Here is a 57,671-nt window from a genome sequence, read left to right as displayed (position 1 = left end):
GGATCTGACCGACTCCGTCAACTTCATGGCGGGCAACCTCACCTCGCAGGTCCGCAACATCGCCCAGGTGACGACCGCTGTGGCGCAGGGCGACCTCTCCCAGAAGATCACCGTCGACGCCCGCGGCGAGATCCTCGAACTCAAGAACACCATCAACACCATGGTCGACCAGCTCTCCGCCTTCGCCGACGAGGTCACCCGCGTCGCCCGCGAAGTCGGCACCGAGGGCCGACTGGGCGGACAGGCGGACGTCAAGGGGGTGCGGGGCACCTGGCGCGACCTCACGGACTCCGTGAACTTCATGGGCGGCAACCTGACCGGACAGGTCCGTTCGATCGCCCAGGTCGCCACCGCGGTCGCGCAGGGCGACCTCTCCCAGAAGATCACCGTCGACGCCCGCGGCGAGATCCTCGAACTCAAGAACACCATCAACACCATGGTCGACCAGCTCTCCGCCTTCGCCGACGAGGTCACCCGCGTCGCCCGCGAGGTCGGCACCGAGGGCAATCTGGGCGGACAGGCGATCGTCCGGGGCGTGTCGGGGACCTGGAAGGACCTCACCGACAACGTCAACGTGATGGCGTCGAACCTGACCGGACAGGTCCGTTCGATCGCCCAGGTCGCCACCGCTGTGGCCCGTGGTGACCTCTCGCAGAAGATCACCGTCGAGGCCAAGGGCGAGGTCGCCGCCCTGGCGGACGTCATCAACACCATGGTCGACACGCTGTCCGCGTTCGCCGACGAGGTCACCCGCGTCGCCCGCGAGGTCGGCACCGAAGGACGGCTGGGCGGACAGGCGCACGTGCCGAACGTGGCCGGCACGTGGAAGGACCTCACGGACAACGTCAACTCGATGGCCAACAACCTCACCGGGCAGGTGCGCAACATCGCCCTGGTGACGACCGCGGTGGCCAACGGCGATCTGTCGAAGAAGATCGACGTCGACGCCCGCGGTGAGATCCTGGAGCTCAAGACCACCATCAACACGATGGTCGACCAGCTGTCGTCGTTCGCCGCCGAGGTCACCCGCGTCGCCCGCGAGGTCGGCAGCGAGGGGCGGCTCGGCGGACAGGCCGAGGTCGAGGGTGTCGAGGGCACGTGGAAGCGGCTGACGGAGAACGTCAACGAACTGGCCGGGAACCTCACACGGCAGGTCCGCGCGATCGCCGAGGTCACCAGTGCCGTCGCCGAGGGCGACCTGACCCGCTCGATCACCGTGGAGGCCTCGGGCGAGGTCGCCGACCTCAAGGACAACATCAACTCCATGGTGGAGTCCCTGCGGGAGACCACGCGGGCCAACCAGGAGCAGGACTGGCTCAAGACCAACCTCGCCCGTATCTCCAGCCTGCTGCAGGGCCACCGTGACCTGCCCGTGGTCGCCGAGCTGATCATGGACGAACTCACGCCGCTCGTCGCGGCCCAGTACGGCGCCTTCTACCTGGCCGAGGACTCCGAGCGCGGTCCGGAACTGCGGCTGGTGGGCTCGTACGGCTATCCCGACGACGAGGAGCGTCCCACCCGCATCCCCGTGGGACGGTCGCTGGTCGGCCAGGCGGCACGCAACCGCCGTCCGATCACCGTGGAGGAGCTGCCGGAGGGGTACGTCACCATCTCCTCGGGTCTCGGGCAGGCGGTCCCCAGTGCCCTGGTGGTGCTGCCCATCGTGGCCGAGGAACAGGTCCTGGGCGTCATCGAGCTGGCCTCCGTCAGCCGCTTCACCCAGATCCACCAGGACTTCCTGGCGCAGTTGATGCCGACCATCGGCGTCAACCTCAACACCATCGTGGCCAACGTCCGTACCGACGAGCTGCTGGACGAGTCCCAGCGTCTGACCGCGGAACTCCAGGCCAGGTCGGAGGAGTTGCAGGTCCAGCAGGACGAACTGCAGCGCTCCAACGCCGAACTCGAGGAGAAGGCCTCCCTGCTGGTCTCGCAGAACCGCGACATCGAGGCCAAGAACCTCCAGATCGAGCAGGCGCGGCAGGAACTGGAGACCCGGGCCCAGCAGTTGTCGCTGGCGTCCAAGTACAAGTCGGAGTTCCTGGCCAACATGAGCCATGAACTGCGCACCCCGCTCAACAGCCTGCTGATCCTGGCCCAGTTGCTGGCGCAGAACCCCTCGCGCAACCTCACCCCCAAGCAGGTCGAGTACGCGGGCATCATCCACTCGGCGGGCTCGGACCTGCTCCAGCTGATCAACGACATCCTCGACCTGTCGAAGGTCGAGGCCGGCAAGATGGACGTCACTCCCGAGCGGGTGCCGCTGCGCAAGCTTCTGGACTACGTCGAGGCGACGTTCAAGCCGATGACGACGCAGAAGAGCCTCGACTTCACGGTGGCCACCGCGCCCGGCACCCCGGCCGACCTGCTCACCGACGACTCCCGGCTGCGTCAGATCCTGCGCAACCTGCTGTCGAACGCGGTGAAGTTCACCGAGCAGGGCGGCGTGGAGCTGCGGATCGAACCCGCCGCCGACCGTGAGGTGCCCGCGGACGTGCACCGGGGCGGAGCGGTCGTGGCGTTCCGGGTCAAGGACACCGGCATCGGCATCCCCCAGCAGCAACTGGAGACGATCTTCGGGGCGTTCCAGCAGGCCGACGGGACGACCAGCCGCAAGTACGGCGGCACCGGCCTCGGCCTGTCGATCACCCGGGAGATCGCCCAGCTGCTCGGCGGCGCCGTCACCGTCGACAGCACACCCGGTCAGGGCAGCACGTTCACGCTGTATCTGCCGGTGGCGCGCGCCGACTTCGAGGAGCTGCTGGACGGGGGCCGGCCGGTGGAGCAGATCGACTCCCCCATCGCCTTCGAGAGCACGCCCGCGCCCCGCGCCCTCTCCGGTTCCGGACCGGCGTCCGAGCAGCGCAGGCGCCGTCTGCTGGTCATCGAGGAGCGCCCGCGCGGTCTGCTCACGCTGGTCGCGGAGCGGGCCGTCGCGGACATCACGCAGGACCCCGGTGATCCGCACGGGGCGATCGACATCATCACCGCCGTCGGCGCCCAGGAGGCGGCCGCCACCCTGGCGGCCGAACCCTGCCACTGCGTCGTCCTCGAACTCGGCATGCCCGACGACGAGGGCGCGGACTTCCTCGCCGCCATGGGCGGCGACTCCGCGCTCGCCAGCGTGCCCGTACTCGTCCACACCGGCCATCGCGTCGACCTCGCCCAGGAGCAGGCCCTGCGCTCCCGCGCCGGCGACCGGCCGCTGGACTTCCTCGCCAGCCTGGACGAACTGCGTGAGCGCATCACCCTGCACCTGTCGGCCGAACAGCCGGGCGACGTGCTGTCTCTGGTGCGCGCCGAGGACGGCCAGCGCCCCGCCGCGCAGGTCGTGGACGACTCCTTCGCCGGCCGCACGGTCCTCGTGGTCGACGACGACGCACGCAACCTCTTCGCCCTGAGCGGGGTGCTGGAACTGCACGGCTTCCATGTCCTGCACGCGGACAACGGCCGTAAGGGCATCGAGATGCTGCTCGCCCACCCGGACATCTCGCTGGTCCTGATGGACGTGATGATGCCGGAGATGGACGGCTACGCCGCCACCGCGGAGATCCGCACGATGCCCCGGTACGTGGAGCTTCCCATCATCGCCGTCACCGCGAAGGCGATGCCCGGTGACCAGGAGAAGAGCCTCGCGTCGGGCGCGAACGACTACGTCACCAAGCCCGTCGACACCAACGACCTCATCGCCCGCGTCCGAAGCTGGCTGCCCGCGTGACCACGTCCCGCACCCGCAGCGCCCATCAGCCGACCGCGTGAGGAACAGCCACCGTGAGTGATCTCCAGCAGCCGCTCGAACCGCAGGGCGCCCAGGCCCCGTGCGGCGGGCACTCCGTGCCGGGGGGCGAAGGACCGGCGGCCGGCGAACCGGCCGGGCCCGTCGATGCCCACGGTGAGGCGGATCTCGGCCAGACCTCCCCGGTCGGCCGGCTCGCGGCGACCGTGGAGCGGCTGCGCCGCGAAGTGCGGGAGGCGCAGGCCGAGGCGGACGGGCGCGCTCTGATCGAACTGGCCAAGGGCATCCTGGTCGAGCGGCTGAGGTGCGGGCCCGCACAGGCCGCGCGACAGCTCGCCGAACTCACCGCACAGGCAGGGGTGTCACCTCTCGAGTTCGCGGTCGAGGTCATCAACCAGGCCTCGCGCGACCGGCTCTCGGAGGTGACCACCGCCTTCCTGGCGACCACCGGGACGCACACCGGGGCCGCCGACCCCTCGGACAGCCCTTCCTCCGCCGTACGGCTACGGGCCGCCGAAAGCGGTGCGCTGGCCGCCCAGGACACCCAGTCCGTCGCCGACTCCCTGCTGGAGCACGCCCTGACCCCGCTGGGCGCGGAGGCGGTGGCCATCTGGGCGCTGGGAGCCGACGGTTCCCTCGCCCTGGCCGGCAGCGCCGGATTCTCCGCCGCCGAGGCCGAACGCTGGCGACATGTGCCGCCCGGTGTGGCGACCGTGGCGCGACGCGGACTCGCCGAGCGGACAGGGCACTGGGTCCGCAGTCTGTCCGAGACCGGCCTGCCCTCCATCGGCCGCGACCACCACCCCGACGGCGGCCGGGTCGCCGTACCGGCCGGGACCGGCGGGCGCATCCACGGAGTCCTGGAGATCTCCTGGCCCGTTCCGGTGGATCCTCCGCGCCCGCAGATCGTCCGCCAGATCGAGGCACTGGCCGAGCTGTGTGCACACACCCTGGAGACCTACACGGTCCACCCCGGCGACGTGAGCCCGGGTCCCGGAGTCCTGCCGGACGTCACCGAACTCATGGACCTGGCCGACGGCCTGCACGATCCGACCCTGGTCCTGGTACCGCACCTGGACGCGGACGGTGATCTGGTCGACTTCCGCATCCACCACGCCAACAGCCGCTTCCTGGACCCCGCCGGCCGGCCGCGCGGCGTGATCAACGGTGCCCTCCTGCTCGAGGCGTATCCGATGGCCGCGGGCCAGAGCGAGCTGTTCGAGCGCATCGAACGCGTCTACGCCACCGGCGAGCCCTACCGCGCCCGCCGCATGCGGCTCACCGCCCTGGTCGACGACGTCCCCCTCGCGGCGGTCGCCGACATCAACATCAGCCGCCACGGCGGCAGCGTCCTGCTCATCTGGCGCATCGAGGACGAGACGGCCCGGCTGGCGAGCCTCCTCCAGCACGCCCAGCGCCTGGGCCGCATCGGCGGCTTCGAGGAGAACCTCCTCACCGGCGAGATCACCTGGAACGGACAGCTCTACGAGCTCTACGGCAGGCCCGCCTCCAGCTCCCCCGTGTCCCTGGAGAACCTGCCCGCCCACGCCCACCCCGACGACGCCGTCGCCATCGGCCGCTTCGTCCGCACCGTCCTTCACCACCACCGTCCCGCGTCGGCGGCGTTCCGTCTGCAACGACCCGACGGAGTCACCCGCCACATCCGCGTCGTGGCCGAGCCGGTCCTCGACTCCGACGGCCAGGTGAACGTCCTGCGCGGCGCCTACCAGGACATCTCCGCCCACCACTGGACCGAGGTCGCCCTCGCGGCCACCCGTGACCAACTCGCCCACAGCGAGCAGCAGTCCAGCGAACGCAACCGGCTCGCCCTCCAGTTGCAGCACGCCATCATGCCCCCGGCCCAGGCGCCGCTGGAGGTTCCCGGACTGCAGGTGGCCGTGCGCTACCGCCCGGCGGAGACCCAGCACCTGGTAGGCGGTGACTGGTACGACGCGGTCGTGCTGCCGTCCGGCCTGGTGCTGCTGTGCGTGGGGGACGTCGCCGGGCACGGCATCGAGGCGGCCACCGGCATGGTCGTCCTGCGCAACGCGCTGCGCGGACTCGCCGTGACGGGCGCCGGGCCCGGCCAGCTGCTGTCCTGGCTCAACATGGTGACCCACCATCTGACGGGTTCCGTCACCGCCACAGCCGTCTGCGGCCTGTACGACCCCGACCTGCACACTCTTCGCTGGGCCCGGGCGGGCCATCTGCCGCCCGTCCTGGTGCGCGCTGCCGATGCGGCCCCGCTGCCGCTGGTCAAGGGTCTGCTGCTCGGCGCCATGCCGGAGGCCACGTATGAGGAGCACGAGGTACAGCTCGCCGTGGGCGACACCTTGCTGATGTACACGGACGGTCTGATCGAACGCCGTGACCGCTCCGTGGAGGAGTCGCTGGCCCAGCTCCTGACGGCCGCGCGCACCGGGCTGCCCGCACTCGACCACCAGCTGGACCGTCTGCTCACCCACAGCAAGTCGGACACCGACGACGACACCTGCATCGTGGGTATCCGCCTGGCCTGACCCGGTCGGCGCCGCCCCGGGCCGGGGCTCGTTTCCTCGCCGGGCCGGCGGGCACCCAGCCAGACATGAATCGCAGTCGCCGTCTTCCGCTCGCCGACAGTTCCCTCGCCGTCCTCGCCAAGGGGTACACCTGGCTGCCCGACCGCCGACGCCGTACCGACGGCCCCCTGGTACGCACCCGGGTCATGGGGCAGCACACCGTCTCCCTGCACGGTCCGCAGGCAGTGCGGTTCTTCTACGACGAACGGCACGTGGAGCGCGGTACGGCGCTTCCCGGACCGGTGCTGAGCACGCTGTTCGGCCACGGAGCCGTACACACCCTGGACGGACCGGCCCACCGCGTACGCAAGCAGATGTTCCTCTCCCTGCTCACGGCGCCGCAGGCGGTCGCGAGCCTGGTGGAACTCGTCGCCGCCGAGTGGGACGAGGCCGAGGCCGCGTGGTCCCGGCGGCCCTCGGTCGTGCTGTTCGACGAAGCGAGCAGGATTCTGACGCGAGGCGTCTGCCGGTGGGCCGGGATCCCTCTCGACGACTCCGAGCGAGCGGCTCAGGACCTGGTCGCCATGGTCGACGGCTTCGCCACCGTGGGGCCCCGCCACTGGCGGGCCCGCCGTGCCCGGGCCCGCTGCGAGGCATGGCTGGGACGCCTGGTCGAGGAGGTGCGGGACGGCAGCGTCAGTGCGGCGCCCGGCTCCCCGCTGGACGTGGTGGCCGGACACCGCGACCTCGACGGCCGGCTCCTGGACCCGCACACCGCCGCCGTCGAACTGCTCAACATCGTTCGCCCCACCGTCGCGGTCTGCTGGTTCGTCTCCTACGCCGGTCACGCCCTGCATCTGCACGCCGGGCCCGGCGTCCGGGAACGCCTGCGGGAGGACGACGCCTACGCCGTGGCGTTCGCCCACGAGTTGCGCCGTTTCTACCCCTTCGCCCCCTTCCTCGGCGGTCGGGCGGTCGCGGATCTGACCTGGCGGGGAGAGCCGATTCCGTCCGGTGCGCTGGTCCTGCTCGACCTGTACGGGCAGAACCACGATCCCTCCCTCTGGGACGAGCCGTACTCCTTCGAGCCGCAACGCTTCCTGGACCGGACGCCCCATCGAGACGACCTCGTCCCCCAGGGCGGGGGTGACCCCGCCACCGGTCACCGCTGCCCCGGCGAGGACATCACGGTCGCACTGCTGCGGGCCTTGGGGCCGCGCCTGGCCCGGCTGGAGTACGGCGTGCCCCGGCAGGATCTGCGGATCCCGCTGAATCGCATACCGGCACGGGTCCGCAGTGGCTTTGTGATCGCGGCCGTCCGTGTGCCCACAGGGGTTCGCGGATCGCGAGAGTCGGTGGGCTGAGGACCGAGCGCCTGCACCGGCGGGGCCACAGCGGATGGAGACCGGACGACCTATTGGATGCTCCAGCGGTGCGGATGCCGGGGATCGTCGGGGCAGGCGAATATGTTGAGCTCGCCCCAGCGACCCACAGTGACCATTGTGGGGGTGGCAGAACGGTGAGCGGGCCGGCTCCGGTCCTCCAGCGGTTTCCAGCTGCGGCTGCCGCCGTCCCACTCCGAACTGTCGACGGTCAACAGCAGGTGCATCGGTGTCGCGCAGGTCAGGCAGTCCATGGCGTACGGGTCGGTCGCATGCCAGGAGGCGAAGCCGCCCACCCGCCAGCCGGGCGGGATGGACAGGTCGTACTGATAGCCGAGCGGCTCTGTCGTGCTTGCACCCGCCGTCTGCTCGGCTTCCTCCTCAAGGGCTACGTCCCACGCGTCGAGCCGGTCGCACAGTTCCTCGGGCAGAAGGCCGGCGAACGGGTAGGTGACCATCTGCTCCGGGTGCAGCACACAGGGCTCGGGCACGAAGCCCTCGTACCCGACGACCAGCGGCTGCGGTGGCTCGTTCAGCACCGCACCGACCTCCCACGACCGCCGCCAGCGCAGGTGCAGCGCCAGGTCGTACCGGCCCGGGCCGTGCGCGTCGAAGGGACACCAGAACACTTGAAGCAGATCGCAGTCATCCGGCCCCGCCGGCAGGTCGGGCACATCCCGCCGGTACAGCTGCGCGAGGCCGATCATCGGCAGCGGATCGGTGTCGGACACCCCGGGGATCCGATGCTTCCGGTACAGCTCGCCCAGAAGCTCCCGCTCATCGTCCGTGGGGCCGGGATCCTGCTCGCGGGCCCACGCGAGAGCCAGAACCTGCCGATAGCGACGGATGTCGGCCGGGCGTCGGCCATGCCCACGGCCGTGAACCTCGCCGCACAGCGGCCACGGCTCGTCCGCCGGCCACAGCATAGGACCGCCCACGGAACTGGCCGACGGGTCCGTTCTGCCCGGCCGCGGATGGAGTCGGGTCACCGTCCCCCGAAAGGCCGCCAGTTCCGGGAAGAACGCCTCGACATCGAGAGGGCGCGGGGGCGTGGTCCTCGTCATGGACGCGACCTTAGACGCCTCCTGACAGCACCGGTCGGCGCGCCCCCGGCAACCACCCCGATCGCACGCTGCTCACAGGCGGATAGTGAACCGGCCGTCGGGCATTTCCGTAGCCGACCGCGGTCAGTCGGTCCGGCCGGCCTCCCGCCCGTACGCTGACGTCAACTCCGAGCATCTCGCCGCCCTGCCGCGTCATGACCCGTCCGGCGGTCTGTCGCACGGCCGGCGGCGAGGACGTACTGGTGGTCCGGCGGGAGCACGATCTCCTCCACCCCGGCTCGCGGTACGGCACCAGCATCCCCGCCCGCCCCCGCCCACCTTCCCTGGTATCGGCTGTCGGCGCGGCCGAGGCACGGACGAGATCGTCTGGCGCCGCCCACGGACACCAAAGCCGGCGGCGCTGCATCGCCAGTCGTCCAGGGCACCGGTCTACTGCTTCATCTCACCGATTGATCCCGGTTTTCCGGCATCGGCCCACGCCGATTCGCCGCAGAACACAGGGGCAATGGATCACCGCGTCCCACTCTCCGGGTACCGTCAAGGTATGAGTCATCCGCACCCCGAACTGAAAGCCGCCCCGCCTCTTCCCGAGGGAGGGCTGCGGGTCGTTGCCCTGGGCGGCCTGGGTGAGATCGGCCGCAACATGACGGTCTTCGAGCACGCCGGCAAGTTGCTGATCGTCGACTGCGGCGTGCTGTTCCCCGAGGAGACCCAGCCCGGCGTGGACGTGATCCTGCCGGACTTCACCTCGATCCGGGACCGGCTGGACGACGTCGTGGCCATCGTCCTCACCCACGGCCACGAGGACCACATCGGCGGCGTGCCGTACCTGCTGCGCGAGCGGCGCGACATCCCCGTCGTCGGTTCCAAGCTGACGCTGGCGTTCCTGGAGGCCAAGCTCAAGGAGCACGGCATCCGTCCGCGCGCGGTGCGGGTGCGGGAGGGCGACCGGCGCGGGTTCGGGCCCTTCGACTGCGAGTTCGTGGCGGTCAACCACTCCATCCCGGACAGCCTCGCGGTCGCGATCCGCACCGGTGCCGGGATGGTGCTGCACACCGGCGACTTCAAGATGGACCAGTTCCCGCTCGACGAACGCATCACCGACCTGCGCGCTTTCGCCCGCCTCGGCGAGGAGGGCGTGGATCTCTTCCTCACCGACTCCACCAACGCCGAGGTACCCGGCTTCACCACCTCCGAGCGTGAGCTGAACCCCGCGATCGAGCAGGTGATGCGCACCGCGCCGCGCCGCGTCATCGTCTCCAGCTTCGCCAGCCATGTGCACCGCATCCAGCAGGTCCTGGACGCCGCCCACCAGCACGGCCGTAAGGTCGCCTTCGTCGGCCGGTCGATGGTCCGCAACATGGGAATCGCCCGTGACCTGGGATATCTGAAGGTTCCGTCGGGTCTGGTCGTGAGCACGAAGGAGCTGGAGAAGCTCCCGGACCACAAGATCACTCTGGTGTGCACCGGTTCCCAGGGCGAGCCGATGGCCGCGCTGTCCCGGATGGCCAACCGCGACCACGTGATCCGCATCGGCAAGGGCGACACCGTCCTGCTCGCCAGTTCCCTCATCCCCGGCAACGAGAACGCCATCTACCGGGTGATCAACGGCCTGACCCGGTGGGGCGCCCACGTGGTCCACAAGGGCAACGCCAAGGTGCACGTCTCGGGACACGCCAGTGCCGGCGAACTCGTCTACTGCTACAACATCGTCAAGCCCCGCAACGTCATGCCCGTGCACGGCGAATGGCGCCACCTGCGGGCCAACGGCGATCTCGCCATCCGGACCGGCGTCGATCCCGACCGGGTCGTCATCGCGGAGGACGGCGTCGTGGTCGACCTCGTCGACGGGCGCGCGTCCATCACCGGCAAGGTTCCCGCCGGCAACGTCTACGTGGACGGTATGGAGGTCGGCGGCGCCACCGAAGCGTCCCTCAAGGACCGCCTCACTCTCGCTTCCGAGGGCGTGGTCACGGTGGTGGCGATCGTCGACGCGGACACGGGCGCCCTCGCCGAGGCGCCCGACTTCCTGGCCCGCGGGTTCGTCCACGACGACGCCACTTTCGAGCCGGTCATCCCGGTGATCGAGAAGACGCTGGCCACCGCGGCCGAGGAAGGGGTCGGGGACGCGCGCCAACTCGAACAGCTTCTCGCCCGTGCCGTGGCCAACTGGGCGTTCCGCACCCACCGCCGCAGGCCTCTCATCATCCCGGTCATCATCGACGCCTGAGCCACAGCCCGGCAGCACGGTCTCCGGTCCCGTGCCCGACCCGCGATTTCCGGAGTCGGGCACGGGAGGCCGGAGCCTTTCGAGACGATCCCCGCCCGCCTGCGCACCGCTCGCATCCGCCGCAGGGGAGCCCGGAGCCGGGTCGACAGGAATACCGTTGAGCGGCGCTGCGGTGCAATAACATCTCCCCCGCACCGGGCTTGACGCGGGCCCCTCGCGCATCCGGTACGGAACCCTGAGCACCACGAGCGGCGAGGAGCCACCGTGACCGTATGCGGGCCTGACGGAGAGGGTGGGCCGACCCCTCGTGATCCGCAGAGCGGCAATGGCCAGGGCAGGGGGATGACGCTGGCGGGGATGCTGGCGGCGGCAGAGAGCGCCGCACCCGTGGAGTCGCTCGACGTGGTCGCGCGCATACTCAAGGAGCATCTGGGGGCCGCGTCGGTGTCGTTCCTCATCACCGACTTCACCGGCGGCTCGGTCGTACGGCTGGGGGCGGCGGGCAGCGTCGAGACCGACAAACCCGCCCAGCGCATCCCGCTACGAGGAACCCTGTACGACGATGTGATCCGCACCCAGCGGCCGAGCGTGGAGAACGTGGGCGAGGGTTCACTGGTTCGGATCGTCGCCCCGGTGACCAACCGCGGGGACGCCATCGGGCTCCTCGAACTGTTCCTGCCGACGGTGCCGGGCGCGGAGGTGATGAGGGAGATCGGCGAGGCCGCGCACGCCCTGGCGTACATCGTCATCGCGAACCGGTCCTTCACCGACGTGTACCAGTGGGGTCGCCGTACGGTTCCGCTGAGCCTGGCCGCGGAGATCCAGCACCGGCTGCTCCCGGCGTCGCTGACTTCCGAGGCCGCCCAGTTCGCGGTGGCCGGGGCGCTGGAGCCGGCGGACCATGTCGGGGGCGACACCTTCGACTACGTGATCGACCGGGACACGGTCCAGCTCTCTGTCACGGACGCCATGGGACACGATGTCGACGCCGCGCTGCTGGCCACTCTCCTGGTGGGTGCCCTGCGCCGGGCGCGGCGAGCCGGTGCTGACCTCGCCGAACAGGCCCACGAGGCCGACCGGGCGATGCGCGAGCACGGCCGTGACAGTTACGTCACCGGTCAGCTCCTGCGTATCAGCCTGATCGACGGCACGACCGAGTTCATCAACGCCGGACATCCATGGCCGCTGCGGATGCGGGACGGACAGGTGCGGGAGATCACTCCGAAGGTCGATATGCCGTTCGGCTTCCATGCCCCTCACGGCTACCGGGTCCAGTCGCTGGACCTGCGTCCGGGCGACCGGCTGGTGATGCTGACCGACGGCATGCTGGAGCGCAACGCCAAACGGGTCGATCTGTCGGACCTGATCGTCCGCACCCGTGGGCTGCATCCGCGTGAGGCCGCTCGCATCCTCATCTCGGCGGTCGTCGACGCCCACCAAGGCCACCTGCTGGACGACGCGACCGTCATGTGCCTGGACTGGCACGGCGTCGGCCACTCGCAGCGGGACGCGGACACCGGCGCCAACCTCGGCAAAGCCTCCGCCGCGTCGCGGGCGGGGCGGCGCAGTCCCGCGGGATGACTCGCGGCGGTCGTCGAACGCCCGCCGCGTCCGGCTTCGGGCCGGCCCGCCCGTCAACAGATCGGGGCCGCGCAGCGATGGCTGCGCGGCCCCGATCCTGTGCACGCCGATTGCACGCGTCGCGCGCGACCGCCCGGGCAGGGTTGGGAGGTCAGGCCGGGGTGATGTTCTCGGCCTGCGGGCCCTTCTGACCCTGGGTGACGTCGAACGTCACGACCTGGCCCTCCTGGAGCTCGCGGAAGCCCGAGGAGTTGATCGCGGAGTAGTGCGCGAAGACGTCCGGACCGCCGCCGTCCTGGGCGATGAAGCCGAAGCCCTTCTCAGCGTTGAACCACTTCACAGTTCCCGTTGCCATGTCATATGCCTTCCAGTCGGTGAACGCCTTCCCACTCCATGTGGCAGGCGGAGGTGATCGCCCTGGTCCCTGCGGCACAGCACAGCAAAACGCCCACACCAAAGGCGCGGGCTAGAGGGAACTCCGAACCACGACAGCTGACGCAGACGCTACACGGCCGCACACCGCGTCACCATAGGAAACGATCACTCCGCATACCGAGTCCGTGCGGCTGTGCCCGCCGAATCGGACGTACACCCTCATCTCATGCTGGCGCCGCGCGTACATGTGTCGGCAGCCGCCTCGGCCGACCCGGGCCGACCGCCTTGCCGGTTGCGGAACTGGTCAGCGACCGGACGGCCGGTAAATATAATCTCGGTCATGCCGAAGCCTGACGAACTGCTCGTTGACATCGCCACCCTGGTGGAGTCCGAACACAGCAATCAGATGTCCCTGACCGTAGTCACCGGTGGCGCCGTCATCACCGGTCGGCTGGCTCCCGAAGCAGTGTGGCGGCAAAGGGTGTCGGACGTGCTGATGGATTCCGCCCGCTTGGGCGAGTTCTCCGCGGTCTTCGGTACCCCGGCGAAGAAGGACGGACCGCCCACTCATCTGCACTTCCATGTCGCCCGGATCCTGCAGGGCACGGTAGGCATCCCGGAGACGGGCGGGATGTACCGCGTGGCGATCGAGGACGTCAGCGCCTGGACCATGGGCGACTTCAGCTACTCCGACCGCTGAGCGGTCCTCGGTCACCCCGTGCCGGGGTGCCGATCATCGTGGAGGCCTGCTGAAGCGGGCCGCGCATACGTAGGGGTACGGCGGACGACGCCGAGCAGCGTCACCGCTGGAGAACTTCGGCGGCGCTGACGTCACGGCGATTACTGCCGCGTCGGAACCGTACCCCTGACGTGTGGGCCCGGCGACGCGCCTAACGGGCCAGACCGCGCAGCAGGAGTTCGGAGAGCTGGGCATAGGCCTCGGCGTCGCCGAGGCCTGTGGCCACGGTGACCCGACGCTGCTGGATCCGGACCATCACCGAGGTGATGACGTCGGCGGCGAAGGCCACGTGCACATCGCGGAACACGCCCGCCGCGACGCCTTCGTCGATCAGCTCCTCCACCCGGCGTGCGGCCGCCCGCGTGTTCCGCTCGTAGACCTCCGCCGCGGGCTCGAACGCGGCCACATCGTCGAAGAACCGCGGAGACAGAGGACTGAGCTCCGCAGCCACGGCGTGCAGATAGGCCGCCAGCCGGGCCGCCGGATCGCCCTCGGCGGCCAAGGCCGCCTCGACTCGTTCCGTGGCCCCCCGGAAGAAGTGCACCACCGCGGTCCGGACCAGTTGTTCCTTGCTGCCGGCCAGCCCGTACAGGGTGCGCTTCGAACAGCGCAGACGTGCCGCGAGGTCGTCCAGGGTGAAGTGGACGAAGCCTTCCTCGGTCAGCAGCGCCACGAGCGCCTCGAACAGCTCGGAACGCCGGGCGGCACCCCGGCCCGCGGACCTGGGGCCGGTGGAGACGGAGGCCTTGATCATCCGGCCAGTATCCCAGGCGTGACAACCAGCCCCTGACGGCTATCCTAAGCGGTACTGGCGTACCTCTCCGAGTACCGTTTGGAGCCTCGATGACCGTCGACCGCATGCTTCCCACTCAGGAGGCCGAGGACTTGATCGCCCTGACTCGCGAACTCGCCGAGAAAGAACTGGGCAAGCGCGTCGAGGAGCACGAGGCCGACGAGGCGTACCCCGAGGGCCTGTTCGCCGTTCTCGGCCGGGCCGGTCTGCTGGGCCTGCCCTACCAGGAGGAACACGGCGGCGGAGGCCAGCCGTACGAGGTGTACCTGCAGGTCCTGGAGGAACTGGCGAGCCAGTGGGCCGCGGTCGCCGTGGCCACCAGCGTCCACACGCTCGCCTGCCACCCCCTGCACTCCTTCGGCACCCGGGCACAGAAGGAAAGCCTGCTGCCCCGGATGCTCGCCGGCGAACTCCTCGGCGGCTACAGCCTCTCCGAGCCGCAGGCCGGCTCGGACGCGGCGGCCCTGGCCTGCAAGGCCGAACGCATTGCCGGGGGCTACCGCATCACCGGGACCAAGGCGTGGATCACACACGGCGGCAAGGCCGACTTCTACGCCCTCTTCGCCCGCACCGCGCCGGGCAGCCAGGGGATCTCCTGCTTCCTGGCCCCGGGTGCCACCGAGGGCCTCTCGTTCGGGCGACCCGAACGCAAGATGGGACTGCACGCCATCCCGACCACCTCGGCCATGTGGGACGGCGCTCTCATCGACGCCGACCGGTTGATCGGCGCCGAGGGCCAGGGCCTGGAGATCGCGTTCAGTGCCCTTGACAGTGGTCGGCTCGGCATCGCGGCGTGCGCCACCGGGCTCGCCCAGGCGGCCCTGGACACAGCCGTCGCCTACGCCAACGAACGCACCACCTTCGGCCGCAGGATCGTCGACCACCAAGGGCTGGGCTTCCTCCTCGCGGACATGGCGGCGGCGGTGGACTCCGCTCGCGCCACCTACCTGGACGCCGCCCGGCGCCGCGACCTCGGTCGCCCTTTCAGCCGCCAGGCCAGCGTCGCCAAACTGGTGGCCACAGACGCCGCGATGAAGGTCACCACTGACGCGGTCCAGGTACTGGGTGGATACGGCTACACCCGCGACTTCCCCGTCGAGCGCTATATGCGCGAGGCGAAGATCATGCAGATTTTCGAGGGAACGAACCAGATCCAGCGGCTGGTCATCAGCCGCCATCTCGCCGACTGACACCCAGAAGGTGCTTCTCCGAGGGCAGCAAACGACAAAGGCAAGGAGAGGGATCTCCTTGCCTCTCCCAAGTTATAGCGCACTGGGGGGCTTGCGGCAAGGCCCGGGTGACGGCGCAGAATCGTCGGCCGAGGCCACAAGCTGCGGAAATGAGGGCACTACGTGCGCGTGCTGTTGTCGGCGTATGGAAATGGGAAATGCGGTGACGTCGGACCAGTGGTCGAACCGGTAGTGAGGTTGCAGATGCTCGGCGGGGGCGTTCAGGGATGCGTGCCGGCGCCCGGCTCGAAGGATGGAGCGCAACCAGGGGTGAGGACGTGCCGGACATCGGGTTCGACGGAGTGGGAGGCGCCGGTGATGCGATCGGCCACCGCAGTGCGATGGAGCACGGCTGCCCAGGAGGTGTCCCGGTGAGCGAGCAGTTCGTGCTGGATCTTCAGGATGTCGACGAGACGCAAATCGCGGTCGTCGGCGGCAAGGGCGCCCACCTGGGCGGGCTGTCGCGGATCGAAGGCGTCCGCGTGCCGGACGGCTTCTGTGTGACGACGGACGCGTTCCGACGGCTCATGGTGGAAGCACCCTCGATCGACGATCAGCTCGAGCAGCTGTCGCGAACGAACCCGGACGACCGGGAGGCGATCCACACACTGAGCGCGCGGATTCGCCGGACCATCGAAGGGGTCGCCATGCCGGACGATCTCGCGACGGCGATCACTCGCGCGCTGGCCCGGTTCGGCGAACAGGCCGCCTACGCCGTGCGATCCAGCGCGACGGCGGAGGACCTGCCGACGGCCTCCTTCGCCGGCCAGCAGGACACGTACCTGAACGTCATGGGACCGACGGCGATCCTCCAGCACGTCAGCCGGTGCTGGGCCTCGCTGTTCACCGAGCGCGCCGTGACCTACCGTCAGCGCAACGGAATCGACCACCGTGCGGTCCATATGTCCGTGGTCGTGCAGCGGATGGTCTTCCCGCACGCGGCCGGCATCCTGTTCACGGCCGACCCCGTCACGGGCAACCGCAAGGTCGCCACCGTGGACGCGGGCTTCGGCCTCGGTGAGGCGCTGGTCTCCGGCCTGGTGAACCCGGACATCTTCAAGGTGCGGGAAGGCGAGGTCGTAGCCAGGACGATCGCCGCCAAACAGCGTGCTGTTCACGCCCTGCCGGGCGGCGGTACGCGGGAAGTCGCGGTCGACTCGGAGCGGCAGGAGCAGCCTTCACTGACGGATGCGCAGGTCGTACGGCTCGTTCAGCTGGGACGGCGGATCGAAGCGCACTTCGGCCGCCCTCAGGACGTCGAGTGGTGCCTGGTCGATGACGGCTTCCAGATCGTGCAGAGCCGGCCGATCACGACGCTGTTCCCCATCCCCGAGGCCGAGGACCAGGAGAATCACGTCTACGTCTCCGTCGGCCATCAGCAGATGATGACCGACGCCATGAAGCCCCTGGGGCTCTCCATGTGGCAGTTGACGGCCATGGCGCCGATGCACAAGGCGGGCGGGCGGCTCTTCGTCGATGTCACCCGGCGTCTGGCCTCACCCTCGAGCCGTGCCGGTCTCCTGGACCTCATGGGGAAGGGCGATCCCCTGGTCAGGAATGCTCTGGAGACCGTCCTCGCCGAGGATTTCGTCCCGTTGCTCCCGGACACGGGTACCGGCGGGCCACCAGCAGGCGGTGCGCCCACTCCGGCCGAGGCCGATCCCGCCATCGTGAGCGAGCTGATCGAGCGCAGTCAGGTGTCCAACGCCGCCTTGGAGCGCGACATCCGGACGAAGACCGGGCCCGCGTTGTTCGACTTCCTCTCGGAGGCCTTCGGGGAACACAAGCGCGTGCTCAGTGATCCGCCGAACCTCGAGGCGATCATGGCGGGGATGGAGGCCACGTGGTGGCTCAACGACAAGCTGCAGAAGTGGCTGGGCGAGAAGAACGCGGCTGACACGCTCACGCTGTCCGCTCCCGACAACGTCACCTCGGAAATGGGACTGGCACTGCTCGACGTCGCCGACGTGATCCGCCCGTGGCCGGAGGTGGTGGCGTTCCTGCAGGGCGTCGAGGACGAGGACTTCCTGGACGAGCTGGCGAAACTCCCGGGCGGGGCCGAAGCACGCGACGCCGTCGAGGGCTACCTCGACCGGTACGGCATGCGCTGCGTCGGCGAGATCGACATCACCAGGCCACGTTGGCGCGAGCGCCCCGCCACGCTCGTGCCCTTGATCCTCGACAACGTCAGGAACTTCGAGCCGGGCGCCGCCGGGCGGCGCTTCGAAGAGGGGCGGCTGAAGGCTCAGAAGAAGGAACAGGACGTCCTGTCACGCCTGCGGGCCCTGCCGGACGGGGCCCGGAAAGCCGACGACACCAAGCGGATGATCGACCAGGTCCGCGCCTTCGTCGGATACCGGGAGTACCCGAAGTACGGCATCGTCAGCCGCTACTTCATCTACAAGAAGGCCCTGCTGGCGGAGGCCGACCGCCTTGTACAGGCAGGTGTGCTCGCTGAGCGGGAGGACGCCTTCTACCTCATCTTCCAGGAGTTCCATGACGCCGTGCGCTCGAACCAGGTGGATGACAGGCTCATCCAGCAGCGCAAGGACGCCTTCCGGTCGTACCAGGCGCTCACACCGCCGCGGGTGCTCACCTCGGACGGCGAAGCACTGACGGGGGCGTACCGGCGTGACGACGTGCCGGCCGGTGCCCTGGTCGGCCTACCGGTTTCCGCGGGGACCGTCGAGGGACGGGCCCGCGTCATCCTGGACATCGCGGAGGCCGAACTCGAAACGGGCGACATCCTGGTCACGACCTTCACGGACCCAAGCTGGTCGCCGCTGTTCGTCGGGATCGCGGGGCTGGTGACGGAGGTGGGCGGCCTGATGACCCATGGCGCGGTGATCGCCCGGGAGTACGGCCTGCCTGCCGTCGTGGGTGTGGAGCAGGCCACCCGACTGATCCGGGACGGCCAGCGGATCCGCGTGCACGGAACCGAGGGGTACATCGAACTGCTGCCTTGACCTGCCATGAGAACGCCGTACGGCACAACCGCGCAGGTGGACAGCTGTGCATCCGTACGGGATCCGACGCGGACGGCTGTCCCTTCATCGAGACCGGGAACGACGGCGTCACCGCCGTCGCCACGGCCCACGACGGCCGCATCACCTCACGCGCCAGGGCCGACGGCGGTCTGATCGTGCGGGTCACCTTCCCCGGGAGGGAACATCAGGTTCCTGCGGTCCACGCAGAACCAACGGACCGAGCACGGGAGTTGGGCCCCCTGAGTGACGTATCACCCCGTCGACGTGGCCCATGCGACCGGCGGGGCGAGTTCGGCCGCGACCTCGACGGCGATGTCGACGGCCCGGGCGGCGAGCGGTGAGTGGATGCGTCCTGCGCGCCAGTGCAGGTAGATCTCCCGTGGCGGCAGGGTCGGCCGCAGTTCGTGGACGCTGAGTCTGGCGTCGGACGGGACGTCGGCACCGCGGACGGCGAGCCAGGGCAGCACGGCCGATCCCAGGCCGGCTCGCACCATCGACAGCAGGGTGTCGTTGACCGCGGTGCGGAACACGATCTGCGGACGTGCGCCGCTGCGGGCGACGGCCTGCTCCATCAAGGGCTGGTCGCAGGTCAGTGGCCAGGCCACCATGGGTACGCCGTCGAGCCGCTCCAGCGGGACCGGGCCTTCCGGGAAGGTGCCGGCCCTGGCCACCAGCAGATACGGGTCGTCGAGCAGTTTGCGCTGCTCGACATCGCCGTCGATGCGTCCGTCGTAGAACAGCAGATCGAGGTCACCGATCTGCGGCTGCTCCGGCTCTTCCTCGAACAGCCTGATGTCGCAGCCGGGTTGCTCGTCCCTCAGCCGGCGTACGACCGCCGGAAGGATCACGTTGGACACGCTCTGGAAGGTGCCGATGTCGATCCGGCCGTCCCCCGCCTTGAAGCGGTCCACGGCGTGGGCCAGTGCCTCTGCCCGTTCCAGCAGTGCGCGACCGTGTTCCAGGACCACGGAGCCGAGCGGTGTGAGCCGCACGGCCCTGGGACCGCCCGGCCGGTCGAACACCGGGCCGCCGACGGTCCGCTCCAATGCGGCGATCTGCTGACTCACCGTCGACTGGGTGTACCCGAGACGGGCGGCGGCCCGACCGAACGAGCCCTCCTCGACGGCGGCGGCCATGGCCGCCAGATGGCGCAGCTCGATGGTGCTCACACATGGAAGGGTAGCGGCACTCATCGCTCCAGGCGATCGAATCGATCGGAAATCATCGCTTTTCACGATGGACTCGTCGGTTCTAGCGTGCTGGACATGACCTCACATCACTCTCACGGCGAGCAAGTCCTGGTGATCAACGGCGTCGAGCTGTGCGTCGAGACCTTCGGAGACCCCGCGGAACCGGCGGTCGTGCTGGTCGCCGGTGCCGCCGCCTCGATGCTCTGGTGGGATGCCGACCTGTGCGAACAGATCGCCGCCCATGGGCGGTTCGTGGTCCGCTACGACCATCGCGACACCGGCCGCTCGACCTGTTGCCCGGCGGGGCAGCCGGCGTACTCGTTCACCGACCTGGTCCGCGATGTGCTCGGCGTTCAGGACGCCCTGGGCATCGAACGCGCCCACATGGTCTGTCAGTCGATGTTCGGCGGGATCGGACTCATCCTCGGTGTGGACCATCCTGAGCGGGTCGCGTCGCTGACGTTCGTGTCGACCTCGACCGGTGCCGACGACCTGCCACCGCCGTCGAACGATCTGGCCGTCGGAGCCGAGCCGGACGTCGCCGACGCGGCCGCGGTCGTCGAGTACGTCGTCGCCGGCGCCAGGGCGTACGCGGGTGGCTCGCCGTACTTCGACGAGGCCGTGATCCGGGCGTTGGCCGAACGTGACGTGGCACGCGCCAGGAACTACGCGGCAACCCTCGTCAACCACTTCGCCGTCCAGCCCGAGGGTCCGGTGCGAGGCGGCTTCGGCGACATCGTGGCGCCGACGCTCGTGGTCCACGGTGACCACGATCCGCTGCTGCCGCCGCCTCACGGCGAGGCGCTGCGCGACGCGGTCCCCGGTGCGGAGCTGCTGGTCCTCAAGGGGGCGGGACATGACCTGCCGAGGCCGGTGTGGGAAGAGTTCGTGTCGACTCTGGTGCGCCACACGCGAGGGGGCCGGCCGTGAACGGGCTGCGCTCGGCGCTCTGGCTGCCACTCTTCGACGACCTCGCCGACCCGCGGGTGGTCGCGCGCGTCGCGGCCGACGCGGAGGAGGCCGGATGGGACGGCTGTTTCGTGTGGGACCAGCTGTGCTGGCGGGCTCCGGTCCGGCAGGTAGCCGACCCGTGGATCGCGCTGGCGGCGATCGCGACCTCGACCGAGCGGCTCCGGCTCGGCCCGATGGTGTCGGTGCTCGCCCGTCGACGGCCGGCCAAGGTCGCGCGGGAGACCGCGACACTGGATCGGCTCAGCGACGGCCGCCTCACCCTCGGTGTCGGCCTCGGCAGCGACCGGTTCGCCGGTGAGCTGTCCAGGACCGGCGAGGAGCTCGACGACCGGAGGCGAGGGCGGATGCTCGACGAGTCCTTGGCGATCCTTGCCGACGCCTGGTCGGGAGAACCGGTGCGCCGTCGCGGCGAGCACTACACCGTCGACGACATCACGTTCCTGCCGCGGCCGGTCCAGCGTCCGGGCGTGCCGGTGTGGGCCGCCGGGTTCCCGGGCAACGTCCAGCCGATCCGCCGGGCCGCGCGGCTCGACGGCTTCTTCCCCGCCAACCTCGAGCACCCGGACCAGCTCGCGGAGGCCGTAGGCATCCTCACCGATCTGCGCCAGGGCGAGATGACCTCGTTCGACATCGCCGTGAGTCTGCCGCTGGGCGTCGATCCCGAACCGTACGCGAGAGCGGGCGCCACATGGTGGCTGCCGGAGTTGGAACCGGGTGCACGGCTCGACGCCGTGCAGGGTGTACTCCGTGACGGTCCCGCGGTGTGAGAAGGAGATCCCAATGTTCGACTACGACTCGGAGCTCGCCCGGTATCAGGAGCGGCTGTCGCAGGCCCTCGGCATCCGGCGCGGGGATCGTGTCCTCGACATCGGTTGCGGCACCGGCCTGACCACCCGGGACGCCGCCCGAGCCGCGGCACCGGGCAGTGCGCTCGGCGTCGACGTCTCGGGGCCGATGGTGGCGCGGGCCCGCGAGCTGGCCCGGACGGAGAGGGTCCGCAATGTCGAGTTCGTGGAGGCCGACGCCCAGGGCCATGATTTCCGGCCGGGGTACTTCAGTCTCGGCATCAGTCGGTTCGGGACGATGTTCTTCTCCGATCCGGTCGTCGCGTTCGCCACCATCGGGCGAGCCCTGCGTCCGGGTGCGCGCTTCGTGCAGCTTGTCTGGCAGGCCGCCGACCGCCAGGAGTGGCATGTGGCCATCAAGGCTGCTCTCTCCGACGGCCACCCGTCAGCGATGCCGACCTCGGCCGCGGGCGATCCGTTCACCATGGCCGATCCACAGGTCATCAGCGATGTCCTGTCCGCGGCCGGTTTCACGGCCGTGGACGTCGTCGAGGTGTGCGAACCCGTCTATTACGGACCGGACGCCGAACGCGCACATGCTGCCGTACTCCAGCTGGGCATGGCGAAGGAACTGATCGCCGATCTGGACGCCGTCCCCGTCGAGCGCGCACTCGACCGGCTTCGCGTGACGCTCGACGCGCACGACACGGGCGACGGCGTGTGGTTCGACTCCCGCGCCTGGCTGGTCATCGCGCACCGCCCCTGACCGCACCCCGGGCCGCGCGCCACCCGGCACAACGGCCCTAGCCGAACAGTCGCCGCTGGATCTCCCGCCGGTAGTCCTCCAGCGTCCTGTCCAGGTGCACCGCCGTGGCCTCGCCCGCCTCGTCGGGGCGGCCGTCTCGGATGGCCCGGTAGATCGCCTCGTGCTCCTCGACCGCCGACGCGGTGTGGTCGCTGAACGTGTCGTGGATGCCGATCGCGCTCGACTGTCGCTGCAGGCGTCGTGCGTCGCGCACCGCGCTGACGAGGAAGGCGTTGTGCGAGGCCGCTGCCACAGCCATGTGGAAGTCCTCGTCCCCCTGGTTGAACACGTCGACCTCACCGTGGGTGAACCCGTGCCGGCACTGCTGCATGGCGACCTCGACGGTGCGCAGCTCGGCGGGCGTGGCCCGCGTGGCCGCCAGGCTGCTCGCGGCGACCTCCTGAACCCGGCGGAACTCGAACAGCATGAGGACGTGATCGAGGTCCACGGGCCGGAAGAAGCCGCCCCACCGGCTGGTGATCAGCATGCCCTCGTCGTCCGCGACGAACAGTCCGCGCCCCTTGTGTGCCCGGACACGGCCGAGTGCAGAGAGGATCTTCACGGCCTCCCGCACCACTGCTCTGCTGGTGTCCAGCCGCTGGGCCAGATCGTTCTCCGTGGGCATCCGGTCGCCCGGCTCCAGCCGCGACTCGGCGATGAACTCGAGGATTCGTTCCGCCACGATCTCGTATCCGGGCCGGTAGTCACTCCGCTCTTCTTTGGCGTCGGTCTGCGCAGCCGCGGCGGGAGGGGCCTGCGCTGACAGGGGCGCTTCAGTCGCGGGCGTGTTCTCCATCTGTCCTGCCTCCGGGTGACTGCGTCGAGAGCGGCGGACCGCTGTGAAGCCGCAGTCATCGTACCTCAGCCCAGAATGAGTCGTACTCATAATCATCAATCTTGCCCGGCAGCGCCAGCTCAGTGATAGGACAGAGCGCTATACATCGGAATTATGCGGGTGAATGACACTCCATGATCGGCTACAAGTTGCCCAAAAGAAGCGACACATACCCTTGACTTGCTTCGCGATAGGGCGGCTAATTTCTTCACAACGGCAGCGCTTCAGCTGTCCGTGGCACCGACGCCCGGCCGGGACGGCATGGGCGCCTGCAAACCCAGTGGAGTCGCTCATGTCCGTCAACACCTCGACCGGCAGGACACTGCCCAGCACGAGACGTCCGGCGCTGCTGGCCGCCTGTGCCGCCACCGTGCTGCTGACCGTGTCCGCCTGTGGCAGCGGCACCAGCACCACGACCAGCAAGGACGGCTTCGCCCAAGCAGCGCAGAAGGACGGCGCGTTGACCGTCTGGGTCGACTCCACCCGCCTGGCGGCGGCGAAGCAGTACCAGTCGCTGCACCCGGACGTGAAGCTGGACATCGTCAGCTACGACGGTGACGCCAACGGCTCGAACTACCTGCAGACGAAGGTCCAGCTGTTCAACCGCACGCACAAGGGCTGGCCGGACGTCGTGTTCAGCTCCCAGAACAACGAGGCCAGTTGGGCGGTCGACGCGGGCTTCGCCGCACCCCTCAACAAGGGTTTGATCCCCTCGGCGACCCTGGGGCAGTTCGCCAAGGGCGCCAACGACGTCTGCACGGTCGACGGCACCGTCTACTGCCTGCGCAACGACCTCTCCCAGGCGGTGCTCTGGTACAACGCGCCGCTGCTGAAGAAGTTCGGCTACGCGGTGCCGACGACGTGGGAGGAGTACCAGGCCCTCGGCGAGAAGGTGGCCAAGGAGCACCCCGGCTACCTCGTGGGTGACGCCGGTGACTCCTTCACCCCCGAGATCTACCTGTGGGCGAGCAAGTGCGGCGCCAACCACATCACCGGCCCCAAGGCCGTGTCGGTGAACACCACCAGCGAGGCCTGCACCAAGATGGCCCAGCTCATGGACGTACTCATCAAGAAGAAGTCCATGTCCATCAGCGGCGTCTTCAGCACCGACTTCGCCAAGAACGAGGCCGACAAGGTCCTGCTGATGCCGGGCCCGGCCTGGTTCGGCGGCGCGGTGTTCAGGGACACCCTCAAGGTCCCGGCCCAGCAGATCGCGGCCGCGCCCATACCGCAGTGGCAGTCAGACACCTCGCCCTCCACCGGCAACGTCGGCGGGGGCACCTGGCTGCTGTCCCAGCACTCCACCCACATCAAGGCCGCCACCGACTTCCTGACGTGGGTCACCACCGACAACGCCTACCAGGGCGAGAAGGCGCCCGGCTACCCGGCCTACGCGCCCGCCGCCGAGAACTGGCTGAAGGCGCAGGACGCCGCCGGTTACTTCACCGGCGACCTCGGCGCGCTCAAGGCCGCCGCCTCCCAGGTCTGGCCGGAGTGGGGATCGGGCCAGTTCAGCCAGGAGGCCATCTGGGCCGCCACCGTCAAGCCGGGCATGACCCAAGGCAAGTCCATCGCCTCCCTGCTGCCCGCCTGGCAGGACTCCATCGTCAAGTACGCCAAGTCCAACGGCTACAAGGTCTCCCAGTGACGCTCAGCCACTCCTCGGCCGGCTCTGCCCGCCGGCGCCCTCGCGGCGCCGCTCGGCAGAGCCGGGCCGGCGTCGCCTTCGTCGGCGCCTACGTACTCCTGCTGATCGCCTTCGGCGTCCTGCCGACCGGATACGCGATCTACTTCGCCTTCACCGACGCCGGGGGCACGTTCACCGGTTTCGCCAACTTCGTCAGCACGGCACAGGACTTCCGCTTCACGGACGCCGTGAGCCATGTCGCGCTGTACCTGGTCCTCTGGCTCGTCTCGCTGGTCGTGTTCGTCGTGGGTCTGGCGCTGCTGCTGCACCGCCTGGCCTCCGGCCCGCTCAGCCAGGTGCTGCGCTTCCTCTACTACATCCCCGGAGCGCTGGCCGGCGCCGCGAGCGTGCTGGTGTGGCTGTTCATGCTCGACCCGACGGTGAGCCCGGTCAGTTCACTCCTCGGCACGCTGGGATTCCACACCTTCGGCGAGGTCATCGCTCCCGGCAACCTGGCCCTGCTGTTCACGATCGTCGCGTTCTGGACCGGCGCGGGCGGCTGGATCGTCGTCACGTACGGGGCGCTCAACAACATCCCCCAAGACGTCATGGAGGCCGCCCGCATCGACGGCGCCAATGCCTGGCAGACCGCCTGGCGGGTGCAGATCCCCATGCTCCGCAAGTGGATCGTGTACATGGTGATCATCGCGTTCGCAGGGGGCGCCCAGCTCTTCGTCGAACCGCAGCTGCTCTCCCTCGCCAGTGTGGGAGTGGCCGGACGCGACTACTCGCTCAACCAGCTGACGTACGACTTCGCCTTCCAGATGAACAACATCAACGGCGCCGCCGCGGTGTCGGTGGAACTCCTGGTCGTCAGCGTGTCCGCGGCCGCCCTCTTCGTCACACGGTCGGGATTCTTCGATGCCGACTGAGACCTCTTCCACGCCGGCCGCAGCCGGTGCGCGTACGGAACGGGAACCGAGCCCCATGAGCAGAACCCTCCACCGGGCACCAGATCGGCCCCGCCGCTCCGTCGTACGGCACCTGCCGTCCCGGCTGCTCGCGGGCTCCGTCCTGGTCGTCTTCGTGGTGTTCTTCGTGCTGCCGGTGCTGTGGCTCGTCCTCGCCGCGACCAAGACCGACCAGCAACTCGTCCACGACAACCCGCTCTCCTTCGGCTCCTGGCACGCGCTCGAGGCCAACTGGCACGCGCTCACGGCGTTCCAGGACGACGCCGTCCTGCTGTGGCTGCGCAACTCCGCCCTGTACTCGGTGATCTCGCTGGCCATCACGCTCTGCGTGGCCGTACCGGCGGGGTACGCGCTGGCGATGACCGAGTTCCGCGGCCGACGGGCCCTGCTCATCGCGACGCTGGTCGTGATGCTGATGCCGAACGCCACACTGGTGGTGCCGCTGTTCCTGGAGCTCAACGCCGTACGCCTGATCGGCACGATGTGGTCGATCATCCTGCCGTACGCGTTCTACCCGTTCGGCGTGTATCTGACGTACATCTACTTCACCACCGCCGTGCCCAAGGACCTGCTGGCGGCGGCACGGATGGACGGCTGTTCGGAGTTCGGGGTCTTCCGTCACATCGCGCTGCCGCTGGCCACCCCGGTCATCGCACTTGTGGGCTTCTTCAGCTTCGTCACCAACTGGACCAACTACTTCCTGCCCTACGTGATGCTCCCCGAGAGCGACCAGATGCCGATCCAGGTGGGCGTCGGCAGCCTGCTCAGCAGTGTGCCGCAGTTCAATCCGACGGTCGGCGACCTGGCGATCGAGCGGCCGCAGCTGGCTCTGGCGACGCTGGTGGCCATCACGCCGGTGCTGGTCGTCTTCCTGTTCGCCCAGCGCTTCCTGGTCAGCGGGATGCTCGCCGGAGCCACCAAGGAATGACGCTCATGCCGCCACCCCGAACGGAGAACTCTTCCATGTCCCACAGATCTGCCGACCACACCTCGAAGGAGGACGCAGGGGCCTCCTCCCCCGAGGTCCGGGCCACGGTTCCGCTGCTCGAACCACCCGGCTGGGCCGTGTCCCAGCGGGCCCTGTTCGACCTGCTCGACCATGCCTGGCGCCGCTTCGAGCAGGACTTCACCGGCCCGGACGGACGGCTGAACTACAACGGCCCGCTCACCACCCGTGACGGTGTGGACGACTTCTACGAGGTGTTCTTCAACTGGCCCCAGCTGTACCTCCTCGGCGGCGCCGACGATCTGCTGCCCGCCAGCGAGAAGCACTGGGAGGGCGTGACCCGCCAACTGACCGAACTGGGCATGCTGCACGACGAGTTCGAGCGCGGCTACGACTGGTTCCACCAGGGCGAGAGCCTGCTGCTGCTGTACTTCCTGTGCATGGCCGCCCCCGAGCGCTGGTCCGAACGCGCCCTGCGCTTCGCCGAGTTGTACGTCGACCCGGCCAAGGGCAACTACGACCCCGAACACCGCGTCATCACCCGCCCGCACAACGGCAGCGACCCGGACCGCCAGGGCCTGTTCGACGGTGACGTCTATCCCTGGATGCTCAAGGAAGCCCGGACGTACGGCTATCCGCTCGACTGGATCCCCGAGGCGGCCGGCGGCCCGTTCCCGCTCGACGCGGACCCGCGTCTCGGCGCGCAGATGCGGGAGCGGATGGGCGTCGGCGACACCGCGGTCGACCTCGCCGCGGCCGGACTGGTCCTCAACGCCTGGATCCTGTCCGGCGAGCAGCGCTACCGCGACTGGATCGTCCAGTACGTGGGCGCGTGGCGCGAGCGGACCGAGGCCAACGGCGGCCTCGTCCCCGACAACGCCGGGCCCGACGGGGTCGTCGGCAGCCTGCTGGAGGGCCGCTGGTACGGCGGCCACTACGGCTGGTCCTGGCCGCACGGCTGGCACAGTGTCGGCCACGCGGCCTGTGTGGCGGCCCTCGCGGCGGCGACGGTCACCGGGGACGACGACTACCTGTCCATGGTGGCGACCTCACTCGACGCGCTGATCGCCCACGCCAAGGTGATGCCCCACACCGAGGCGGACTCCAGTCTCCCCTCCAAGTGGGTGGCCGAGCTCGGCCCGGACATCCACACACCCACCCCGCACCTCCCGTTCCGCCACAACGACGAGGGCTGGTTCGACTACAACCCGGCCACCCCGCCCGTGCCGGTGGCGCTGTGGCACCACACCGCCGCCGACGCCGACCGGGCCCGGCTGGAGCAGCTGCGCGAGGCCGACGGCATCGACTGGCGGACCGTACGGCCGTTCCGGGCCAAGGAGGAGTCCGGACACGAGAAGGCGTGGTTCGCCTTCCTCGCCGGTGACGACCCCGGCTACCCCGAGCGGATCCTCGCCGCCGCCCAGGCGCAGATGCGCCACCGGCTTCGGCGCATCGACCGCTATCGCGATCTGGACGTGGACGAGGCCGACATCCACGTGTGGCAGCAGTGCAACCCCGTCGCCACCGAGGCCCTCGTCCAGCTGACCTGGGGCGGCCCCCAGGTGATGTACAACGGCGGCCTGCAGCAGGCCCGGGTGCGCTATCACGACGCGGAGACCCGCCGGGCCGGCCTGCCGCCGGGCGTCGCCGCCCTGGTCAGCTCCATCGACCCCGAGGCGACGACCGTCGAACTGGTGAACCTCTCCCCCGACGTGGACCGCACGGTGATCGTCCAGGCGGGCGCCTTCGCCGAGCACACCATCACCGCGGTCCGCCACACGGCTTGCGCGGACGACGGCTGGATCGGGGATCTGTACGACTACGGTCATACGGAACCGGAGGTCACCGAGACGGAGGTGCCCTGTGACAGCTCCTACCTGACAGTCGGACTGCCCGCCTCCACCCGCATACGGCTCACTCTGCGGCTCCGGTTGCGCGCGGTGGCCCCCAGCTACCGCACACCGTTCGACACGTCCTCCTCGAAGACCGATCCCGAAGACTGATCCCCAAGACCGGTTTCGAACACTGATTCCGAAGACTGATTCCGAAGACGAACAGGGAAGCCCCGTGAAGCGCATCGCCCAGACCATCAAGCTCAGGCCCGAGCACCGCGAGGAGTACCTCGAACTCCACTCGGCCGTCTGGCCCGGAGTCGAAGCCGCCCTGCGCCGGGCGAACATCCGCAACTACAGCATCTTCCTCCACGGCGACATCCTGTTCGCCTACTTCGAGTACCACGGCGAGGACTTCGAGGCCGACATGGCCACCGTCGAGGCGGACCCCGAGACGCAGAAGTGGTGGAAACTCACCGATCCCTGCCAGGAGTCCTGGCCCGACCGGGGAGAGGCCCGCCAGTGGTCGGACATCCCCGAGATCTGGCATCTGAGCACGCCCGACGACGACACCACCGCCTGACACATCCCCTGCCGGACCGACCGACTTGGATCCCTCAGTGACCTCGACTCCCGTACTCGTCGACGCCCACCACCACCTGTGGGATCTCGACCGGCGCCCGCAGCCCTGGCTCGACGACCCCGCCGTGGCATCGATCCGCCGCACGTTCACCCTCGACGACCTGCGCTCCTCCGCCACCCACCGCATCGCGGGCCGTCGGCTGCACACCACGGTGGTCGTGCAGTGCGTGGCGGAGGTGGCCGAGACCGAGGATCTGCTCGCGCTCGCGGAGACAGAGCCGCTGATCGGGGCCGTGGTCGGCTGGGCCGATCTGGCCTCCCCGGCCATCGGCGACGTGCTGGACGCACTGCACGCCGGGCCGGGCGGCCGGTATCTGCGGTCCCTGCGCCACCTCGTCCAGGGCGAGACGGATCCGGGATGGCTGCAACGCCCCGACGTGGAACGCGGGATGCGCGCGGTCCAGGAGCGCGGACTCGGCTACGACGTCCTCGTGCGCAGCCACCAGCTCGACCAGGCGATCCGGCTGGCCGAGCGTTTCCCCGACCTGCCGCAGGTGCTCGACCACGCGGGGAAGCCGCCCATCGCCGGCGGCGAACTCACGGACTGGGAAGGCGAATTGCGGCGGCTGGCCGGTCATCCCCAGGTGACGTGCAAGGTATCGGGACTGATCACCGAGGCCGATCACTCCACCTGGACCACCGCGGACATCCGCCCCGTGTGGGACGCCCTGCTCACCTCCTTCGGGCCCGACCGGCTGATGTTCGGCTCGGACTGGCCGGTCGCCAACCTCGCGGGCGGCTGGAACCGCTGGGCCGCCACCGTCGACGAGCTGCTGGGCGCCTGCAGCGAGAGTGAGACCGAGGCGGTCCTCGCCGGCACGGCGACCGCCTTCTACCGTCTGCCCCCCGTCGCCAGGACGGCCGACGCCCCCACCCCGGCACACGGCACCTGACCGCACCGCCGCGGAACCGCACGACCCACGACCCACACCGGACACAGCGCCGCTGCCGAGCCATCGGGCAGCCGGCCTGCTGTGCCGTGCCCGCATTGAAGGGACCCCGAACGCACCATGCCCCTCGCCGCCCGCTACACCTCCGCCCGCACCCTGGACACGGCCCCCGTCCCGACTCCCCCGCCCGGCCCCGGCGAGGTGGAGCTGGCCCCCGCATACGTCGGCATCTGCGGTACCGACCTGCACATCTTCCACGGGGACATGGACGCCCGGGTCAGCGCGCCCGCCGTGCTCGGACACGAGATGTCCGGCCGTGTCGTACGCGTCGGACCGGACGTCGAGGGCTGTCGTCCCGGCGACGCCGTCACCGTGATGCCGTTGCGCTGGGACGACAGCTGCCCGGCCTGCCGCTCCGGCCACCGCCATATATGCCAGCACCTGGACTTCATCGGCATCGACTCCCCCGGTGCGATGCAGCAGCGCTGGATCGTGCCCGCCTCGACGCTCGTCCACGTCCCCGCCTACGTGCCGCTGGAGCGGGCCGCGCTGGTCGAACCCACCGCGGTCGCCGTGCACGACGTCGGCCGGGCCGGGGTGTGCCAGGGCGAGCGGGTCGTCGTGGTCGGCGGCGGCCCGGTCGGCGTCCTGATCGCGCTGGTCGCCCGGGACGCCGGTGCCGATGTACGGGTGGTGGAGCTGAGCGCCCACCGGCGTGCACTGGCCGCCGAGTTGGGGCTGATCACCTGGGATCCGACCGTGGATGACGTTCCCGACCTGGTGCGCGAGTGGACCGGGGACGCGGGTGCGGATGTCGCTTTCGAGGTGTCCGGCGCCGCGGCCGGTGTCGAGACGGCCGTCGAAGTGCTGGGCGTGCGGGGCCGGTTGTGCCTGGTGGCCATCCATTCCCGACCCCGCGAGGTGAACCTGCACCGCTTCTTCTGGCGCGAACTCACCCTCGTCGGCGCCCGGTTGTACGACCGCTCCGACTTCGAGCGCGCCGTGGTGCTGGTCGCGGACGGCACGATCCCGGCCGACCGGCTGATCAGCAAGGTCGTCCCGCTCACCGAAGCACCCGCCGCGTTCCAGGCCCTGGAGGCCGGCGGGGACGTGATGAAGATCCTCGTGGACTGCACCGACGACGCCCAGGGGGCCGCCGTATGAACGCCTTCGACCTCACCGGAAAGCTGGCCGTCGTCACCGGCGCCCGGCGCGGGATCGGCCGGGCCATGGCACGCGCGCTCGCCGAGGCGGGCGCGGATGTGATCGGGGTGAGCGCGTCCCTGGAGGCGGGCAGCGAGGTGGAGAAGGACGTCACCGCGGCCGGCCGGACCTTCGAGGCGATCCGCACCGACTTCGCCGACCCGGCCGCCGTCCGCGCGCTCGGAGCGGACCTGGCCGAGCGCACCCGGCCGGTGGACATCCTGGTCAACAACGCGGGCACGATCCGCCGCGCCCCTGCGGCAGAACACCCCGAGGCAGACTGGGAGTTGGTGCTCCAGGTCAATCTCAACGCGCAGTTCGCGCTGAGCCGGGCGGTCGGCGCGGCCATGGTGGCCCGAGGCCAGGGGAAGATCATCTTCACGGCCTCGCTGCTGAGCTTTCAGGGCGGCATCAACGTCCCCGGCTACACCGCCGCCAAGCACGGCATCGCGGGCCTGACCAAGGCACTGGCCAACGAATGGGCCCCGCACGGCGTCAACGTCAACGCCATCGCCCCCGGCTACATCGCCACCGACAACACCCAGGCCCTGCAGGACGACCCGGTCCGCAGCGAGGCGATCCTCGGCCGTATCCCCGCCGCCCGCTGGGGCACGGCCGACGACCTCGCCGGGGCCACGGTGTTCCTCGCCTCGGACGCCGCCGCCTACGTCCACGGCACCGTTCTGCCCGTCGACGGCGGATGGCTGGGCCGATGACCGCCGACCCGGCCTCCGTACTCGGCGGCGCACGGCTCCTGCTGGTGCCGACCGTCCGGTGTGCCGAGGTCATGTTCCGCACGCCGGACGCCGAGCAGGTCGTGAAGACGATGGCGGTCCATGGCGGCCTGGCCGTCGGCGCCGGGACGGTGCTCACCACCGAGCAGGCGGAGCGTGCCGTGGCGACCGGCGCCCGCTTCGTCGTCTCTCCCGGCCTCGACGAGGAAGTCATCGCCACCTGCCGGAATTTGGGGGTCCCCGTGGTGCCCGGCGTCGCCACCACCGGCGAGCTGATGCGCGCCCTGCGGGCCGGTCTGGACAGGTCCCGGACGCCCTCGCCGCCGTCGCCCCGGCCTGCTCGTGCTCGCGACGACCCTGCGCGAGGTGCCCTCGGCGGGCGTCAACGACTGGTCCGCGGCCGCCTGGTCGGCCGGGACCGGCTGTGTCACCGGACCGCGCATGCCCGGCCTGCACGTCCTGGACCGCATCGGCTCCGGTGACGGCTTCGCCGCCGGCCTGATCCACGGGCTGCTCACCGGCGCCTCCCTGGAACGCGCCCTCGCCTACGGCACGGCCCACGGCGCCCTGGTCATGACCACCCCCGGGACGTCTCCATGGCCACCCTGTCCGAGGTCGAGGCACTTGTCGCGGGCGGCTCGGCCCACGTCCGACGCTGACCGCTTCTCCCACACGTTCCAGGAGCACGTCTTGCACCACCGGAAGATCCAGAACACCTCGGTCACCGTCTCCGAACTCGGCTTCGGGGCCTCGGTGATCGGCAACCTCTACCGGGTGACCCCTGCCGAGGACGCGTCGGCCGCCGTCGACGCCGCCTGGGACGCGGGCATCCGCTACTTCGACACCGCACCGCACTACGGTCTCGGCCTCTCCGAGCACCGCCTGGGGGCCGCTCTGCGCGACCGCCCACGCGAGGCCTACGTCGTCTCCTCGAAGGTGGGCCGGCTCCTCGTCCCCAACGAACACCCGCGGGGCGTCGACGACCAGGGTTTCGTCGTGCGCGACGACCTGCGCCGACAGTGGGACTTCAGCCGCGACGGCGTCCTGCGCTCCCTCGACGACACCCTGCGCCGCACCGGCCTCGACCGGATCGACGTGGTCTACCTCCACGACCCCGACGACCACTGGCGACAGGCCGCCGACGAGGCCATGCCCGCCCTCGCGGAACTGCGCGACCAGGGTGCCATCGGCGCCATCGGGGCGGGAATGAACCAGTCCGGCATGCTCACCCGCTTCCTGCGCGAGACCGCCGCCGACGTGGTGATGCTCGCCGGGCGCTACACCCTGCTCGACCAGTCCGCCCTCGACGACGTCCTGCCCACCGCGCAGGCCCAGGGCAAGAGCGTCGTCGCGGTCGGCGTGTTCAACTCCGGCCTGCTCTCCGAGGACCGGCCCGCCGAAGGTATGAAGTACGACTACCAGGACGCCTCGCCGGACCTGGTGCACCGCGCACTGGCGATCGCCGAGGTCTGCGAACAGCACGGCACCACCCTGCCCGCCGCCGCGATCGCCTTCCCTTACACCCACCCCGGCGTCGTCAACGTCACCCTGGGCATGCGGACCCCGGAGCAGGTCGAGAGGAACGTGGAGCTGCACCGCCGGGAGGTTCCCGCGGGACTGTGGGACGCCCTCCGCTCAGAGAAACTGATTCGGGCGGACGTACCGCGATGACGGACACCCGTGCGCCGATGAGTTCTCGGCGGCTGTGCCGTCTACCCGTCGACGAAGGGAGCGCACCATGCGCAAGATCATTGTTTGCACGTTCCTCACGCTGGACGGCGTCATGCAGGCACCGGGCGGTCCGGACGAGGACACGCAGAGCGGCTTCGAACACGGCGGCTGGCAGAAGCCGACGTCCGACGACGAGGTCGGCGCGGCCATCTCCGGTTGGTACGAGTCCTCCGACGCGATGCTGCTCGGCCGCAAGACCTACGAGATCTTCGCGGCGTACTGGCCCACCGCCGATCCGGACAACCCGTTCACCGAGCGGATGAACAGCATGGACAAATACGTGGCGTCTCGGACCCTGACGTCCGTCGAGTGGCAGAACTCCGCGCTGCTGGAGGGCGACACCGTCGATGCCGTACGCACGCTGAAAGAGTCCGACGGCGGCAACATCAACGTTGTCGGCAGTGGCGACCTCGCCCAGGCCCTCATGCGGCACGGCCTCGTCGACGAGTACCGGCTGACCATCCATCCAGTGATCATCGGCACCGGCAAGCGGCTGTTCGCCGACGGGGCCATCCCCACCGCACTGGAGCCGGTCAGCGTCTCGACGACGAAGGGCGGCACCGTCGTCGCGGTCTACCGGCCGAACGGCGAGCCCGGCTACGACAGCTACTAGGCGCGGGCGCCGGGCAATCCGACTGCCCGGGGTGATGCCGCGTTGGTGTCGACGGCGAACGCGCTGGTCAGCCCCCGTGTCAGACCCGTGTGCGAGCGTGTAGCGCGAAAGCATGCGCCAGGTTGAAGGGGGATCGGTGGCAGCGGTGAACGACGGCTGGGCTGGTATGGGCTGGGACTGGACGGATGTCGACGACATTCGTCGGCGTCTCGGCGAAGGCGCCGATCCGGAGAAGTGGAGCGGGGGCCGGCCGCTGCATCGCGCGGCCACGTTCGGCTCCGCGGAGGTGGTCGCCGAGCTGGCTGGTCGAGTTGCGGATGTGGACGCGCTGGAGAACGGGGTGACGGCGCTCTGGGAGGCCGTCGTGTCCAAGAAGCCGGACAACGCACGAGCCCTCGCCGCTGCCGGGGCCGATCCCTGGCGACTGTCGATCGGCGGCTGGTCGCCGGGGCGGCTGAGCCTGGCCGGACCCACGCCCGGTCTGTTTCAGGTACCGGAAGGGGTACGCCTGACCGACACGGAGCGTGCGACAGCGGAAGAGGCCGATCGGCTCACCACGGCACTGGGCACGTTCGAGTACGACGGCATGGGGCTGGCTTGCGTGGCCGGCATCGACGCGGCCGAGGCGGTACGCCGTCTGGAGGCGACGCCGGTGGACGGTGACGTGATCGATGAGCTCCTTGAAGATCCGTACGAGTACGACATGGACGAGAGCTTGCAGATCCTCGGCGTGACCTCCGTCCCGGGCGGTTGCGTCGTCACGCAGCCCTGGGGGTACGCGCCGCAGATGCCCGGCGTGTTGACCCGGTTGTCCACCGGAACGGTCTGCTACGGCCTGTACGCCAATCCCAAGAGCGGCAACCAAGGCAGCATCGCCCGTCATGGAAGGGTCGAGGGCTGGGACCTGCACCCTGGCGGGGGACCGGACGAGAACGACACCTCCGAGGAAGTGTTGGCGTCGTATCTCCACCACTACGAGGCGGTGGCCTATTCCTGCGCCTTTGTGGGACTGCGTCCGGTCGACAGCCGTGCTGTGGTCGGACCTCCCGACGTGTGGGTCGAACTGCCCCGCCGCGATTACTGGAGCCACTGATTCCGACAGGCCGCAACCCCTACGCTGGCGGAATGCGGGAGTTGACGTTGCGTGTCCGAGTGGCCGCCTACGTCTTGCGCCGACGCGCGGGGCGGCCGGTGGAGTTGCTCGTGTTCGACCATGACGCCGACCTGCCGCCGGGACCACACGTCCCGGCGGGGGGTGCGGGCCCGGAGGAGCCGCTGGAAGAGGCGGTGCTGCGGGAAGTCACGGAGGAGTGCGGGCTGACATGTGTGCGAGTGCTGCGCCCCCTCGCGGAGGAGCACACCCCCCACCCGATCCGCCGCTTCCCCCGCCACACCACCTTCTTCGAACTGGAGGTGGACGGCGACGCAGATGTCCCGGATGCGTGGGACCACCGCGTGACGGGCGCGGGGCGCGACAACGGCATGACGTTCCGCTGCCGTTTCGAGCCGCTGCCTCTGGCATTCCCTTTGGCCGACGGACAGGATGCCTGGCTGCATCGTCTGGAAGCATAGGTGGGCTGTCGGTGGCTCAGACCGCCGAGCGCCTGGTTGACGGCGGCTGCCCACCCGTTCCTCCACAGGAACAGATCGCCGTCGAGCGCGCCATCACACGGGTGGGATCGGGCCGGTCCCTCGCACTCACGAGGTGCACGGCCGCGAATGGTCGACGCCGCTGTCCACCACGCCTTGAGCGGAACCCGATCGACGCGGGAAGACAGCTCGGCGAACCTGCGTCGGCAAGCGCTCGGGCTGTGTCCGGGAGGTCCGTCCCAGCCCGCCGGCCTCTACGCCGAGTACACCCTGGACCACCTGGAGGCCGTGATCGGCGGCAAGACCTTCAAGCCCGGCAGGACCCACCACGACAGCACGATCATCCAGGCCCGCCCCAGCCTGCTGGAGGACCAGCTTGTCCGCTGGCCTGATCACCTCCGACGGCAACGGCGCGGGCAAGTTGCCCCTGGTCTCCATCCTCACCGGCCTCCAGGTGCCCGACGAAGGCACCGTTTCACGGGTAATCCAGCGGCATCTTGACGACGGAGTCGGGCCGGGGTGCTCGTGCGGAGCTGCTCGGTGATGGCGACGGGCTGCCGGTCGAAGGCAGGCGCACCCGGCTGTGACCCCGTCGGGCACCTGCGCCGCGCTTGGTTGGGCCTTTCGCCGGGGGCAGTAGCGGGTCGGCGTGGTCTACCACCAGGCGGAGCACTTGGCCGGGGGGTCCGTGATCAGCGAGCCGCAGACCCGGAACTGGTAGTCGGGGTCGGTGCTGGTCCGCCGGAAGGGCGTGGTCAGGCTCTGTCCCGCGGACCGGACGGTGAAGGGGCCGCACTGGAGCCAGGGGTACACGGCGTCGGCGTTGTCCCAGCCGTCTGCCCGCCAGTCCATCCAGACCTTGTCGCCGGGTCGGGTCTGACCGCTGATCTTGCCGAAGCCGATCTGCGTGCTGCCGTAGACGCCCTTCTCGAGCGTGAAGTGGACGTTGCCGACCCAGAACTCCCGCGGTTTCTTGAAATCTCCCGAGGCGTTGTCCGGGTGGTCGCGGAAGCCGCGCTTGCCTCCCACGCAGTCGGAGGCCGCGGCCGCGGCGGGCTGCGGGGGCTGGGCGAGGACGACACCGGTGGCGACCATGCACAGTGCCGCGACCGTGGCGAGGGTGGAACCTAACAGGCGCATGAGAGTCGTCTCTTCCTGTCTGTGGACGGAGCCCCTTGATGAGGCCGGGGCCTGGCGGACAACTCGAACGGTAGGGAGGAGGGGGAGCCGGCAGTACCTGAGAATTAGCAGGGTGGCCGTACGCCGCTCAGCTCGAGACGAAGACCGTGAAGGTGAGTCTGCTGCCTGACGCCGGTCCCGGGGAGGCGTGACCTCGCCGACGGACCTGACGCTGGTGACCGAGTTCCGCCCGGCCCGCACCACAACACAGACTCGACCACAATGAGTCGTACTTATTTCGGCGAGCGGTTGGCGTCAACACGGCAATCCCCTCCTGGACACTCGCCATACCGTCTCCACCTGCGAATTCTCGCCCCCTCGGACGCCGGAACAGGACCAAACCCAGGCAGCAATCGCTCGCCGCTTGTTAAGTCCGTGAAAATTAATTCGATCCATCGTCTTGACGGCGCCTCAATCGAGAGCCGATAAATGCTACTCATAACGGGGGTACGAGGAGGGACACCCACATGAGACCCCAACGCGCCGGCGCGGGGCTGTACAAGTCGCTCGCGGCAGCCGCCGTCGTCTTCGCGGCCGTGCTGCCGGCTCAGCCGGCCTATGCGGCTACGACGAACTTCTACGTCGACCCCGTCAACGGCAGTGACAGCAACTCGGGGACCAGCACCGCCGCCGCGTTCAAGACCGTCCAGGCGGCCCAGGCGGCGGTCCGCGGTGTCAACGCGAACATGTCCGACGACATCGCCGTGAACCTGCGCGGGGGCACCTACTCCCTCACCAGCCCGATCACGTTCGGCGCGAGCGACTCCGGCACCAACGGCCACACCGTCGTCTACCAGGCGTACAACGGCGAGACCCCCGTGATCAGCAGCGGCAGGACCATCAGTGGCTGGAGCGCCGTCGGCAACGGTGAGTACAAGGCCTCCGTCGGCACCCTGAACTTCCGCCAGTTGTACGTCAACGGCGTCCGCGCCACCCGCGCACGCTTCCCCGATCTCGGCTCGGACTTCCAGCTGCAGGGCAGCGACAAGACCAACAAGCTGCTGAAGGTCCTCAGTTCACAGGTCTCCGACTGGGGCGGCCTCAACCAGGTCGAGATGGTGCTGGAGACGCAGTGGGCGGAGAACTACCTGCGGCTCAAGTCGTTCTCCTCCAGCAACGGCACAGCCGACGTGTCCATCCAGGACCACGAGGCGGGCATCCTCTTCCAGCGCCCCTACCCGGTGCTGGCCAACGGCTCCCCACTGCACTTCGAGAACGCCCACGAATTCCTCGACGAGCCGGGCGAGTTCTACGTGGACACAGCGGCGCAGGCGGTCTACTACAAACCGCGCTCCGGCGAGGACATGTCCACGGCAACCGTGCAGGCGCCCACCCTGCAGACGCTCGTCGACGTCAAGGGCGGCAGCCTGGACAACCCGGCGCATGACCTGCGCTTCTCCGGCATCACCTTCGCGCAGACCACATGGATGGAAGCGACCGAAAACGGCCTGCTCAACGGCCAGGGCGGCAACTACAACCTGTCCGCCGACGCCTCGAACCACCAGTACGTGGGCCGTCCGCCGGCCGGGGTCCAGGTCGCCGAAGCCGACCGCGTCTCATTCACCGGAAACACCTTCACGCAGATGGGGGCCACCGCCCTCGACCTGTCCCACGGTGTCCACGACAGCAGCGCGACCGGCAACATCGTCTACGACATCGCGGGCAACGGGATCATGGTGGGCAAGTTCTCCGATCCCACGGTGGAGTACCACACCGTCTACAACCCGCCGGCCTCCCCGACCGGTGAGGATCCGCGCGAGGTCGTCAAGAACGTCACGGTCAACGACAACCTGATCACCCGCATCGGCGAGGACTACCTGGGCACCGCGGGCATCAACGCGGGATTCGTCAACAGCACCACCATCAACCACAACGACATCACCGACGCCCCCTGGGCCGGCATCTCACTCGGCTGGGGCTGGCAGTCAGCCGCCAACGCCGAGGGCAGGAACAGCATCAGCTACAACCGGATCGGCAACGTGGTGAACCGCCTGTGCGACACCGCGGGCATCTACCACCTCTCCAACGATCCGGGCACCGTCATCAACGGCAACTACGTTCACGACGTGGTGCGCACGCCGTCCGCCTGCGGATCAGCCGTATCCGGTCTCTACATGGACGAGGGGTCGAACAACATGACTCTCTCGAACAACGTGCTGTCGCACACCGACGGTTTCATCAACCAGAACGCCAACGGTTCCGCCATGACGCTCACCGGCAACGCGACCACGGGCACCTCGGTGATGAAGGCGTCCGGTCTGGAGCCCGCCTACCAGGGCCTGTCGGCCAAGCTCAACCTCGCCCACAACAAGCCGACGTCCGCCTCCTCAGTCGTCAACTCCAGTTGGGCGGCGTCCCGCGCCGACGACAACGACAGTTCCACCGGCTGGTCTCCCACCGGGAGCGACACCTCGGCCTGGTGGCAGGTCGACCTGGGCCGGGCGTACCAGCTCGGGCAGTACTCCCTGACGATGCGCCAGGACATCGACCAGCCCGAGACGCGCAGCGGGTTCGAGATCCGGGCCTCCAACGACCCGTCCTTCGCCACCTACACCGTGCTGGGACGCCAAGGGGCCACCACACTGCCACTCGCCTCGACGCTCACGGGTGACATCGACGCCCGCCAGAAGTTCCGCTACGTACGGGTCTCCAAGACCGACGGCGCGTACTTCTTCATCGCCGACTTCAGCGTGCAGCAAGCGGGCGGCGCGCTGGAGGACTCGACCGCTGGACCGAACGTCGACTCCTCGACGTACTACACGCTCAAGAACGTCAACAGCGGGCAGCTGGCCGACGTCTACCAGGCCTCCACCACCGACGGCGCGAGCGTGGTGCAGTGGCCGGGCAACGGCGGCACCAACCAGCAGTGGAACATCGCGCGGGTGAGCGGTCAGCTCTACAAGATCGTGAACAGGAACAGCGGCAAGGCCCTGGACATCGATCAGTCGAGCCACTTCAAGGGGGCGAAGCTCGAGCAGAACACCTACAGCGGCAGCAACAGCCAGTTGTGGTACTTCGAGCCGACCAGCGGTGGGTACGTCATCCGCAACTTCGAGAGCAGGCAGGCCCTGGAGATCGGCGGTGCCTCGACGGCCAACGGGGCCGCCATCGATCAGTGGATGTCACTGAACCAGCCCAACCAGGCGTGGACGATCCAGTGACAGGCTGATCCAACGCCGAGAACCCGTACTGAAGGGGCCGGGAAGGCGCCTACATGCCGACCCCTTCAGTTGTCCTATGTCCTGGCGCGGTGTGCGACGATCAGGTCTCGGTACCAGTGGTAACTGTCCTTGGGCGTACGGGTGCGGGTGTCGTAGTCGACGTGGACCAGGCCGAACCGCTGGTCGTAGCCGCGCGCCCACTCGAAGTTGTCGAGCAGCGACCAGAGGTAGTAGCCGCGCACATCGACACCGGAGTCGATCGCGTCGGCGACCGCCCGGAGGTGGTCGGCGAGGTAGTGCGTCCTGTCGGGGTCGTGGACCTGACCGTCGGAGGTGAGGGTGTCGGCCTCGGCGGAGCCGTTCTCCGTGATCCAGATCGGGGGCAACCGCGGGTAGCGGGCGTGGAGTCGGCCGAGCAGTTCGGTGAGTGCGGAGGGGACGACCGGCCAGCCCATGGTGGTGTGCCGGGTGCCGTAGGGGTCCACTTCGGCGACGCCGATGTCGACCGCGGTGCGCTGCTCGGGATCGGGCTCCCGGTGGGGTGCCGCGGTCACGCAGATCGGCCGGTAGTAGTTCAGGCCGACGAAGTCCAGCGGGGCGCCGATCACGGTCAGGTCGTCCCGGCCGCGCCAGGGGCCGTCGGCGAGACAGGCCCAGGTCTCGGCCTCGTACGCGGGGTAACGGCCCGCGAACAACGGCTCGGCCCAGATGTCGTTGTGCAGGGTCTCGGCACGGCGGTGGGCCGCCCTGTCGTCGGGCCGGTCCGAGGCGGCGTGGACACGGTCCAGGTTGAGGGTGATGCCGACGTCCCGGGCACCCGCCGCCCGCAGCGCCCGTACCGCCAGACCGTGGCCGACGAGCAGGTGGTGGGCGGCGGCCAGGGCGCCCCGGCCCTCCTGAGCGCCGGGGGCGTGGCGGCCCTCGGCGTAGCCGACGAAGGCCGAGCAGTACGGCTCGTTGAGGGTGATCCATCGCTGGACCCGGTCGCCGTAGCGTTCGGCGGCGAGCGTCGCGTAGGCCGCGAACGCCTCCGCGGTGTCCCTGACGCGCCAGCCTCCCCGGTCTTCCAGGGGCTGCGGCAGGTCCCAGTGGTACAGGGTGACGGCGGGTGCGATGCCGGCGGCCAGCAGCTCGTCGATCAGACGGTCGTAGAAGTCCAGACCCTTTGCATTGACCGGGCCGGTGCCCTCGGGCAGCAGACGGGACCAGGCGATCGAGAACCGGTAGGTGTCGACGCCGAGGCCGCTCAGCAGCGCGACGTCCTCGCGGTAGCGGTGGTAGTGGTCGGTCGCGGTGTCGCCGGTGGCGCCGCCGAGGGTACGGCCCGGGGTGTGGCTGAAGGTGTCCCAGATGGAGGGGCCGCGGCCGTCCTCGTCGTGGGCGCCCTCGATCTGGTAGGCGGCGGTGGCGGCGCCGAAGCGGAATCCGGGAGGCAGTGCCGGGAATGCGGGGCGGCTCATACGGCTGGCTCCTGAGACGAGTTGAAGGAGAAGGAGGAGAGGCGGAAGTCGCCGTGGAGGGTCAGCCGCAGCTCGTGGACGCCGTCGCCGGGCGCCGCCACGTCGACGCTCACCGTCGTCCACGTATACCGGCTGCCCGTGACCGGTGGCACGAGCTCCGCCAGGAGCCGGTCGCCGGCCCGTACCTCGAGGCGTGCCTCGCCCGTCCCGGTCGCCCCGCGTGCGACTTCCGCATCGAAGCGGGTGATGCCGGACAGGTCGACGGACTCGAACACCAACAACGCGGGGGACGCGGGATCGGTCGGGGTGACCGCGTCTCCGGCGCTACGGGTCGCGTCGACGAGGGTGACGTCCCTGTAGTCGTCGAAGTCGGCGGCCAGGACGCGCCTGCCGACCACCGCGCGGGGTGCGGGGGCGGGCCCGGTCACGGTCAACGGCGCGGTCAGAACGGCGTGTTCAGCGGAGCGGGCGACGAGGATCTCGTAGCCGCCGGGGTCCACGGTGAACGCGCCCGTGGCGACGTCCCAGTGCGCGAACCGCTCGGCCGGCAGCCGGAAGGTCACCTCGCTGCTCTCCCCGGGCTCCAGCCGTACCTTGCGGAAGTCGGCGAGCTTGAGCCGGGGCGCCTCGTAACGGGCGTCCACGGCACGGACGTAGAGCTGGACCACCTCGGTGCCGGGCCGCGCCCCGGTGTTGAGGAGTGTGGCCGTGACGTCGAGCTCGCCGTCCTGCGGCACCGTCGTCGTGGACAGCCGCAGGTCGCTGTAGGTGAAGTCGGTGTAGGACAGGCCGTGGCCGAAGGCGTACAGAGGTGCCCGGCGGTGGTACTGGTAGGTCCAGCCGGCCTTGATGACGTCGTAGTCCAGCGGGTGCGGGAGTTCGTCGTCGCCGCGGTACCAGGTCTGCGGCAGCCGTCCCGACGGGTCGGCCTCGCCGTACAGCACGGCGGCCAGTGCCCCGCCTGTCTCCTGCCCGCCGTGGGAGGTCCACACCACGGCAGGCAGATGCTCGTCGGCCCAGTCGACGGCGTACGGGTAGCTGCTCATGACGACCAGCGCGGTCTCCGGGCGTACCGCGGCCACCTCGCGCAGCAGGGCCTCCTGGGTGGCGGGCAGGGCGGTGCCCGTGCGGTCCTCGGTCTCGCGGCCGTTGATGAGCGGATGGTTGCCGAGGACGACGACGGCGACATCCGCCGCCGCGGCGGCGCTGCGGGCTTCGGCCACCCCGTCCCGCAGCAGGTCGCGCTGCCAGCGTTCGGCTTCCTGCGGGGTGTCGGCGCTGACGGTGACCGTGCCGTCGGCGGGGTCGACCGCGGCGTAGCGTCCGGTGCGGACGTTGCGCAGGAGCACCGTGTCGGTGTCGCCGAGAGGATCCGGCTCCAGCAGGAAACTCTCGTCGATGAACCAGGTCTTGATCACCGTGCGGTCGGCGACGAGCGAGTCGTCGTCCTTGCGGGTGAGGTAGCGGCCGGTCTCCGCGTCGCGCAGGGTCAGCACCCCGTCGCCCCATTCGGTGACGTCGTACGCGGTCCCGCCCAGAGGCTCGCCCGTGGTGCGGGACCGCAGGGCGATCCGGTCGGAGCCCTCCACGGTGACGACGTCACCCGCCTTCGCGCGCAGCCCGGACGCGATGCCGACCTGATAGGGCAGGGTGGCGCTGTACCAGTCCTCGTACAGGCGGTCGGCGTGCGGGCCGATGACGGCGATCCGCGGTGTGCGGTCCGGCTGGAGGGGCAGCAGACCGTCGTTCTTGAGCAGCACCACCGACTCGGTCGCGGCGCGCAGGGCGAGGGCGCGGTGCTCCGGGCTGTCGATCACTTCGGGGCCGATGGCGGTGTACGGGTCGAGGTCCGGGTCGAACTCGCCCAGCCGGAAACGCAGTTGCAGCTGGCGCCGGGCCGCTCGGTCGATGTCCTCCTCGTCGACGAGACCGCGCTCCAGGGCTTCGCTCAGTCGGCCGACGGTGACGTGGCTGTCCTCGTTCAGGTCGGTGAAACTGTCGATGCCGGCCCTCAGCGCTGCGCCGTGGCCCTCGGCGTGGTCGGCGAAGTAGTGCTCCTGCTCAACCAGGTTGGAGGGCGCTTCGGCGTCGCTGACGACGAACAGTTCGTGGCCGGTCGGCACGGCCCAGTCGCGCAGTTCGTCCAGGAGCGGACTGACGTGGCAGGGGCGGCCGTTGACGAGGTTGTACGCGGCCATCGCACCGGTCGCCGCGCCCGAGGCGACGATCGGGCGGAAGGCCGCCATGTCGTACTCCCGCAGGACACGGGGGCGCAGGCCGGAGGATGTGATGCAGCGGTCGTCCTCGTTGTTGTAGGCGAGGAAGTGCTTGAGCACTCCGGCCGCGCGCAGGTAGGTCGGATGGTCTCCGGCCAGGCCCCGGCAGTAGGCCGTGCCGAGCCGTGCGGTGTGCACCGGGTCCTCGGAGTAGCCCTCCTCGTTGCGGCCCCAGCGCGGATCGCGCAGCAGGTTCACCACGGGCGCCCAGGCCTGGAGGCTGTTGACGCCGACGCCGTTCGCCGTCGGGCGGTGGTAGTGGAAGGCGCGCAGTTCGACCGAGACGGCGTCGGCCACCTCGCGGACCAGGTCCTCGTCCCAGGTCGCGCCCAGCCCCACGGCCTGCGGGAAGACCGTCGCCTCGCCGAGCCAGGACACCCCGTGCAGCGCCTCCGTGCCGGTGCGGAACACGGCGACGCCGAGGCGCTCGACAGCCGGTGCGTACTGGTGCAGGAGCGCGATCCGCTCGTCGAGAGTGAGCCGTCCGAGCAGATCGTCGACACGCTTGTCGACCGGCAGCGCGGGGTCGCGGAACGGAAGACGGTCGGCGGTGGACAGGGAGGCAGAACCCACGAGCGATCCCCTATGCAGGCTGGTTGCAAAGAATTGAAGCGCTTCGACGCTGCCATTGGCCCGTGAGGCTGTCAACGACTGGACAGTACGAAAGTTTCCCGTTGTTGTTTCCCTTGTTTCGCACGAAATCTGTGATTAACCTTCGCCGCCAGGTGAAGCGCTTCGACACGCGCTTCGGTGTGCCGATTTCGATGCCGGGGGGGAGGCCGCGTCATGACCTGACGGAGCCTCACCGACCCCACGCGCAGCGGACGGGCGGCAGCGTCTCCGAACGCCGGCCAGCGGCAGCGCCGCACTCCGTGTCACCTGAGCCCGGCCCCTGCGCCCCACCGGAAAGGCAAGCATGAGCAGCGCATCCCGGATCCTGCGGTGGGGCCACCGGGCCCTGGAGGTCGAGATCGGCGTCGGCGAGGACGGCGTCGCCCGCCTCACACGCCTCGGCCTTCCTGGCGGACCGTCCCCCGAGCGTCGGTCGTGGCCCCCCGCCCGGCGTAGTCGGCGCTCGTGCCGAGTTGCCGGCAGCCGGGGCCGTTCCACTCACTGACCACTCGGTCGGCATGGTCGAGGTGAGGCGGAAAGGACGAAGTGAACAGCAGCTGCACACCGTCGGTCGCGCCCGGCCTGACGTAACGCTGGACCTGGCCGGGCCGGACCCACAGCAGGGTGCCGGGTCGACAGGGATAGGTCACGGAGTCGATCGCGTGCTCCCCGCTCCCCTCCGTGATCAGGGAGAGCGTGTGGAAATCGACCCGGTGCACCCCGTCGGGATCCCTTCGGGCGCGCCGCCGGTGCAGGGTGGCCAGGTCGATGATCTCGAAGCCGGGAACCGTCTCCTGCGGCGGCTTGAAAGCGAGACGTGGGATCGGGTCTCCCGTCGGCAGGTCTCCGGCACCCGGTTCTTCGACCGCATCACGATCTCCACGCGTTCTCGCCCTACCGCGGCGGCGGATTCGCATCTTGTCCAGCCGGTCTGCGACCTCGCACGACGTTCAATGACGTCGTGTCGCCTCGACCGCCCTGCCGCAGGCACCGGACTCTGTCTCACGCGCCGGTCATCCATTGGCGGGCACCCGATCCGAGTTCACCGGTTCTCGCTATTCCTTCGGTAATCCCCTTGCAGAGAGCCGCATTCACGCAGGCTTCACGCAGACGACTTCCGGACTCCACCCCGGGGGGATCACTCTCACTGGTGCCCCTGATGCGTCTGACGGAATGCGCCCGGAGTCACCCCGACGTGTCGGGTGAAGAACTTGCCGAAGTTGGAGGGTTCGGGAAAACCCAGGCGTCGGGCGATGGTCGCCACCGGCTCGTCGGTGTGGGCGAGAAGCCGCCGGCCCTCCAGGGCGACTCGACCGTCGATGACGTGTTTGACGGGCTGCCCGGTGGCGGCCGTACAGGCGCGGGTGAGGGTCTTGACGGTGTATCCGAGGCGGTGGGCGTAGTCGGCGGCGCGACGGGTGGTGGCGTAGGAGCGTTCCAGCTCGGCACGGAAGCGGGCGTAAGCCTCGCCGCCCGCGTTCGGGTCTCCGGCGCCGTCGGCGTGGGGCAGCCGGTCGACCTGCAACAGCACGGTGGCCAGCAGGAGTTGGAGGATCTCCGCCGAGACGGTCGGCCCCAGACGGTCGTACTCCGCCCGCAGTTGGCCCAGCAAGGTCGCCAGCACCGCGTACGCGGGGCTCGCGCCGAGTTGCCAGCACGCTGACCCGTACCACTCGTTCACCAGCCGGTCGGCGCTGCTGCTGTGCGGGGGAAAGGCCGGCGTGAACAGCAGATGCGTGCCGTTCGCCGTGCCGGGCCGGACGAAACGCTGGACCTGGCCCGGCCGCACCCAGAGCAGGGTGCCGGGGCGGACGGGGTAGGTCACGAAGTCGATCGCGTGCTCCCCGCTGCCCTCCGTGATCAGGGTGAGGGTGTGGAAATCGACCCGGTGCACCAGGTCGGGCCGCCTCCCCCGGCGCCGGCGCCGCTCGTGCAGGGTGGCGAGGTCGATGATCTCGAAGCCGGGGACCCGCTCCTCGGGCGGACGGAAGCCGAGCCGAAGGATGGCGCCGCCCCGGGAGGGATCGCCGTCACCGAGGTCCACGGGAAGCATCACGATCTCCAGATGTCCTCGATTTACCATGCCGCGTCTTCAGCGTATCTCGTCTGCCTGCGGTTTCGCGGCGAGAGTGGAGGACATCAAGACGGCGCGAAGCCGCCTCCACCGCAAGGAGCACCCCCATGAACGGCACGGTCACGGTCCTCGACAAGGGCGCGGTCCGCATCCACAGCTACATGTCGCCGGCGGACACCTTCCACACCACCACCCAGCTGATCGAGACCCCGGCCCGCGTCATCGCGATCGACGCCCAGCTGCTCCCCGCCTACGCCGACGAGGCCATCGCCTACGCCAAGGGGCTCGGCAAGCCGATCGACCGCCTCATCGTCACGCACGCCCACCCGGACCACTACAACGGCGCCGCCCGCTTCGGTGTCCCCGTCCACGCGCTGGCCCAGGTGCGCGAGCAGATCATCGCCCGCGGCGACAGCAACCTGCCCACCGGCCAGGTCATCCCCCTGACCGACTTCACGCCGAGCGTGGCCGTCATTCCCGGCACCGAGGTCATCGACGGCGTCCCGTTCGTCTTCGAGGCCGTGGCCGGCGGTGAGGCCGCCGACGAACTGCTCATCAAGCTGCCCGAGCAGGGCGTGCTGATCGCCCAGGACCTCGTCTACAACGACGTCCACCTCTACCTTGGCAACAACGACATCACCGGCTGGCAGCAGGCCGTCGACGCCCTGGCCTCCGAGTCCGGATACGACACGATCCTCGCCGGCCACGGCCTGCCCACCGGCCCGGAGGTCTACGAGGACGTCCGGCGCTACCTGACCGACGCCCGCGAGCTGCTCGACGACGACGGCGACGGCGACGCATACAAGAAGGCGATCGTCGACCGATACCCGGCCCACCTCGGCCCGTTCATCATCGACATCGCCAACCGGTCCCTCTTCCCGGCCGGCAACTGACCGCCGTCGGCATGTGCGACCCGCGCCGCGCGGATCCGGGGCACTGCGCGCGACCCGCACTCTCTTCGGTCGTCGCCCCAGGTTGTTGATCACCCTCATTGTTCTGCTCACTTATCCCTGCACGGAGATCCGTCATGTCCTGTACCCGCCTTTCCCGTCCCCGTGTCGCCGTCGTGGCGGTGGCTTCCCTCCTCGTCCTGGGCGGTGCCACCCCGGCCCTGGCCGCCTCCGGCGGCGACCTGCCCCACGCCGCCGCCCGGAAGCACCACGAACCGCTGCCCGCCAGCTATTCCATCCCCGGCGACAAGACCTACCCCGAAGGCATCGCCCGCCAGCAGGGCACGCCCTACTTCTACGTCGGCAGCACCAGCGACGGCACCATCTACCGCGGTGATGTCCACCAGAGCGCGACCAGGGTGTTCCTGCCCGGCGGCAAGGACGGACGGACCTCCGTCGCGGGCATGAAGACCGACCGTGCGGGACGGCTCATCGTCGCGGGCGGCGCGACCGGCAAGGTCTTCGTCTACGACACCCACACCCGCGCCCTGCTGCACGTGTTCGACACCGGCCGCAGCGACACCTTCCTCAACGACGTCGCCCTCGCCCCCAACGGCGACGCCTACGTCTCCGACTCGATCCACCCGGCGCTGTGGCACATCACCGCCGCCGAGCTGAAGAGCAGGAAGGTCCAGCAGCCGCTGCACGTGGGCACGGACCTGAGCCACTCCCCGATGGTCTACGACGACGGTTTCAACGGCAACGGCCTGGTGGTCACCGGCGACGGCCGCTACGTCCTGCTCGCCGACTACAACGACCACGCCTTCTACCGCGTCGACATCCGCACCCACAAGGTCGTCCCGATCGACCTCGGCGGCGCCAAGGGCGTCTCCGGCGACGGCCTCCTGCTGCGGGGCCACACCCTCACCGCCGTCACCGAACTCGACCACCCCGAGGGCCAGATCAGCGTCCTCAAGCTGAGCCACGACTACACCAGGGCCGAGCTCGTGCGCACGGTCCACGGTCAGAGCATGCACAGCCCCTCCACGGCCGCCGTCGACGGCCACGACCTGCTGATCGTCAACTTCCAGTTCCAGATCTCCGATCCGAAGCTCCCGTTCAACGTGGTGCGGGTCCACGTCTGACAGCGACCAGGCACAGGGCAGCGCAGTACAGGAGAAAGGACACCACTTCCATGCAGATCACCATCGTCGGTGCCGGCACCATTGCCCGAGGCATCGCCACCCGCGCCCTCGCCGGTGGCCACACGGTCACCGTCACCGCCAAGAACCCCGGTAAGGCCGTACGACTCGTCGACGAACTGCGCGGACGGGCAACCGGCGAGGGCCGGATCGCCGCCGCCGACGAATCGGCCGTGGACACCGCGGACATCGTGGTCCTCGCGGTCCCCTTCGACGCCGCGAAGCAGCTTGCCGCGGCCTACGGGGAGCGGCTGAGCGGCAAGGTGCTGATCGACATCAGCAACCCCGTCGATGCCTCCCTCGACTCGCTGGTCGTCGCCCCGGGCTCCTCCGCCGCCGAGGAGATCGCCGGAGTCGTCGCGCCGGGCACCCGTGTCGTGAAGGCGTTCAACACCACGTTCGCCACGACCCTGGTCGCCGGAGAGGTGAACGGCACTGCGCTCGACGTGTTCATCGCCGGTGACGACGAGGCCGCCCGCAAGCAGGTCGCGGACCTGGTGACCTCCGGTGGGCTGAACCCGGTCGATGTCGGTGCGCTCAGGCACGCCCGCGCACTGGAGGGCTTCCAGCTGCTGCACATGGCCCTGCAGATCCGCGGGGCGGGCCACGGCTGGGCCAGCACGATCAAGATCGTCGCCCCCTGAGCCGTAGCAGTACCACCCCGTCGAGCCCCACTGCCGGCCCGCGACCCCCACGGGCCGGCAGTGGACCGTCAGCAGAACCCCACCAGGAGAACCGCCTCATGCACGTCCGCACCTCCCTGACCACGCTCGCCGTCACCGCGGCCCTGCTGGCCTCCGCGGCCACCGCCACCGCGGCGACCCAGCCCCTCTCGGCACCACACATCACCAACCACTTCGAGCCGGCGGCCTCGCAGCAGCCCGAGAACATCACCGTCGACCGGACCGGAGCGGCGTACCTGACCTTCTCCTTCGCCCGGCAGATCGTCCGCATCACGCCGGGCCATCGCCCGCACGTGCTGGCCACGCTGCCGGCCCCGGCCAAGGCGAGCACCCCCAACCTCGGCAAGGCGTTCGTGGGCGGCATCGCCCGCGCCGACGACGGCACCCTGTACGTCACCTACGCCACCGGCACCGCCGACCTCACCGGCGTCTGGGCCGTACGCCCCGGTGGCCGCCCGCGCCGCATCGCCGCCCTGCCCGCCGACGGACTGCCCAACGGGCTCGCCCTCGACCAGCACGCCGAGAAGGTCTACGTCACGGACTCCGTGCACGGTGTCATCTACAGGCTGCCCGCACGCGGCGGAAAGGCCACTGTCTGGGCCAGGGGCACGCAGTTGGAGCCCACCACGTTCGCCGGCGCCAACGGTCTGAAGCTGCACGACGGGGCCGTCTGGGCCACCAACCTCGACCGCGGCACCGTCCTGCGCATCCCGCTCAACTCCAAGGGCGCCGCAGGGAAAATCCAGGTCCGGGCCACCGGTATGCCGTCCATCGACGACTTCGCCTTCACCGGCCACGGCGACACCCTGCTCGCCGCCCGCGACGACAACCAGGTCGACCTCGTCCGCCTCGACGGCACCCACACCGCCGTGCTCACCCCGGCCGACGGTCTGCAGACCCCCACCTCCATCGCGGTTCACGGCAGCAAGGTGTACGTCCCCAGCGCCGCCTACATGACCGGCAAGGACCCCAACCTGCTCGTCGCCCACCTGGGCCGCTGACGCAGTCGGCAGGAGGCATCCCACCGGGCAGCTCAACGGCAAGCTGCTCCTCGGACGCTTCCCCTCGTTCCGCATCCTGGCCACGGGACTTGCTGTGCTGGGCGCCGCCGACACCCCCCTGGTCGTCCTGGCCGCCTTCACGGATGCAGGCCTGCCGTGGATCGCCACCGCGCTGTTCTTCACGGCCTGCCTGGCCGGCATGATCCTGCCCACCACCACGGCCCTGTCCCTTCAGCGTGCCCCGCACGCCGCAGGCAGTGCCTCGGCGCTCCTGGGCGCCACACAGTTCCTCATGGGCGCCGTCGCCCCGGCCCTGGCCGGTCTCGGCGGCCAGGGCACCGCGCTGCCCATGGCCCTGTCGGTGCTGGGTCTCGCGCCGGCCGCGGCGGGCTGCTTCCTGGCACTGTGCCGACCGTGGCGTCCCTCTGCGGACCCACTGGCCCAGTGAGTTCAAGAGCGGGCCGCCCTGTCGCACTCGTAACGAGTTCGTCCTCATGCACGACGATGGCGCGCTTCCCGTTCTCTTTCTCCGCTTTTGGGAGATGCGGGGACGGGCATGTCGGATCCACCGCCCCCGACCCTTCCCCCAACTCATGGGCGGCACTTGGACCTTGGGGCCAAATGATCATCGATTTTGGAGCGTCCGATTTCGCCCACCCTTCCCGGCACTTGGTCACCATTTCCAATAGACCCTGGAGCTACCGCCGGTAACGTTCCGAATTCCCGAGACTTTGAAGATGAGTCAGTGGAAGTTCTTGTTTCCTGTGTGATGTACATGCGAAGGTGAGGCTCCCCTTAGGGCAGCTACGGCTTGACCAGCCGAAGAGGCTGCCCTGCAGGTATGCACCAATCACTCCCCGCTTTCCGACAGGGCGTCAATTGGCATGCCGTTCTGCGACTGGAAAGGAAATTGGTTACGTGCCGTCCCCTCACCCCCCACGCCCGCCGCACCCGCCCCGCCCCGGACCGACCCCGGGAGAATCGGACCGGGACCTCTTCATCCAACTGAGCGGCCAGGACACCGAACGGCAGCACGCCACGGCCCTGCTCCTCGCCCGGCACTGGCCATCGGCCCGCGACTACGCGCTGCTCTGCCTGGCCACCGCGACAGCCGCGGCCCCGCTCGCGGCGACCAGCGCCTTCCACCAGGTACTCAACCGGTTCGAGGACGGCACCCCCGACGGAGCGCTGCGCCCGCAACTCCTCGTGGCGGTCCGCGAGACCGTCCGCGCCTGGGCCGCGGACGACGGGGCCTGTGCGGCCATGCCGGAACTGCGCAAGCCCACCGGCGGCCGCGGTCTCCACGCGGCGAGACCCGGGGTCGCCACGAGCAGAAAACTCGCGGAACGCGCCTTCGTGGCGCTGCCCGCAATTTCCCAATGCCTGTTGTGGCACACCGAGGTCGAGGCCGAACCCATAGACATACCCGCCGGTTTGTCGGGATTCGACACGGCCACCGCGACCAGTGCGCTGGGGCAGGCCCGCGAACAATTCCGTGCCGGTGTCGTACGCGCGCACAGGGAACTCGCGCCGTCCTCGGAATGCCGCTTCCACAACCGTCTCATCGACGTCGCCGCGCGCAGGGGCGGCACACTGCCTCCCGATGTCCGTCTGCATCTGGGGCAATGCCCGCACTGCCAGCACGCTCTTGAGCAACTCGGTTATTTCGAGAGCGGTTTGGACGTTCTGCTCGCCGATGCCGTACTCGGCTGGGGCGGTCGCCGCTATCTCGCCTCACGGCCCGGCCGCAGCAACCCCGCGGACCGGTCGGCCACGGAGGCGACGGCCACCGTACCTGCCGGCCGCCGGCACCGGACCGGGGCGGACGGCAGACACCGTACGGCGGCGGCCGTGGGCGCGGGCCTCACCTCGCTCGCCCTGCTGGCGGTCGTCCTCGCCGCCCGGGGCTGGTCCGACGACGGCCAGGGCATGCCCGGTGTCCCCGCCTGGGGTGTCCCCACCGCCGTCTCGACGAGCCCCGACCCCAGCGTGCCGCCCGTCGGCGCCGCCCCGTCCACCGCTTCCCTGTCAGGGTCCGGCACGACCACCGACGGCAGCCTGCGCAATGTCGCCACCGGGCTCTGCCTGGACGTGGACGGCCCGGTCGACTCCGGGGCCGAAGCCCGGCTGGCGCGTTGTTCGTCCGCCGTGTCCCAGCAGTGGTCGTACGAGTTCGACGGCACGCTCCGCAGCGGCGCCGACCCCTCGCTCTGCCTGGCCGCCGACCCCGGCGGTCGAAGCGTGCGCATCGCATCCTGCGCGGACCGGCCCGATCAGGTGTCGTACATCCTGACCGGCGCCGGGGAGCTCCTGCTGAGCCGGCACCAGGGTCTCGCCCTGGCCCCCGAGCCCGGCGCGACAGCCCGGCACGTGACGGTGACCGATCGCGCTGTGTCGGGGGAACAGCAGTGGGCCTTCCAGGGGGTGAACCCGGAGGGCAGCTCCAACTCCCCTACCTAGCAGGTTGGTCGGGGGCTTCATGAGCCTCACAGGGCGGTGAAGGTCCACATCAGGTTGGTACTGCCGTCGTACGTCCACTGCTTGGTGAGGGAGCCGGAGGCCACGTTGCCGCCTCCGTCGAGGACCAGGCCGGTGGTGCGGTTGGCGATCGAGTAGCGGCCGTCGCCCCGGTGGGTGATCGTCCACTGCTGGTTGCTGCCGCCGTTCCAGGGCGCCTGGCGAGCGGCGGCACCGTTCCCCGAATCACCCCAGCCGTCGGCGACCATGCCGTTGGCGATGTTGACCAGCTTGTAGTGGCCGTCGCCGAGCTCGACCGCCTGCCACTGGAGGTTGGGGCTGCCGTCCCAGGCCCACTGCTTGAGGTTCGCGCCCGACGCGACGTCGCCCCCGCTGTCCAGGGCGAGTCCGTCCGTGACGTTGGCAGGTCGTCGCTTCCGTACTCGCCGACGTCGAGGACCGCGCCGACGCCGTGGTAGTCGGCCTCCGGGGAGGCCACGGCGCCGCGCAGCGGCCGCAGCCCGGGAATGCCGCCGGAGAAGCGGAACTTCAGGACGTAACGTGCGGATGGGGTCCGTCCCGTGCGCCGTCTCCCCCAGGGCGGGTTCGTCATGGACCAGATCGTCGGCACACAGTGTCGCGACCGCCTCCCCGTCATGGTCGTTCCACGCCTTCTCCCAGCGGGCGCAGAAGTCTTCGACGGAATCGATGTCGGTGGATGCCACGTGGGCCATGATCGTCGTCATGGGATCTGGCTTACAAGTGAGCAAGAACTGCGTGCAAGAGCCATGGACAGTCCTCTCGGCCGACGGCACAAGGGCGCGGCCGGCGTCCGGGCCCGGCCACGGAGTCACAGCCCGGGCGAGCCAGGACTCGCCCTGACGCGACCGCCTCCGCGTCCGGCACCCTCGGCCCGAACCCCGGTCCATCCACCGCGGGCAGGTAGTACCACCGCGGCTCGACGACGACATACAGCCCGACTCGAGGATGCGACCGGAGATGCGGACCCCTGCCCGCCCCGGCAGTGGTGGTCAACTTTTTCCCTCCCGCCAACAGGCCGCACCGGGGCGGCTCTTGCGGGTCTGAGCTGGGCACTCCGCTCGGCGGAAGTGACGAGACGACACCACCTGCGCGGCTCGGAGTGTGAATCCCATGTGTCCGTCTCTTGACGCCCACGTTGTGACCGCTCACAATCCTGGCATGCATGTGACCGGTCACAAAGATGCGACAGGCCTCTCCTGTTCGACCACGTCGCGAGTCGCCGACGGCCACGCGAGCGTGAACGAAGAGATCCAGGAGCAGGCCCAGGCAGGCGTCGAGGCGCTGGGCTGCGGTCGCGACGCGACCGCACTCGCACAGTTCGGCAGCGTGACCCGGTCCCTCAGCGTCCTCGTGTCCGACATCGCCCTCGATGGTTGCGCGACCAACCGGCTGAGCGTTGACAGCAAGGGACCCCGACGGTTCCTGCGAACCGCCTGTGCGCCCCCTCCCCCGCCGTCCGCCGGGGGCAGGAACGCGCAGGCCGGCACGAAGGTCACCAGGAAGCGGTACGTCACCACGGTCATGAGCGCCAGTGCCGGTGAAGGCGACGACCTCGCAGCCGTCGCCCTCGCCATCGGCATCCCGCCGCCCACCCCGCCCCCGGCGATCTGGTTGCGGCCCCCCGGCCGCTCAGCCGCACCCAGGTCGCCGGCCCCCAGCCGTCCCCCGGCCACCGGCGTCTGAACTCCGCCCTCGCCGTGACGACGAGCCCTCCCAAGGTCTTCGTCTTCGTCACCTTCGGCGCCGCGCCGTCTCCGGCATCACCAGCGGCCCCGTCAAGTACCCCCGGCCCAGGCCGGATCCATCCCGCCCCGCACGCCTCCCGCAATGCCGCGGGAGGAGGAGGACCGTCATGCCTCGTACAACCAGCAGATCCGGACGCTTCCGCACCCTCGTGGGCGCGGGCGTCGTCGCCGCGGCCCTCACGGGTACGGCGCTGACCATCCCTGCCGCGCAGGCGGCGACACCGCAGCTGACAGTGGACCTCGGCCGGACCACCGGCGCCGTCATGCACGGCGCCAACGGCACGCTCTACGGTCTCAGCGACGACGGCGTCCCCGGCGACAGTCTGCTGGACCCGCTGCACATGACCTCGATCGTGCAGAAGGCACCCGACGGCCTGCAGCACCCCAACGGCGACGCGCTGACGGTCAAGCCCGCCTACGACCGCGCCGGCGGCGGCGAGGTCCAGATCTACATGCAGGACTACTACTCCCAGTGGCCCTACGAGAACCTCGGCCTGGCCGACTACCTGGCCAAGGTCGACACCATGGTCCGCAAGGTCGCCGCCCGCCCCGACGCGGACGACTTCGTGTGGGTGCCGTTCAACGAGCCCGACGGCATCTGGTACCAGGGCCTGGGCAGCTCCGACACCGCCACGTACACCAGTACGCGTGACAGGTTCGAGAGCGACTGGGCCACCGTCTACAGGAAGATCCGCTCGATCATCCCGAACGCCCGGATCGCCGGCCCCAACGAGACCCACTACGACGCCCGTCTCATGGCCGACTTCTACCCCTGGGCGAAGGCCAACAACGTCCTGCCGGACGTCACCACCTGGCACGAGCTGGACCCCGGCTCCCTGGCCGACTTCGAGTCCAACCTCGCCGCCTACCGGACCATCGAGAAGAACGCCGGCATCTCCCCGCGACCGGTCAGCATCAACGAGTACGCCAACCGGCGCGACCAGTCCGTCCCCGGGCAGATGGTCCAGTGGCTGTCGATGTTCGAACGGAACAAGGTCTACGCCGACCAGGCGTACTGGAACGTCGCGGGCAACCTCAACGACAACGCCGTCCAGACCAACATCCCCAACGGCAGCTGGTGGCTGCTGCGTTGGTACGCGGGCCTGACCGGCAAGACCGTCGCGACGACCCCGCCGCAGGCCAACACCATCGACACCCTGCAGGGCATCGGGTCACTGGACACGCGCCGCAAGCAGGCCCAGGTCCTCCTCGGCGGGACCTCCGGCTCCGTCGACACCGTGCTCCGGCACATACCCGCCTCCTTCGGACACAAGGTCGACGTGACCGTGGAGCGCGTCGGCTGGAGCGGCTACGAGGGCGCAGCCGCCGCACCGAGCGTGGTCTCCCGCGCCACCCTCGCCGTCAGCAAGGACCACGGTGTCACCGTGCCGCTGACCGGCCTGGACCCGATGGCCGCCTACCGGGTCACCGTCAACCCGGCCGGCCACGGCACGTCCACCGCGGCGAGCCTGCCCTGGTCGGCGTCGTACGAGGCCGAGAACGCCGCGATCACGGCGGGCACGGTCTACTCCCAGGGCTCGCGCTCCAACCCCTACGGCTTCGCCACCTCCGGCACCAAGGACGTGGGCAGCCTCAACCAGGCGACCAGCAAGGTCGCCTTCACCGTCACCGTCCCGAAGACGGGCACGTACGACCTGGACGTCTTCTACGGCAACCAGTCCGGCACCCCCTCCACCCAGACCCTCACGGTGGACGGCGGCTCCCCGGTGGACCTCACCTACGGGTCCACCCTGAACTGGACCTACCGCTCCATCGTGCGCACCCCGGTCGCCCTGTCGGCCGGCACCCACACCCTGAGCCTGGCCAAGGGCACCAGCGAGGTCACCCTCGACAAGATCGACCTCACCGCGTCGACCACCCCGCAGGCCGTCTACCCGGCGACGTACGCCGACATCACCGGCTCGCCGTCGTACGACTACTCCACATCGGGCGTCAGCGGCGCCGGCGCCCTCGTGCTGCGCAAGGGCGACAAGGCCGTCTTCGACGTCAGCGCACCGGCCGACGGGTACTACACGGTGCGGGCCGACTACACCGGCAACGGCACCCTGAGCCTGGACGGCGCCACCGCCGCCACGCTGACACCGGCAAAGGGGAAGAACTCGGGCAAGACCCTGAGGCTGTACCTGTCGGCGGGCAACAACCGCATCACCGCGGCCGCACAGGGACACGATCGACTCTCCCTGCGCGACCTGCTGGTCACCGGTGCGCCGAGCACGGAGGGCGTGACCGCCTACGAGGCCGAGGACGGCACCCTCGCCGGCCGCGCGGCTGTCGCGAGCAACGCCTGGACCTCGGGCGGCAAGTACGTCGGCGACATCGGCAACGGCTCCGGCAACACCCTCACTCTGCCCGTGAAGGCCACCAAGGCCGGGCGGTACGTGATGAGCGTCCGTTACGCCAATGACGAGGTCTCGGGCTCGGGGAACTACAACACCAACATCGTCTCCCGCGCGGCCGACATCACCGTCAACGGCACCACGCAGACAGTCATGTTCCGCAACACGTACAGCTGGTCCAACTACTGGTACCTGCCGGTTCCGGTCACCCTCAAGGCCGGCACCAACACCGTCACCTTCGGCAACGCCTCGGCGTACGCGCCGGACATCGACCGGATCACGGTCGCACCGCAGAACGGCTGACGCCGTCGGCCCCGGCAGGAGGCCTGCACCAGGCCTCCTGCCGGGGCCAAGGACTTGCTAGAATAAAGACACTCATTCGAAATCTCGAACGTGGTTCGATACTGCGACAGGAAGGCTCCCCTCCGTGAATGCCGAACACCAGGAATCCTCCCTCTCCGATGCGTGTGTGATCGGGGTGGATTACGGGACGTTGTCGGGGCGGGCTGTGGTGGTGCGTGTGCGTGATGGTGCGGAGTTGGGTTCCGCGGA

The 57,671-nt window shown here is 69.7% G+C and carries 43 protein-coding genes and 2 pseudogenes (1 of these 45 running past the window's edge); 34 read left to right on the top strand and 11 right to left on the bottom strand.

Going from position 1 to position 57,671, the window contains the following annotated elements:
- The 3 genes from ACFYRX_RS44700 to ACFYRX_RS44690 form a co-directional block, all read left to right on the top strand.
- A protein-coding gene (locus ACFYRX_RS44700) for a HAMP domain-containing protein (protein WP_389112908.1) crosses the window boundary here: on the top strand, positions 1 to 3,718 show its 3' portion. It extends 560 nt beyond the left edge of the window; only the last 3,718 of its 4,278 coding nucleotides appear in the window; its start codon lies beyond the left edge, outside the window; its stop codon occupies positions 3,716 to 3,718.
- A 53-nt stretch (positions 3,719 to 3,771) separates the two neighbouring features.
- Entirely contained in the window at positions 3,772 to 6,255 is a 2,484-nt protein-coding gene (locus ACFYRX_RS44695; RefSeq protein WP_389112906.1) for a SpoIIE family protein phosphatase, read from the top strand.
- Between the two features lie 65 nt (positions 6,256 to 6,320).
- On the top strand, positions 6,321 to 7,598 hold the full coding sequence (locus tag ACFYRX_RS44690) for a cytochrome P450 (protein WP_389112904.1): 1,278 nt from the start codon (positions 6,321 to 6,323) through the stop codon (positions 7,596 to 7,598).
- A gap of 50 nt (positions 7,599 to 7,648) precedes the next feature.
- On the opposite strand, the gene ACFYRX_RS44685 is transcribed toward ACFYRX_RS44690, so the two are convergent.
- Entirely contained in the window at positions 7,649 to 8,680 is a 1,032-nt protein-coding gene (locus ACFYRX_RS44685) for a hypothetical protein (RefSeq protein WP_389112902.1), read from the bottom strand.
- 544 nt (positions 8,681 to 9,224) lie between these two features.
- Here ACFYRX_RS44685 and ACFYRX_RS44680 point away from each other — a divergent pair.
- Together ACFYRX_RS44680 and ACFYRX_RS44675 are read left to right on the top strand one after the other, a co-directional pair.
- On the top strand, positions 9,225 to 10,910 hold the full coding sequence (locus tag ACFYRX_RS44680; protein ID WP_389112901.1) for a ribonuclease J: 1,686 nt from the start codon (positions 9,225 to 9,227) through the stop codon (positions 10,908 to 10,910).
- 342 nt (positions 10,911 to 11,252) lie between these two features.
- The gene (locus ACFYRX_RS44675; protein ID WP_389112899.1) at positions 11,253 to 12,491 is read left to right on the top strand and encodes a PP2C family protein-serine/threonine phosphatase; all 1,239 of its coding nucleotides are present in this window, start codon (positions 11,253 to 11,255) and stop codon (positions 12,489 to 12,491) included.
- A 151-nt stretch (positions 12,492 to 12,642) separates the two neighbouring features.
- Here ACFYRX_RS44675 and ACFYRX_RS44670 read toward each other — a convergent pair whose 3' ends face one another.
- On the bottom strand, positions 12,643 to 12,846 hold the full coding sequence (locus ACFYRX_RS44670; RefSeq protein ID WP_030303412.1) for a cold-shock protein: 204 nt from the start codon (positions 12,844 to 12,846) through the stop codon (positions 12,643 to 12,645).
- Between the two features lie 360 nt (positions 12,847 to 13,206).
- Between ACFYRX_RS44670 and ACFYRX_RS44665 the strand changes: the two genes are divergently transcribed.
- The gene (locus tag ACFYRX_RS44665; protein ID WP_389112898.1) at positions 13,207 to 13,566 is read left to right on the top strand and encodes a hypothetical protein; all 360 of its coding nucleotides are present in this window, start codon (positions 13,207 to 13,209) and stop codon (positions 13,564 to 13,566) included.
- 190 nt (positions 13,567 to 13,756) lie between these two features.
- Here ACFYRX_RS44665 and ACFYRX_RS44660 read toward each other — a convergent pair whose 3' ends face one another.
- Entirely contained in the window at positions 13,757 to 14,359 is a 603-nt protein-coding gene (locus ACFYRX_RS44660; RefSeq protein ID WP_389112897.1) for a TetR/AcrR family transcriptional regulator, read from the bottom strand.
- An 89-nt stretch (positions 14,360 to 14,448) separates the two neighbouring features.
- On the opposite strand from ACFYRX_RS44660, the gene ACFYRX_RS44655 reads away from it, so the two are divergent.
- The gene (locus ACFYRX_RS44655; protein ID WP_389112895.1) at positions 14,449 to 15,588 is read left to right on the top strand and encodes an acyl-CoA dehydrogenase family protein; all 1,140 of its coding nucleotides are present in this window, start codon (positions 14,449 to 14,451) and stop codon (positions 15,586 to 15,588) included.
- Between the two features lie 410 nt (positions 15,589 to 15,998).
- On the top strand, positions 15,999 to 18,593 hold the full coding sequence (rph, locus tag ACFYRX_RS44650) for a rifamycin-inactivating phosphotransferase (protein ID WP_389112893.1): 2,595 nt from the start codon (positions 15,999 to 16,001) through the stop codon (positions 18,591 to 18,593).
- 272 nt (positions 18,594 to 18,865) lie between these two features.
- Here rph and ACFYRX_RS44645 read toward each other — a convergent pair whose 3' ends face one another.
- Entirely contained in the window at positions 18,866 to 19,807 is a 942-nt protein-coding gene (locus ACFYRX_RS44645) for a LysR family transcriptional regulator (protein WP_389112892.1), read from the bottom strand.
- A gap of 72 nt (positions 19,808 to 19,879) precedes the next feature.
- On the opposite strand from ACFYRX_RS44645, the gene ACFYRX_RS44640 reads away from it, so the two are divergent.
- Genes ACFYRX_RS44640 through ACFYRX_RS44630 form a run of 3 tightly spaced genes read left to right on the top strand, consistent with a single transcriptional unit; the run spans position 19,880 to position 22,327 of the window.
- The gene (locus ACFYRX_RS44640; protein WP_389112890.1) at positions 19,880 to 20,734 is read left to right on the top strand and encodes an alpha/beta fold hydrolase; all 855 of its coding nucleotides are present in this window, start codon (positions 19,880 to 19,882) and stop codon (positions 20,732 to 20,734) included.
- Positions 20,731 to 21,543 carry an LLM class flavin-dependent oxidoreductase gene (locus tag ACFYRX_RS44635; RefSeq protein WP_389112889.1) on the top strand — a complete coding sequence of 271 codons (813 nt, stop codon included), beginning with the start codon at positions 20,731 to 20,733 and terminating at the stop codon, positions 21,541 to 21,543. Before ACFYRX_RS44640 ends, ACFYRX_RS44635 begins: the two co-directional genes overlap by 4 nt.
- Positions 21,544 to 21,556: 13 nt before the next feature.
- Entirely contained in the window at positions 21,557 to 22,327 is a 771-nt protein-coding gene (locus tag ACFYRX_RS44630) for a class I SAM-dependent methyltransferase (protein WP_389112888.1), read from the top strand.
- A 37-nt stretch (positions 22,328 to 22,364) separates the two neighbouring features.
- Here ACFYRX_RS44630 and ACFYRX_RS44625 read toward each other — a convergent pair whose 3' ends face one another.
- On the bottom strand, positions 22,365 to 23,162 hold the full coding sequence (locus tag ACFYRX_RS44625; RefSeq protein ID WP_389112887.1) for a FadR/GntR family transcriptional regulator: 798 nt from the start codon (positions 23,160 to 23,162) through the stop codon (positions 22,365 to 22,367).
- A gap of 331 nt (positions 23,163 to 23,493) precedes the next feature.
- Between ACFYRX_RS44625 and ACFYRX_RS44620 the strand changes: the two genes are divergently transcribed.
- The 14 genes and pseudogenes from ACFYRX_RS44620 to ACFYRX_RS44555 all read left to right on the top strand — a co-directional run bounded on the left by ACFYRX_RS44620 (position 23,494) and on the right by ACFYRX_RS44555 (position 35,962).
- Complete coding sequence (locus tag ACFYRX_RS44620) at positions 23,494 to 24,849, top strand: ABC transporter substrate-binding protein (RefSeq protein ID WP_389112886.1); 1,356 nt, start codon at positions 23,494 to 23,496, stop codon at positions 24,847 to 24,849.
- Positions 24,846 to 25,760: a carbohydrate ABC transporter permease gene (locus ACFYRX_RS44615; RefSeq protein ID WP_389112884.1), complete on the top strand. Its 915-nt coding sequence runs from the start codon at positions 24,846 to 24,848 to the stop codon at positions 25,758 to 25,760. Before ACFYRX_RS44620 ends, ACFYRX_RS44615 begins: the two co-directional genes overlap by 4 nt.
- A 55-nt stretch (positions 25,761 to 25,815) precedes the next feature.
- The gene (locus ACFYRX_RS44610) at positions 25,816 to 26,727 is read left to right on the top strand and encodes a carbohydrate ABC transporter permease (RefSeq protein ID WP_389112882.1); all 912 of its coding nucleotides are present in this window, start codon (positions 25,816 to 25,818) and stop codon (positions 26,725 to 26,727) included.
- 35 nt (positions 26,728 to 26,762) lie between these two features.
- The gene (locus tag ACFYRX_RS44605; protein WP_389112880.1) at positions 26,763 to 28,748 is read left to right on the top strand and encodes a hypothetical protein; all 1,986 of its coding nucleotides are present in this window, start codon (positions 26,763 to 26,765) and stop codon (positions 28,746 to 28,748) included.
- A 64-nt stretch (positions 28,749 to 28,812) separates the two neighbouring features.
- Positions 28,813 to 29,160, top strand: a complete 348-nt coding sequence (locus tag ACFYRX_RS44600; RefSeq protein ID WP_389112878.1) for an L-rhamnose mutarotase — start codon at positions 28,813 to 28,815, stop codon at positions 29,158 to 29,160.
- A 37-nt stretch (positions 29,161 to 29,197) separates the two neighbouring features.
- A complete protein-coding gene (locus ACFYRX_RS44595; RefSeq protein WP_389112876.1) occupies positions 29,198 to 30,112 on the top strand; it encodes an amidohydrolase family protein in 915 nt (304 codons plus the stop codon).
- Positions 30,113 to 30,229: 117 nt separating this feature from the next.
- Positions 30,230 to 31,273: a zinc-binding dehydrogenase gene (locus tag ACFYRX_RS44590; protein ID WP_389112874.1), complete on the top strand. Its 1,044-nt coding sequence runs from the start codon at positions 30,230 to 30,232 to the stop codon at positions 31,271 to 31,273.
- Positions 31,270 to 32,028 carry an SDR family oxidoreductase gene (locus tag ACFYRX_RS44585; RefSeq protein WP_389112873.1) on the top strand — a complete coding sequence of 253 codons (759 nt, stop codon included), beginning with the start codon at positions 31,270 to 31,272 and terminating at the stop codon, positions 32,026 to 32,028. Before ACFYRX_RS44590 ends, ACFYRX_RS44585 begins: the two co-directional genes overlap by 4 nt.
- A complete protein-coding gene (locus tag ACFYRX_RS44580) occupies positions 32,025 to 32,528 on the top strand; it encodes a bifunctional 4-hydroxy-2-oxoglutarate aldolase/2-dehydro-3-deoxy-phosphogluconate aldolase (RefSeq protein ID WP_389112872.1) in 504 nt (167 codons plus the stop codon). Before ACFYRX_RS44585 ends, ACFYRX_RS44580 begins: the two co-directional genes overlap by 4 nt.
- Positions 32,488 to 32,580, top strand: a pseudogene (locus tag ACFYRX_RS44575) (kinase); the annotation flags it as partial. The gene ACFYRX_RS44580 and the pseudogene ACFYRX_RS44575, both read left to right, overlap by 41 nt.
- 156 nt (positions 32,581 to 32,736) lie before the next feature.
- Entirely contained in the window at positions 32,737 to 33,717 is a 981-nt protein-coding gene (locus ACFYRX_RS44570; RefSeq protein ID WP_389112942.1) for an aldo/keto reductase, read from the top strand.
- A gap of 67 nt (positions 33,718 to 33,784) precedes the next feature.
- Entirely contained in the window at positions 33,785 to 34,390 is a 606-nt protein-coding gene (locus tag ACFYRX_RS44565; RefSeq protein WP_389112870.1) for a dihydrofolate reductase family protein, read from the top strand.
- A gap of 136 nt (positions 34,391 to 34,526) precedes the next feature.
- A complete protein-coding gene (locus ACFYRX_RS44560) occupies positions 34,527 to 35,483 on the top strand; it encodes an ankyrin repeat domain-containing protein (protein ID WP_389112869.1) in 957 nt (318 codons plus the stop codon).
- A 32-nt stretch (positions 35,484 to 35,515) separates the two neighbouring features.
- Positions 35,516 to 35,962 (top strand): NUDIX domain-containing protein, encoded by a 447-nt coding sequence (locus ACFYRX_RS44555; protein WP_389112868.1) that lies wholly within the window; start codon positions 35,516 to 35,518, stop codon positions 35,960 to 35,962.
- Positions 35,963 to 36,634: 672 nt separating this feature from the next.
- On the opposite strand, the gene ACFYRX_RS44550 is transcribed toward ACFYRX_RS44555, so the two are convergent.
- Positions 36,635 to 37,120, bottom strand: a complete 486-nt coding sequence (locus tag ACFYRX_RS44550) for a hypothetical protein (protein ID WP_389112866.1) — start codon at positions 37,118 to 37,120, stop codon at positions 36,635 to 36,637.
- 506 nt (positions 37,121 to 37,626) lie between these two features.
- On the opposite strand from ACFYRX_RS44550, the gene ACFYRX_RS44545 reads away from it, so the two are divergent.
- On the top strand, positions 37,627 to 40,320 hold the full coding sequence (locus ACFYRX_RS44545; RefSeq protein WP_389112864.1) for an RICIN domain-containing protein: 2,694 nt from the start codon (positions 37,627 to 37,629) through the stop codon (positions 40,318 to 40,320).
- A 74-nt stretch (positions 40,321 to 40,394) separates the two neighbouring features.
- Here the strand turns inward: ACFYRX_RS44545 and ACFYRX_RS44540 are convergent, their stop codons facing one another.
- The 4 genes from ACFYRX_RS44540 to ACFYRX_RS44525 all read right to left on the bottom strand — a co-directional run bounded on the left by ACFYRX_RS44540 (position 40,395) and on the right by ACFYRX_RS44525 (position 46,721).
- Complete coding sequence (locus tag ACFYRX_RS44540) at positions 40,395 to 41,780, bottom strand: GH1 family beta-glucosidase (protein ID WP_389112863.1); 1,386 nt, start codon at positions 41,778 to 41,780, stop codon at positions 40,395 to 40,397.
- Positions 41,777 to 44,629 carry a glycoside hydrolase family 3 C-terminal domain-containing protein gene (locus ACFYRX_RS44535; RefSeq protein WP_389112861.1) on the bottom strand — a complete coding sequence of 951 codons (2,853 nt, stop codon included), beginning with the start codon at positions 44,627 to 44,629 and terminating at the stop codon, positions 41,777 to 41,779. Before ACFYRX_RS44535 ends, ACFYRX_RS44540 begins: the two co-directional genes overlap by 4 nt.
- 428 nt (positions 44,630 to 45,057) lie before the next feature.
- Entirely contained in the window at positions 45,058 to 45,585 is a 528-nt protein-coding gene (locus ACFYRX_RS44530) for an AraC family ligand binding domain-containing protein (protein ID WP_389112860.1), read from the bottom strand.
- Positions 45,586 to 45,812: 227 nt separating this feature from the next.
- The gene (locus tag ACFYRX_RS44525; RefSeq protein ID WP_389112940.1) at positions 45,813 to 46,721 is read right to left on the bottom strand and encodes an AraC family transcriptional regulator; all 909 of its coding nucleotides are present in this window, start codon (positions 46,719 to 46,721) and stop codon (positions 45,813 to 45,815) included.
- Positions 46,722 to 46,849: 128 nt separating this feature from the next.
- Between ACFYRX_RS44525 and ACFYRX_RS44520 the strand changes: the two genes are divergently transcribed.
- From ACFYRX_RS44520 to ACFYRX_RS44495, 6 genes are all read left to right on the top strand, one after another.
- Complete coding sequence (locus ACFYRX_RS44520) at positions 46,850 to 47,635, top strand: MBL fold metallo-hydrolase (protein ID WP_389112858.1); 786 nt, start codon at positions 46,850 to 46,852, stop codon at positions 47,633 to 47,635.
- 134 nt (positions 47,636 to 47,769) lie between these two features.
- Complete coding sequence (locus ACFYRX_RS44515; protein ID WP_389112856.1) at positions 47,770 to 48,777, top strand: SMP-30/gluconolactonase/LRE family protein; 1,008 nt, start codon at positions 47,770 to 47,772, stop codon at positions 48,775 to 48,777.
- Complete coding sequence (locus ACFYRX_RS44510; RefSeq protein ID WP_389112939.1) at positions 48,774 to 49,478, top strand: NADPH-dependent F420 reductase; 705 nt, start codon at positions 48,774 to 48,776, stop codon at positions 49,476 to 49,478. The genes ACFYRX_RS44515 and ACFYRX_RS44510 overlap by 4 nt, the downstream gene beginning before the upstream one ends.
- 98 nt (positions 49,479 to 49,576) lie before the next feature.
- Positions 49,577 to 50,518: a hypothetical protein gene (locus ACFYRX_RS44505; RefSeq protein ID WP_389112854.1), complete on the top strand. Its 942-nt coding sequence runs from the start codon at positions 49,577 to 49,579 to the stop codon at positions 50,516 to 50,518.
- Between the two features lie 94 nt (positions 50,519 to 50,612).
- Positions 50,613 to 50,966: a hypothetical protein gene (locus ACFYRX_RS44500; protein ID WP_389112853.1), complete on the top strand. Its 354-nt coding sequence runs from the start codon at positions 50,613 to 50,615 to the stop codon at positions 50,964 to 50,966.
- A gap of 470 nt (positions 50,967 to 51,436) precedes the next feature.
- The gene (locus tag ACFYRX_RS44495; RefSeq protein ID WP_389112851.1) at positions 51,437 to 52,978 is read left to right on the top strand and encodes an RICIN domain-containing protein; all 1,542 of its coding nucleotides are present in this window, start codon (positions 51,437 to 51,439) and stop codon (positions 52,976 to 52,978) included.
- Positions 52,979 to 53,004: 26 nt separating this feature from the next.
- On the opposite strand, the pseudogene ACFYRX_RS44490 reads toward ACFYRX_RS44495, so the two are convergent.
- A pseudogene (locus ACFYRX_RS44490) lies at positions 53,005 to 53,534 on the bottom strand (RICIN domain-containing protein); the annotation flags it as partial.
- 641 nt (positions 53,535 to 54,175) lie between these two features.
- On the opposite strand from ACFYRX_RS44490, the gene ACFYRX_RS44485 reads away from it, so the two are divergent.
- Positions 54,176 to 54,700, top strand: a complete 525-nt coding sequence (locus ACFYRX_RS44485; RefSeq protein WP_389112849.1) for a hypothetical protein — start codon at positions 54,176 to 54,178, stop codon at positions 54,698 to 54,700.
- Between the two features lie 169 nt (positions 54,701 to 54,869).
- Positions 54,870 to 57,422, top strand: a complete 2,553-nt coding sequence (locus ACFYRX_RS44480) for a CBM35 domain-containing protein (RefSeq protein ID WP_389112847.1) — start codon at positions 54,870 to 54,872, stop codon at positions 57,420 to 57,422.
- Positions 57,423 to 57,671 lie beyond the last annotated feature (249 nt).

This window comes from Streptomyces sp. NPDC005374 (assembly GCF_042872225.1).
GTDB lineage: Bacteria > Actinomycetota > Actinomycetes > Streptomycetales > Streptomycetaceae > Streptomyces.
Note: the sequence above shows the minus strand (reverse complement) of the source record. Positions and strands in the feature narration are given on the sequence as shown.

Excerpts from the sequence above, each read along its gene's own strand:
- ACFYRX_RS44690 (WP_389112904.1), top strand. The coding sequence starts at position 6,321 with ATGAATCGCAGTCGCCGTCTTCCGCTCGCCGACAGTTCCCTCGCCGTC.
- ACFYRX_RS44685 (WP_389112902.1), bottom strand. The coding sequence starts at position 8,680 with ATGACGAGGACCACGCCCCCGCGCCCTCTCGATGTCGAGGCGTTCTTC.
- ACFYRX_RS44680 (WP_389112901.1), top strand. The coding sequence starts at position 9,225 with ATGAGTCATCCGCACCCCGAACTGAAAGCCGCCCCGCCTCTTCCCGAG.
- ACFYRX_RS44675 (WP_389112899.1), top strand. The coding sequence starts at position 11,253 with ATGACGCTGGCGGGGATGCTGGCGGCGGCAGAGAGCGCCGCACCCGTG.
- ACFYRX_RS44670 (WP_030303412.1), bottom strand. The coding sequence starts at position 12,846 with ATGGCAACGGGAACTGTGAAGTGGTTCAACGCTGAGAAGGGCTTCGGC.
- ACFYRX_RS44665 (WP_389112898.1), top strand. The coding sequence starts at position 13,207 with ATGCCGAAGCCTGACGAACTGCTCGTTGACATCGCCACCCTGGTGGAG.
- ACFYRX_RS44660 (WP_389112897.1), bottom strand. The coding sequence starts at position 14,359 with ATGATCAAGGCCTCCGTCTCCACCGGCCCCAGGTCCGCGGGCCGGGGT.
- ACFYRX_RS44655 (WP_389112895.1), top strand. The coding sequence starts at position 14,449 with ATGACCGTCGACCGCATGCTTCCCACTCAGGAGGCCGAGGACTTGATC.
- ACFYRX_RS44645 (WP_389112892.1), bottom strand. The coding sequence starts at position 19,807 with ATGAGTGCCGCTACCCTTCCATGTGTGAGCACCATCGAGCTGCGCCAT.
- ACFYRX_RS44640 (WP_389112890.1), top strand. The coding sequence starts at position 19,880 with ATGACCTCACATCACTCTCACGGCGAGCAAGTCCTGGTGATCAACGGC.
- ACFYRX_RS44630 (WP_389112888.1), top strand. The coding sequence starts at position 21,557 with ATGTTCGACTACGACTCGGAGCTCGCCCGGTATCAGGAGCGGCTGTCG.
- ACFYRX_RS44625 (WP_389112887.1), bottom strand. The coding sequence starts at position 23,162 with ATGGAGAACACGCCCGCGACTGAAGCGCCCCTGTCAGCGCAGGCCCCT.
- ACFYRX_RS44620 (WP_389112886.1), top strand. The coding sequence starts at position 23,494 with ATGTCCGTCAACACCTCGACCGGCAGGACACTGCCCAGCACGAGACGT.
- ACFYRX_RS44610 (WP_389112882.1), top strand. The coding sequence starts at position 25,816 with ATGAGCAGAACCCTCCACCGGGCACCAGATCGGCCCCGCCGCTCCGTC.
- ACFYRX_RS44605 (WP_389112880.1), top strand. The coding sequence starts at position 26,763 with ATGTCCCACAGATCTGCCGACCACACCTCGAAGGAGGACGCAGGGGCC.
- ACFYRX_RS44590 (WP_389112874.1), top strand. The coding sequence starts at position 30,230 with ATGCCCCTCGCCGCCCGCTACACCTCCGCCCGCACCCTGGACACGGCC.
- ACFYRX_RS44585 (WP_389112873.1), top strand. The coding sequence starts at position 31,270 with ATGAACGCCTTCGACCTCACCGGAAAGCTGGCCGTCGTCACCGGCGCC.
- ACFYRX_RS44580 (WP_389112872.1), top strand. The coding sequence starts at position 32,025 with ATGACCGCCGACCCGGCCTCCGTACTCGGCGGCGCACGGCTCCTGCTG.
- ACFYRX_RS44565 (WP_389112870.1), top strand. The coding sequence starts at position 33,785 with ATGCGCAAGATCATTGTTTGCACGTTCCTCACGCTGGACGGCGTCATG.
- ACFYRX_RS44555 (WP_389112868.1), top strand. The coding sequence starts at position 35,516 with ATGCGGGAGTTGACGTTGCGTGTCCGAGTGGCCGCCTACGTCTTGCGC.
- ACFYRX_RS44550 (WP_389112866.1), bottom strand. The coding sequence starts at position 37,120 with ATGCGCCTGTTAGGTTCCACCCTCGCCACGGTCGCGGCACTGTGCATG.
- ACFYRX_RS44545 (WP_389112864.1), top strand. The coding sequence starts at position 37,627 with ATGAGACCCCAACGCGCCGGCGCGGGGCTGTACAAGTCGCTCGCGGCA.
- ACFYRX_RS44540 (WP_389112863.1), bottom strand. The coding sequence starts at position 41,780 with ATGAGCCGCCCCGCATTCCCGGCACTGCCTCCCGGATTCCGCTTCGGC.
- ACFYRX_RS44530 (WP_389112860.1), bottom strand. The coding sequence starts at position 45,585 with ATGCGAATCCGCCGCCGCGGTAGGGCGAGAACGCGTGGAGATCGTGAT.
- ACFYRX_RS44525 (WP_389112940.1), bottom strand. The coding sequence starts at position 46,721 with ATGCTTCCCGTGGACCTCGGTGACGGCGATCCCTCCCGGGGCGGCGCC.
- ACFYRX_RS44520 (WP_389112858.1), top strand. The coding sequence starts at position 46,850 with ATGAACGGCACGGTCACGGTCCTCGACAAGGGCGCGGTCCGCATCCAC.
- ACFYRX_RS44515 (WP_389112856.1), top strand. The coding sequence starts at position 47,770 with ATGTCCTGTACCCGCCTTTCCCGTCCCCGTGTCGCCGTCGTGGCGGTG.
- ACFYRX_RS44505 (WP_389112854.1), top strand. The coding sequence starts at position 49,577 with ATGCACGTCCGCACCTCCCTGACCACGCTCGCCGTCACCGCGGCCCTG.
- ACFYRX_RS44485 (WP_389112849.1), top strand. The coding sequence starts at position 54,176 with ATGCATGTGACCGGTCACAAAGATGCGACAGGCCTCTCCTGTTCGACC.
- ACFYRX_RS44480 (WP_389112847.1), top strand. The coding sequence starts at position 54,870 with ATGCCTCGTACAACCAGCAGATCCGGACGCTTCCGCACCCTCGTGGGC.